Here is a 55702-nt window from a genome sequence, read left to right as displayed (position 1 = left end):
GTTTGTGATCATTCCGGCCGTCTGGGCTTTCGCAGGCTTCGGCGTCATCACCTTCACGGCGGGCCTGACCTCGGTACCGAGTGAACTGCTTGACGCGGCCCGCGTGGACGGGGCCAAGCAGTCCCAGCTGATCCGCCACGTGGTGATCCCCAGCCTCCGTCCTTCCATCGTGGTGGTGGCAGTGGTCAGCGTGATCTTCGCGCTGCGGACATTCGACATCGTCCTGGTCACCACCGCCGGCGGTCCGGCAAAGGACACAGAAGTGCTTGCCATGCTGCTGTGGCGCCAGGTGTTCCAGTACCTGGACACCCCCCAGGGCGGGCTCGCTGCGGCCATTGCCGTACTCATGTCGGTCTTCATGATTGCCATCTCGCTCCCCTACATCCGCGCAACCCTGAAGGAACAGCAATGAGGCAAAGTAAATGGGCTGTGTTTGCCCTTTACGGCATCCTGACCGTTGCCAGCATCCTGTGGCTGGTGCCCGTGGCCACCGCTGCCATGATTTCCATCCTTCCGCTCGACCAGAGCGGTGCCGGCTGGTGGCGCGCCGACTTCTCCACGGCCACGCTGGAGAACTACGGACGGGCCTGGCGGGAAGGGCTGTCGACCTACACCTTCAACAGCTTCATCATCTCGGTCAGTTCAGTGGCCCTGACGGTAGTTCTGGGAACGTCGGCGGCCTACGCCTTCGCCCGGATGAAGTTCCGCTTCAAGGGCCTCCTGTACTTCCTGCTGATCACCACCATGATCGTTCCGGTACAGATCATCCTGATCCCGCTGGTGCCGTGGTTCCGGACCCTCAACCTGAATGAGGGACCGGCGCAGTTCTTGGGCATCGCCCTGGTGCATACCGCCTTCGGCGCCGGCTGGGCACTGTTCATGCTCATCGGGTTCTTCTCCCAGATCCCCGAAGAGGTGCTCGAATCGGCACGGATCGACGGCGCCAGCGAATTCGACGCATTCAGGCGGATCGCCCTCCCCCTGGCTGTCCCCGGCATCGTGTCATTCATCATCATCGACTTCGTGTTTGTCTGGAACGACCTCCTGATGGGCCTGACGCTGCTTGACAGTGACCACCGGCCGCTGACCGTTGGCCTGGCAAACCTCCAGGCGCCCCAGCTGAACCAGGATGACCTGATTTCCTCAGGCTCCATCCTCGCCATCATCCCCCCGCTGCTGCTTTTTGCACTGCTCAACCGCTATTACGTCCGCGGGCTCTACGCCGGCGCAGTGAAAGGTTAGACCCATGAACCCACCATCCGGCCAGAGCGTCCGGGCGGCTGTCATCCAGCTGGAACTGCCCAACGGCGACCTGGAGGGCAACCGCGCCGCATACCGCGATGCCTTGCTTGGCCTGGGCGACGCCGACCTGGTGGTCACCCCGGAACTGTTCATCTCCGGCTACGACCTCAAGATGATCGATGAGATTGGTGCGCAGCTCAGTGAGCCGCTTGACGGTCCCACTGTCGAGATGACCAAGGAAATCGCGGCTGAGAAGGACTTCACCGTCGTCGTCGGCCTGCTGGAGAGGGGTGAGGACGGCAACCTCTACGACACGGCTGTGACGGTGACGCCCGCGGGCGACGCCGTGCCCTACCGCAAGAGCCACCTGTTCCCCACGGAGTTCGACCGGTTCAAGCCCGGCAACGAACTGTTCGTGGTGCCCACCCCGGCCGGCCTCCTCGGGCCGCAGATCTGCTTTGAGCATGCCTTCCCGGCAATCGCCACCACCCTCGCCATGGAGGGGGCCCAGATCATCGTCATCCCTTCGGCGGTGGGCGACGGTTACGATCACCTGCTGACCCTGCGCTCCAGGGCGCGGGCGCAGGACAACCAGATCTTCGTGGTCGCTGCCAACCTCAACGGAAACGGCTTCTGCGGCCACTCCCTGATCACCGACCCGCGGGGCCATGTCCTCGCTTCGGCGGGCCACGGCGACGCCATCCTTCGGGCCGATCTGGACTTGAGCCTCACCGGGTTGGAGCGCCAGCAGGAACGTTCGCTGTCGCTTGCCCGGCCTGAGCTGTACAAGTCGAAGCAGGAAACCGGGCGCTAAGCACGCGAAGCCGGAGCACGGATCAGGGCGCCTTCCCCTTGGGACGGCGCCCTCTTCCATGCTCAGCCGCTATGAACTCAGCGGCACGTTGTCGATCAGCCGCACCGGGCCCACCCTGGCCGCGATCAGCGCCAGCGCCTCGCCGCGGAACGGGGTGTCCCGGCAGTTTTCGGCCAGCGGCTCCAGCGTCACCGGATCCACCACGTCGAAGTAGTCCAGCTCCACCAGCGGCTGGGACTCCACCATGGCCACGGCGGAATCCAGGTCCAGCGGCTCCCGCGCTGCTGCGCGTGACTCAAGCAGCCGCAGCGCCCGGGAAAGGACCAGCGCGGCGTCGCGCTCGGCGTCGGACAGGAAGCGGTTGCGGCTGGACAGGGCCAATCCCTCGGAAGACCGGACCGTGGGAACACCCACGATCTCCACCGGGAAGCTCAGGTCGGCTGCCATCCGGCGCACCAGCGCCAGCTGCTGGGCATCCTTCTGCCCGAAGTATGCCCGGTACGCAGGCTGCCCGGATCCGTCAGGCAGCCCGGCCGCGGGAAGCCCATAGTGCAGCAGCTTGGCCACCACGGTGAGCGCCCCGTCGAAGTGCCCGGGCCGGGAGGCGCCTTCCCACTTTTCCCCCAGCCTGCCGGAGGTGACCCGGACCAGGGGTTCACCGCCCGGGTACACCTCCTCCACCGCGGGCGCGAACACCAGGTCCACGCCCTGCGCCTCCAGCAGTTCCAGGTCCGCCTCGAGCGTGCGCGGGTACCGGCCCAGGTCCACGGCGTCGCCGAACTGCAGCGGGTTCACGAAGATGGTGGCCACCACCACGTCATTCTGTTCGACGGCGGTGCGCGCCAGGGCGGCATGGCCCTCGTGGAGTGCGCCCATGGTGGGCACCAGCCCCTGGGAGGTTCCCTGCCGGGAGCCCAGGAGCGCGGTACCCTGGGCGCGGAGGTCAGCCACGGTGGTGGCGAGGCGGATGGGCATCAATCGTCCTTACCGTCAAGGGCCTCGTTCAGGCCGTTCATCTGGTCCTTCTTCAGCAGGCCGCGCCCCTCGGCGCGGCGGGCCGTGGCGCGCGCCATCGCAAGGTACGCCTCGAGGATGTCACCTTGCCCGCCGGCGTCGTACTCCCGCAAAGCCGCCGCATGCGCGGCTACGGTTCCCACGTCTCCGCGCGCCACCGGGCCGGTCAGCGCGGACTCCCCCGAGGCGAGCGCGTTCTCCAGCGTGGCCCGCAACAGCGGCCCCAGCATCCGCTCGGGCTGCTCGACGCCCACCTCCCGCAGCAGCTGCGATGCCTGCGCCACCAGGGTGACCAGGTGGTTCGAACCATGTGCCAGGGCTGCGTGGTAAAGGGTGCGGTCCGCTTCGGCGATGGCGACGGGTTCGGCGCCCATCTCCACCACCAGCGCCTGGGCGATGGGCAGCATGGCGGCGTCCGCGGTGACACCGAAGGTGCAGTCAAGCAGCCGCGTCAGGTCCAGGCTCATTCCCGTAAAGGTCATGGCGGGATGCAGGGCCAGCGGCACCGCCCCGGCCGCCCGCACCGGGTGCAGCACGCCCACGCCGAAGCGTCCTGACGTGTGCGCAACCAGTTGGCCGGGCTGCCAGGCGCCGAGCTTGGCGAGCCCGTCCACCAGCTCGGGCAGGGCGTCGTCGGGGACGGCCAGGAGCACCAGCTCCGCGCGTTCCACGATGTCCCGCACGTCCAGGACGGGGACTCCCGGGAGCAGCGCTTCCGCCCGTTCGCGGCTCGCCTCGGACACTGCGGAAACCCCGACGACGGCGTGTTCCGCCGCGCGCAGGGCGGCACCGAGGACGGCGCCCACCTTCCCAGCACCAACGATTCCGACGCCGAGGCGTCCCGGTTTAGCCATGTTGCGGGCCTTCCTGCAAAGGGTTCAAAGGGGATTCGGGCGGTGTCACCTGCGCCAGCCACTGCTCCGTGGTTTGGCGCTTCCGCGCCAGCCGGGCCCGGGCAGACTGCTGGTCAAACAGGGCCCGCGCCTGCTCCACGCCGGCCTGCACCAGCCGGGGCGAAACCGGCCCCGCGGTGGTGTGCAGCACCAGGTCCGCCACGCGGAACCGGCGCGCAAGCGGGCCCTGCTGCAGCGCGATCGACTGCGTGCGCTGGTGCGGGACCACCACCAGCTCCCGCCACCAGCGCCCCGAACGGATCAGCAGCGCCGTGTCCGTGGCCGTGAAGCCGTTCCGCCGCCAACCGAACGGCGCCAGGAACCTGGCCCGCCGCGGCGTGGTGACGAAACCGCCGTCGGAATCGAGCCCCGCCAGTCCGGCCCCGAAAACCTCCACCGCCCGCGGCGTTCCGGGATCCGGCAGCACCAGGGCGAGCATGGCCAGGACGTGGTCCAACTGCCCGACCGGCAGCAGCGTGGTCCGGGAGGAACCCTCACCGGCGTTGTCTGCCGCGCCATAGCCGGCCACGTTCACCTGCATCCGATACCAGCCCAGGGCCCGCCACAGCGGCGACTGCACAATCCTCAGTGCCTGGATCCGTCCCGGCGGCAGCGTCTGCGCCTGGGTGTCCAGCAGTCCGTAGCGCAGCCTGATCCCGTCCGGCGAAACTGCCGCCGTGAAGTTGTAGCCCTTGTTGAACAAGCGCCAATAGCTGGCCCCCAGCCCGAGTGCGGCGGGGATGAGGTAGAGGTAGAAACCCTGGTTTTCCGTCAGCGCGGACAGCATCACGGACGCCACGGCGCCCAGGAACACCAGTGCGCTCTGCTCGCTTAGCAGCAGCGAACCTGCAAGGCGCGACGGCGGCACGGCCAGCACCGGGTGCTCGGGCGCCTCGGGCGCGGGGCCGGCTTCGCTGTGGCCGCTGGGATGCGCCCCGGACGCGCGGGCCAGAATGGTGGCCCGGAGCTGCCGGGCCTCGGCAATCTTCAGGTAGGACAGCCGCACCGCTGATTCGCCGGCGTCGGCCACCTCGAACTTGAGTTCGGCCAGGCCGAAGATCCGGGCGAGCAGGGGCTGTTCGATATCGATCGCCTGGACCCGGTCCAGCCTGGCCTGGCGCTGCTGCCGGAAAATGAAACCGGTGTTCACCCGGACAAAGCCTCCGGACACCTGGTACCGGGTGAAGTACCAGGTGAGGATGAAGCCGAGCACCGCGAGAAGCAGGACCGTACCGCCGCCGGCCAGCAGCCACGGCGCCCGGCCTTCGAAACCGTCCTCGAACACGGGGCCGCCCTGCAGTGCGCGCTCCACGAAGTCCCGTCCGAAGAAGAAACCGATCGCGGCCAGCGCCAGCCAGCCCCGGATAAAAGGCGACGCGGGATGGACGCGCAGCCACTCGCCGTCGGACGCACTGGTAGTGGCTCCACTGTGGGCCGCACCGCTGCCAGCGGTCACAGCCCTGCCAGCCTGGCCTCGCCGCGGGCGGCGAGCTGCTCCCGCAGGCGTGCTCCTTCCGCGGCAGGAAGGCCAGGAATCTGCGCGTTGGTGCCGGGCGCGGCCGTGTGGAGCTTCAGCGTGCACAGGCCGAGCCCGCTTTCCACGGGACCTACCGCGATGTCCACGTACTGCATCCGGCCGTATGGCACGGCCAGGGTGCGCTGGAAGAAGATGCCGGAACGGACCAGCAGGTCGTCGTCGCGTTCCGCGTAGCCGATGGCCCGGACCTGGCGCGGGATCAGCAGCAGCTTCCAGACCGCTGTCGCGAGAAACACAGCCGGCACCGCGGCCACGAGCCACAGCGGCGGCCAGTCCCACCAGCCCAGCAGCACGAACAGCAGTGGCAGGGACAGCAGCAGCACCAGGGCGAGGTTGCCTAACGCCCACTGCAGGACGCGGACCGTGACGTACTTCGGCGAGACCCGCTGCCAGGTGATGCCCGGCGGATCAATCGCCTCCGTAGGCATAGCCGCCCTCCCCGGTGGTCTCGCCCCGCACATGCCGTTTCGGCTTGCCCTCGAGCCCGGTGGCGTCGCCGTCCTCGGGAGGAATCCTGCAGATCCGCTCCACCACCAGGCCGACGCCGATCATCACCAGGCCGCCGGCAGCCATGGCAAGCGCCAGCCACATGATGCCCTGGTTGGTGTTCAGGCTCCAGATCCGCACCTGGTCCAGGAAGATTCCCACGTGCCAGCCCAGGAGCACAGCGCCCGCGTAGGCGCAGGCCTGTGCCAGGACCAGGGTGCGGGCCGCCAGGAGCGGGTCCAGCACCGTTTTTTTGGTCTTGCTCTCCGGCTTGTTGGCGTTGCGCCACCGCAGGATTTTCAGCCCGAGGACCAGGGTGATCACCACGATCACGGCCATGGTGGCCAGCGCGGTGGCTGGCAGGACAGGCGTGGCGAGCCCGTAGCGGCTGGTCAGAACCGTGGCGGACCACCCGGCCACGGCGACGATGATCCCGATCAGGATGAGGCGCAGCGGGTTGATCGGTTTCATCGTTCCTCCACCGCTCCCGCCGTGGGGACGCCGTCGAAGTCGCCAAACCCGTCAAAGGGCGCCAGGTCGCCGAAGTCCGGGGCCTGTGCGGCAAGGACGCTGATGCGTTCCCCGTTCAGGGTGGCTGCCGGCTCGATCAGCGACCAGGGATACAGCACGAACGCCCGCCCGGCTGCCCGCGGATGGGGCAGGGTCAGGACGGGATCGTCGCTGGTGATGTCGCCGTAGGTGACGATGTCCACATCCAGCGTCCGCGGACCCCAGTGCACCTCCCGCACGCGGTGATGTTTGTTTTCCACTGCCTGGCAGTGGGCCAGCAGCTCGAGGGGGGTCAGGCTGGTCTCCACCGTGACCACCATGTTCAGGAAGTCGGGCTGGCCGGGAGGGCCGCCCACCGCTTTGGTCTGCACCACTGGGGACACCGCGAGCAGGCGGACTTCCGGCGGGTCCACGAGGTCCGCGACGGCCCCGGTGAGGGTGTCGTTGCGCTCACCGAGATTGCTGCCCAGGGCCAGGACCGCCTTCACGTACCCCGTGGTCATGGCGCTTCCCCCTGGGCAGGCTGTTCCCGGTGCACGGACACGGAGACGTCGCCGAACGGAACCTCGATGGGCGCCTGCGGCTTGTGCACGGTGACGTCCACCGCCTGCAGCCGGAATTCCGCCAGCAGGCTTTCGGCGATCTTCGCGGCCAGGCCTTCGATCAGGTTCAGCGGCTCGCCCGTGATCCAGTCAGTAATACGCTGCGCCACCTCGCCGTAATGCGCGGTGTCGCGGACATCGTCGGACTCCGCAGCCTTCGCGAAGTCCAGGTACAGCACTGCGTCCACAACAAAAGGCTGGCCCTCGCGGCGTTCAAAATCAAACACCCCGTGATGCCCGACGGCGGTCACACCGGTCAGCGTAATCCTGTCCATGGGCGCGTGCTTAGACGGCGGCGCGCGGCGGGGACATGCGGCCGGCGACCTTGACAGCGTCAAGGCTGGGCCCGACGTTGTGCACCCGCACGGCCCAGGCGCCGCGCGCGGCGGAAATGGCGGTGATGGCTGCCGTGGCGCCATCGCGTTCCTCCGGAGCAGCGGCCTTGCCCGAAACGGTCAGGAGGGTGCCGAGGAAGCGCTTCCGGGAGGCTGCCACCAGGACCCGATGTCCCATGGCGGCCAGCTGGTCCAGGTTCTGCAGGAGTTCCCAGTTCTGGTCGTCGTTCTTCGCGAAACCCAGGCCGGGGTCAACGATGAGCTGGTCGGGGGTGACGCCTGCCGCGTACAGCTTGTCGCGGACGCCGGAGAGTTCAGCGACCACCTCGCCGGCAACATCGGTGTACTCGGCCAGCGAGTTCATGGTGCGGGCGTCGCCGCGCCGGTGGGTGAGGATGTACGGGACCTTCTTCGCGGCCACGAGCTCAACCATTTCCGGTTCGATGGTCAGGCCCGAGACGTCGTTGATGATGGCGGCGCCGGCTTCGAGGGCGGCGGCCGCGGTGGAGGCGTGCGTGGTGTCGATGCTGACGAGGGCGCCGGCCTTGACCAAGGCCTCGATGAGCGGGATGACGCGGCGCTGTTCCTCTTCGGGGTTGACGTCCTCGGCGCCCGGCCGGGTGGATTCCCCGCCGACGTCGATGATGTCCGCGCCCGCGTAGAACATCCGCAGCCCCGCCGCTATGGCGGTGTCCGCGGTGGCGTGCTTGCCGCCGTCGCTGAAGGAGTCAGGGGTGACATTCAGGATCCCCATGACCAGGGTGCGGTCCGTGGGCAGGTCTTCGAAGCGCGCTGCCGGGCGCGGTTTGCGCAGGATGGGCAGCGGCGAGGTTGCGGGCCCCGTGCCGGGGGCTGCAGCGAGTGAATCCATGGTCAGATGGTTACCTTCCGAGAATGAGGCTCATGGCTTCGGCGCGGGTGGCCGGGTCATGAAGCTGCCCGCGGACCGCACTGGTGACGGTCTTGGCTCCGGGCTTGCGGATGCCGCGCATTGACATGCACATGTGTTCGCATTCAACAACGACGATGGCGCCCCGCGGCTGCAGGTGGCGGACCATCGCCTCGACGATTTCAGTGGTGAGGCGCTCCTGCACCTGGGGACGGCGGGCGTAGATGTCCACCAGCCGGGCCAGCTTGCTCAGTCCGGTGACCTTGCCGTCATGCGAGGGAATGTAGCCCACGTGCGCCACCCCGTGGAACGGCACCAAGTGGTGCTCACACGTGGAATAGAACGGGATGTCCTTGACCAGGACCAGTTCCTCGTGGTCCAGGTCGAACGTGGTTCCCAGGACATCTGCCGGATCCAGGTGCAGGCCGGCAAAGACCTCCGCATACGCCTTGGCCACCCGTTTCGGGGTGTCAACCAGGCCGCCGCGGTCAGGGTCCTCGCCAATGGCCAGGAGGATCTCGCGGACGGCGGCCTCAATTCGGGGGCGGTCCACTTTGTGGTGCTTTGCGGGGTGGGATTCGCCCGGCGCCGGGTAGCCGGCGGAGGAGGGAACGTCGTCGTCGTCGAAGTGGGTCACAGGAAAAGCTTAGCCGTGATGGGTGTCGGGCCCCGAGTCGGGGATGCCGCCATCGAATGGCGCGTCCTCCGGAACACCCTGCGCGTGCGGCGGCTGGGCGTCCAGCGGCTCGTCCAGGCGGGCCTTCTTTGCCTCCTCCTGGGCCTCCCGCTCCGCCCTTTCCTGGCGGGACTCCACGGGGCCCGCCATCTGGACCGGGCGGCTCTCCTTGGACAGCCACACCTCGCGGAAGTCGCGCTTTCGGATGTCCCTGAAGATGTCGGCGATCTCGGCCTGGTTCAGCGTTTCGCGTTCCAGCAGTTCCAGGGCCAGCCGGTCCAGGACGTCCCGGTTCTCGGTGAGAATGGCATAGGCCTCGTCATGGGCCTGGTCGATGAGGCGGCGGACTTCCTCATCCACTACGTAGGCGATCTGGTCCGAGTAGTTGCGCTCGTGGCCGGCGTCGCGGCCCAGGAACGGTTCGCCGCCGCCCTGGCCCAGCCGGACAGCGCCCACGCGTTCGCTCATGCCGTATTCGGTGACCATCTTCCGCGCGGTGCCGGTGGCCTTTTCGATGTCATTGGACGCGCCGGTGGAGGGGTCGTGGAACACGATCTCCTCGGCCACTCGGCCCCCCATGGCGTAGGCCATCTGGTCAAGCAATTCGTTGCGGGTCACGGAGTACTTGTCGTTGTCCGGGACCACCATGGTGTAGCCCAGGGCGCGGCCACGGGGAAGGATGGTGATCTTGGTGACCGGGGCGGAGTTCCGCAGTGCGGCTGCGACGAGGGCGTGCCCGCCTTCGTGGTACGCGGTGATCTTGCGTTCGTGCTCCTTCATGACGCGGCTGCGTTTCTGCGGGCCGGCCATGACGCGGTCAATGGCTTCATCCAGCGCGCGGTCGTCGATCAGGTTGGCGTTGGAGCGGGCGGTCAGCAGCGCGGCCTCGTTCAGGACGTTGGCCAGGTCGGCACCGGTGTAGCCGGGGGTCTTCTTCGCCACGGCCTTGAGGTCCACTCCGGGCGCCATCGGCTTGCCCTTGGCGTGCACCTGCAGGATCTGGTTGCGGCCAATCAGGTCCGGGGCTTCCACGCCGATCTGCCGGTCGAAGCGGCCGGGACGCAGCAGCGCGGGGTCCAGCACGTCGGGGCGGTTGGTGGCGGCGATGAGGATGACGTTGGTTTTGACGTCGAAGCCGTCCATCTCCACCAGGAGCTGGTTCAGGGTCTGTTCGCGTTCGTCGTTGCCGCCGCCGATGCCGGCGCCGCGGTGCCGGCCGACGGCGTCGATTTCGTCCACGAAGATGATGGCCGGTGAGTTGGCCTTGGCCTGCTCAAACAGGTCCCGGACGCGGGAGGCACCCACACCGACGAACATCTCCACGAAGTCCGAACCGGAAATGGAGAAGAACGGAACGCCCGCTTCACCGGCCACGGCCCGGGCCAGCAGGGTCTTGCCGGTGCCCGGAGGGCCGTAGAGCAGCACGCCCTTGGGGATTTTGGCGCCGAGAGCCTGGAACTTGGCCGGTTCCTGCAGGAACTCCTTGATCTCCTGGAGTTCCTCCACGGCCTCGTCCGAACCCGCCACATCCGCGAACGTCACCTGCGGCATGTCCTTGCTGACCATCTTGGCCTTGGACTTGCCGAACTGCATGATCTTGGAGCCGCCGCCCTGCATGCGGGTCATCAGGAACCAGAAGAGGGCGCCGAGCAGGAGTACGGGGATCAGGAGCGAAAGCAGTCCGGAGAACCAGTTGTTCTCGATGGGCTGGTCGGTGAAGCCCTGTTCAGGCTTGGCGTCGCTGACGGCATCCACCACGGCTTCGGCGCGGGCATCCACAAAGAAGAACTGCACGTTCTTGCCTTTGTCCTGGCCGTCCACCTCCAGGTTCTCCTTCAGGACCAGGTCGACGCGGTTTTCACCGTCGAAGATCTTTGCCTGCTCGACATCGTTGCCGGCAAGCAGCTCCAGGCCCTTGTCCGTATCGATCCGTGCGGCACCGCCGGGAGCCAGCGTTGCAAAAGCCACCAGGAGCAGGCCGACCACAACGACGATCCAGATGCCCGGGCCCTTGAAGAAGTTCTTAGCTTTCATCTGTTCGGGGGCTGGCCCCGTCCCTTCCGGTAGTGCTGCACGGCGAGTACTCTGCGCGCGTGATGGTGCTGCGTCAGCTTCTAGCTATACACCGTCCGCAGTAGATCACGCATGGTTCCGGGCAAAAGTTCCCTGTCGGCGTAGCGGCGGGCAGAGGTGTCCGCCCTCCGCCGCAGGTGGGAGGCGGGTCACCGTCATCCCCACAGTCACGGCGTGAATCTTGGGAGGCATCCCTTGACACGCTTTCAAAGCGGTTCTAAGTTTATGCCAAGTCGTTTTGGCAAAACGATTTGTCAGCAGCTGAAGCATTCTCACCATTTCCGTTCAAGAGAAAGTGAGTCGACAGCGATGTCCACTCGTAAATACATCAGCAGGCTCGCCGTCGGCGGCATCTGCACCGCCGTCGCACTGACGGCTTCGGCATGCGGCGCAGGAGGCCCCGCCGCATCGTCCCAAAGCTCCGGAACCAGCACCGTCAACGTCCTCGTCGAGGCTGGCGGCCACGCCGAACTGACCGGCGTAGCCGAGCAGTGCAAGAAGGACGCCGGCGTAGACGTCAACTTCGTCGAACTTCCCTACGACGGCATGTTCAACCGGCTCTCCAGCGAATTCTCCTCCGGCAACGTCTCCTTCGACGTCGCCGCCTTGGACTCCGTGTGGCTGCCCAGCTTCAAGGACGCCCTCCAGCCCATCGACGAAATCTTCACCGAGGAGGCGAAGAAGGACATCTTCCCGGCCCTGGTCAAGGAAGCCAATGTAGACGGGCACTTCATCGGTCTGCCTGCCTGGACCAACGCTGAAATCATCCTGTACCGCAAGGACCTGTTCGAGGACGAAAAGAACAAGGCCGGCTTCCAGGCCAAGTACGGCTACGAACTGGCTGCCCCCACCACCTGGAAGCAGTACCAGGACATCTCCGAGTTCTTCACCAGGGACGGCATGTACGGCACCGACGTCAAGGGCGGTGTGGAAACCGAATGGCTGGCCCACGTCCTGCAGGCTGGTTCGCCCATGGTCCTTGACGGCGACAAGGTGGTGATCGACAACGCCGCCCACAAGGAAGCCCTGGACTTCTACGTTGGACTGGCCAAGTACGCACCCGCCGGCGCAGCGCAGGTGGACTGGGCCGCGGCACAGAACCTGTTCAACCAGGGCCAGACGGCCATGACCCGCTTCTGGGCCCACGCCTACCGGCAGATCCCCAAGGACTCCCCGGTGGCGGGCAAGGTGGGCGCAGCCCCCATGATCGCCGGATCCGCCGGCATCGGAGGCGTCCCGGGCCCCTGGTACCTCACCGTCCCCAAGGCCACCAAGAACACGGACGCGGCCAAGAAGTTCGTGCAGTGTGCCTACGACCACAACAGCCTGGGCGTCGAGTCCAGCCTGGGCCTGGCCTCCCGTATCTCCGCCTTCGAGAAGTACCAGGACAAGGAAGGGTACGAAAGCTTCAAGCCGCTGATCGACACCCTCAACGGTGAAGCCACGGCCACCCGTCCGGCCACCGAGAAGTGGCAGCAGATCGTGGACACCGTCCTGGTGCCCATGCTGCAGAAGGCCGTTGCCGGCGGTGACTCCGCCGCCCTCCTCGCCGACGCCAAGAAGCAGATCGAGGACCTCCTCAAGTAAGACCCCCGCGGCCGGCACTTGCACACACCGGTGCCGGCCGCGGCCCCAACCAGCGGAAGAGAAAACCGTGCGCATCTCCGACCGCCGCTTCGCATTGTTCCTGATGACACCAGCGGCGCTGTTCCTGGCAATATTCGTGGCCTTCCCACTGTTCCGCCTGGTGGCGGACAGCTTCTACAAGATCTCCCCGATCGCCGGCGGCCCCCGCGACTTCGTGGGCCTGGACAACTACTTCCGCGCCTTCGCGTCCGAGGCCTTCACGGGAGCGGGCTGGCGGACCCTGGCCTACACCCTGGTGGTGGTCACCCTCGAGTTCGCCCTTGGCCTGGGCATGGCCCTGCTGTTCACCATGCTGGGCCGCAGCTCCCAGATCTGGCGGACGGTGTTCATGTACCCGCTCATGATCGCCCCGATCGTGGCAGGGCTGCTGTGGAAGTTCCTGATGATCGACAACTTCGGCCTCATCGGAACCCTCCTGCACCAGGCGGGCATCCTGGACAACCCCAACCAGATCGGCTGGCTGTCCGACCCCGGCATCGTGCTCTACTCAGTGGCCATTCCGGACATCTGGCTGACCACCTCGTTCATGTGCCTGGTGCTCTTCGCCGGACTGCAGAACATCCCTGGCGACCTCATCGAGGCGGCGCGGCTGGACGGCGCCCGCGCGCCGGCCCTGCTGTTCCGCATCATCCTGCCCCTGCTGCGGCCGGTGATCGCCGTCGCGCTGGTGGTCCGCGGCATCGACGCGGCCAGGGCCTTCGACACCATCCTCATCCAGACCAACGGCGGCCCGCAATCGGCGTCGGAAACCATGAGCCTGCTGATCTACCGCACCATGATCCGCTTCGGCGATCCGGGCCTGGCCAGCGCCATGGGCACCATCTACCTGCTGGCGATGCTCGCCGTCGCATTCTTCGCGGTGGCCACCATCTGGCGGCCAGGAAAGGACACCTGATGCGCCTCGCTGAACGAGCCAAGCACGACGCCGGGACCCCGGCCGGGGCGGCCGCGGCACCTTCCGCACGTCCCGTCGTCGTCCCGCCCCGCAAGCGCCGCAGCACCAACCGGGAAGGCCTGGAAGCGGGCCGGCGCAGCACCAGGACCCTGCTGTGGATCCTCCTCGCGGCAGCCATGGTTCTCTACGGATTCCCGTTCCTGTACCTGCTGTTCACGTCCTTCAAGACCCCGATCGACACCATCGCCGTGCCGCCCACCATCCTTCCAAGGGAATGGACGCTGGAGAACTACGCCAACGCCCTGGGCCGCAGCGGCGTGCCGGCGTCGTTCATCAACAGCATCCAGACGGCAATCATCAGCACCGTGCTCTCCCTGGTCCTGGCGGTTCCCGCCGCCTACGGCATCACCCGGTACAAGACGCTGAGCGGCCGGATCTTCATCATGGCTGCCCTGGTGACGCGCATGGTCCCACCGGTGGCAATCGGTATTCCGCTGGCCTCCATGATGGGGTCCGTGGGCTTGGCCGATACCCCCATCGCGCTGTCCATCGCCCACACCACCATTTCCCTGCCGCTCTCCATCTGGCTGATGTCCAGCTTCTTCGAAGCCGTTCCGCAGGACCTGGAGGAGGCGGCGACCGTGGACGGGTGCAGCAGGCTCGGAGCGCTGTGGCGGGTGGTCATCCCGGTGGTCTCCGGCGGCATCGCCGTCACGGCGATCTTCGCCTTCCTGGCCTCCTGGAACGAGTTCCTCTTCGCCCTCCTGATGACCGCCATCCGCTCCCAGACAACGCCCGTGGTGATCGCGAACTTCCAGACCCAGTTCGGCCTGGACTGGGGATCCATGACGGCGCTGGCCGCTGTCTACTCCATCCCGGTAATTGTGCTGACGCTGCTCCTGCAGCGCAGGATCGTGGCAGGAATGACGCTCGGCGCCGTCAAAGGTTAGGCCGGCAGCAAACGAGTAGCCTACTGGTAACCCCAGTGGGCATCACAAACCATAAGGACGTGGGACACAGATGAGCAACAGGAACATCGGCATCAAGGACGTGGCCATCGCCGCGGGGGTCTCGGTGACAACTGTCTCCCACGTCCTCAACGAGGTTTCCTACGCCCGGATCAGCCCCGAAACCAGGGACAAGGTGAGGTCCGCAGCGGAGGAACTGGGCTACGGCCCGAACCGACTTGCCCAGGCCCTGCGGACACAGCGGACCGGCATGCTGGGCCTGGTGAGCGAGGACATCGCCACGACGCCCCACGCCGGCCGCATCATCCTGGGTGCCGACGAGGCCGCCAAAGCCCGCGGGTACGGCCTCATGATCATCAACACCTCCGGCTCGGCCAGCCTCGAATCAAGGCAGACCGACGTCGAAGCCCTCCTGGAGCGCCGCGTGGACGGCATCCTCTACGCCACCATGTACCACCGCAACGTGGACCTGCCCGCCAACCTTGGCACCGTACCCTCCGTGCTGGTGGACTCCGTGGCCACCGGCGGAGACATCACTGCGGTGATTCCGGACGAGGAAGGCGGTGCGCGGGCAGCAGTGCAGGCCCTCCTGGCGGCGGGGCACGAGCGGATCGGTTTCCTGAACAACACCGACGACGTCCCCGCCACGCGCCAGCGTCTCCGGGCCTTCCGGGCCACGTTGGATGAGGCAGGGCTCGACGGCGATGGGGCGCCGGTGGAGTCCGATGTCTCGGAAGTGCACGGTGGCTACGAGGCGGCCAAGCGGATGTTGACCAGGGACGACCGTGCCGACGTGCCGACGGCACTGTTCTGCTATAACGATCGCATGGCCATGGGAGCCTACCGCGCCGCCGCCGAGCTGGGCCTAGCCATCCCTGACGATCTTTCCGTCGTCGGCTTTGATGACCAGGAGCTGATCGCGGCCAATCTCCACCCGGGGCTCACCACCGTGGCCCTGCCCCACTACGAAATGGGTGCATGGGCCACCGAGCACCTGATAGACGCCGTGGAGGGGAAAACCGACCTTTCCCTGATGGCCGTTCACCCGACCATCCTGGGCTGTCCCCTGGTTAGCCGCGATTCCGTTGCGGCTCCCCGGCGCTAAGAGCAACCCCCTTCCACCCACCCCTCCCACTTCCACTTCCAAGAGGACCGCAACGATGACCACCTTCCTTGATGCTGCACGCCTCGAACCAGGCCCGGCAGAAACGGCCAGGTTCCGGCCGGCCGTTCACTTCACGGCAAGGGACACCTGGTTGAACGACCCCAATGGACTGGTTTTTCATGACGGGCTGTACCACCTTTTCTTCCAGACCAACCCGTACGGCAACGTGTGGGGCAATATGTCCTGGGGCCACGCCACCTCCCGGGACCTGCTGCACTGGACGGAACATCCCGTTGCCATCGCCTGCGACGAAACGGAGGACATCTTCTCCGGAAGCGTCGTGGTGGACCACGGCAACACCTCAGGATTCGGCACCGCGGACGCCCCGCCCCTCGTGGCCATCTACACCAGCGCCTACAAAGCCACAGCCGAATACAGCGGCACCCAGGCCCAGTCCCTGGCCTACAGCATCGATGGAGGGATGACATGGCACAAGTACGGCGGGAACCCTGTCCTCAGCCGAAACTCTCCGCATTTCCGGGATCCCAAGGTGTTCCGCTATCAGGGAGAGGACGGCGCCTGGTGGATCATGGCCGCCGTCGAGGCCCAGCACCAAAGAGTGGTTTTCTACCGTTCCAGGGACCTGAAATCCTGGGAGTTTCTCAGCGGCTTCGGCCCGGCCAATGCAGACCAGGGTGAATGGGAGTGCCCTGACCTCTTTCCCCTGGCAGTGGACGGTGACCCGGACAACCTCAAGTGGGTGCTGATCGTCAACGTCAACCCGGGCGCGGTGGCGGGAGGTTCCGGCGGCCAGTACTTCGTGGGGCAGTTCGACGGCGTGCGGTTCATTCCGGACCCCGGTTCACTGGCTGCGCCGGATGGAGTCAGCGCCTTGGATTCCATCAAGGCCGCCGCAGCCCTGCAGCAATGCCTGTGGCTGGACTGGGGACGCGACTGCTACGCCTCCGTTTCCTTCACCAACGTTCCCGATGGGCGGCGCATCATCATCGGCTGGATGAACAACTGGGACTACGCCAACCAGCTGCCCACCTCCCCTTGGCGGTCCTCAATGACCCTCGCCCGCGAAGTTCGCCTCACCGCAGCCCACGGCCCGGCCCGCCTGGTCCAGCAGCCGGTTCTGGCCGGGCATTCTGCAAACGAAGAACAGCCCGCTTTCAAAGCGCTGATGCATGTGGACAGCTTTGACCTGCAGGACTCCTCCTTCCAGCTGCCGGATGCGGAACCCCGCAACGCCCAGGTCATCGAGGCGGAGGTCCTTCCCGGAAATGCCAGGCGTATCGAGTTCCGGCTCTTCGCAGACACGGGCGGGAGCGAGGGCACCGTCCTCCGCTTCGACCCGGACAGCTCCCGGCTCGTCCTTGACCGCAGGCGCTCGGGAGACACCCGCTTCCATGGGAAGTTCGCGTCGGCAGAGTCAGCTCCGCTGGTACTCGAGGACGGCGTGCTCAAGCTGCAGATCGTCGTCGATCATTGCTCGGTCGAGGTCTTCGCCCAGGGCGGCTCGGTGGTACTGACCGACCTCGTCTTCCCGGGCGCGCAAGCACGGGAGAACTGGCTGTCCGCCGCGGGAGGCCATGCAACGATACTGAAGCTCACCGTCTCAGCACTGTCCTGAAAACCACTAAGCAAGGGAAGCCATGCAGAACAGCAACTGCTACGACGTCACCACATGGCCCGTGGGAAACCCGGCCAAGGACGTCGGTGAAGTCATCAACAGCATCATCGCCGACATCAAGGAACGGCAGACGGCCAGCGATCCGGACAACGGCGGCAAACCGGGCGCGGTGATCTACATTCCGCCCGGCGACTACCACCTCCGCACGCAGGTCCTCATCGACATCAGCTTCCTGCGCATCGAGGGTTCGGGACACGGCTTTACGTCATCGAGCATCCGGTTCAACGTTCCGGAAGAAGAATGGCCTGACCTCCATGAGCTGTGGCCGGGCGGGAGCCGGATCATCGTTGATATCCCGTCCGCGGGGGACGGCGCGGAGGCCCCGGGCGCCGCCTTCTACATCGAGCGGAGCGGTAGCCCGCGGATCAGCTCGGTGGAGTTCTCCAACTTCTGCATCGACGGACTGCACTTCGCCCCGGACGGTTCGGATATGCACCCGGAAAACACCTACGTCAACGGCAAGACCGGCATCTATGTGGCCAGCGCGAACGATTCATTCCGCATTACCGGCATGGGGTTCGTCTACCTGGAGAACGCCCTCACCATCTACCACGCGGACGCACTGTCCATCCATGGCAACTTCATCGCCGAATGCGGCAGCTGCATCGAACTGCGCGGCTGGGGGCAGGCATCCAAGATCAGCGACAACCTGGTGGGAGCCGGCTTCAAAGGACACTCGATCTACGCCGAGAACCATGGCGGGCTCCTGGTCACCGCGAACAACGTTTTCCCCCGCGGCGCGAGCAGCGTTCATCTGTCCGGTGTACGGCGTTCCAGCGTCACCAACAACCGCCTGCATTCGTTCTACCCCGGGATGGTGGTCCTCGCCGCGGACAGCTCGGAAAACCTCGTGGCCACCAACCATTTCCTGCGCGACCATGAGCCGTGGACACCCTTCCTGGGGGTGGATAACGGCTTGGACGACCTCTTCGGCCTGCTCCGTGTCAGCGGGAGCCACAACTCGGTAATCGGGAACCACTTCTCCGAGGTCATCGACTCCCAAAGCGTCCGTCCGGCAGGAACCACGCCGGTCATCGTCCGGCTGGCGGCTGGAACCGGCAACTTCGTCTCCAGCAACCACGTGGTGGCGGTGGACGTCCGCGCCAAGCCCAGCGACTCGTGCTACTCGGCCCAGGTGGATGCCCTGCTGGCGACCGAGGCCTCGAACAGCCTGGCCGTCACCGCGGTCATGGTCGATTCCGGCTCAGCCCAAAATACAATCCTTGATTCCGGAACCGAGGGGCAGGTCGCCGCAGACAGGGCTGCCAACGCCGTACGGGGCACACCCGTGCCCGGAGCCTAGGGACCGGGGCCGGTACGCCGGTACGCCGGCACCCGGCACCCGGCACCCGGCACCCGGGGGAGGTTTACTCGTAGACGTGCGGAGCCAGGGTGCCCACGAAGTCCAGGTTGCGGTACTTCTCGGCGTAGTCCAGGCCGTAGCCCACCACAAACTCGTTGGGGATGTCGTAGCCCACGTACTTGACGTCGATTTCCACCTTGGCGGCCGTGGGCTTGCGGAAGGCGGTGCAGATTTCCACGGATGCGGTGCCGCGGGATTCCAGGTTGGTTTTGAGCCAGGAGAGCGTGAGGCCGGAGTCGATGATGTCCTCGACGATCAGCACGTCCTTGCCCATCAGGTCCGTGTCCAGGTCCTTGAGGATGCGGACCACGCCCGAGGACTGGGTGCCCGAACCGTAGGAGGACACCGCCATCCAGTCCATCGATACGTGGCTGTGCAGGGCACGCGCCAGGTCGGCCATGACCATCACCGCACCCTTGAGCACGCCCACGATGAGCAGTTCGCGGCCTTCGTAGTCCTTGTCGATCTGGGCAGCGAGTTCTCCAATCCGCTGCTGGATCTGTTCCTTGGTGTAGAGAACGTGCTTGAGGTCTGCCTGGACGTCGTTAGAATCCACCAATGGCTCCTGTGTAGATGCGGGGTGTGCGACTATTTTCGGGGCGGTTTTTGAGGCCGGAATACTAGCTTCCCACAGCGTGCGCCCCCGCGGGGAACAGCGCCAGCCCCAGCCGACCCGTCCGGTGCCGGCGCGGCCTCCAGCTCGGCGAGCGACAACCGGTACACGCTGACCCCGCCCGGAAGCTCCACCGGACCTGCCGAACCCTGCCGCCGCAGCAGCGCCTCCGCCGCCAAAAGGCGCTGGTAGCCCGGCTGCTGCCCGCCGACGTCGGCCGCTGCCTTGGCGATGACCCGGAACCTGATGGCCGGCGCCAGAGCCCGCAGTTCATCCTCCGGGAGGCTCAATTCCCGGCCGTTCCGCGCCGCCAGCGACGCGAAGGTGGTTTCGGCCACATCATCCAGGTAGTCGGCGTCGAGCTGGAGGATGGACGCGGTCCTGGCCAGCGATTCGGCCACGCCGGGACCCAGCTTCTCCTCCAGGTGCGGGAGGACCTCCACGCGGGTCCGGGACCGGGCGAAGGCGGGGTCACGGTTGGTGGGATCGTGCCAGGGTTCGAGCTCTTCCACCGCGCAGATGTCCTCGGTGTCCGCCCGGCGCAAGCCCAGGAACGGGCGCAGCAGGCTGCCGCGCGCCGGCCTCATCCCGGCCAGCGAACGGGTGCCCGAGCCGCGCGCGAGGCCCAGGAGGACCTGCTCGGCCTGGTCATCCAGGGTGTGGCCGAGAAGAATGGCGGACGCGCCCTGCTCCTCCGCCGCCGCCTTGAGGGCAGCGTGGCGGGCGTCCCGCGCCGCCGCTTCGGGGCCAATCCCCGTGGCCGCAACGGTCACGGTCCGCACCTCCACGGGGGCCAGTCCCAGCTCTGTGAGCACCTGCGCGGTCCGGGCGGCAACCCGCGCCGAACCCTCCTGCAGCTGGTGGTCCACCACGACGGCACCCACGGTGACGGGGTGCCCGTCAACGTGCCCACGGCGGGCGAAGTAGCCTGCGACGGCGGCGAGCGCCAGCGAGTCCGGCCCGCCGCTGCAGGCAACTACTACGTGCGCCGGATAGCCCGCCTGCGCCAAGGCGTCCTGGACCATTTTGCGCGCGGCGCCGACGACCGGCGCCAACCGGCCGGGCCGCCGTCGTCCGCTTTGTTTGGCTTGTCCAGCTTTTTGAACGTCTGGGGGAAGCTCGGGCAATTAGAGGCCCATCCGCTCGAGCCAGAGCTTGGCGTCGTGGATTTCCGGTTCGGTGGGCAGGTGGTCCGCAGACTCCCAGACCTTGTTGAAACCCTCCATCCCGGCAACGTCCACCACAGCGCGCACAAACCGGGCACCATCCGAGTACTGCCGCATCTTCGCGTCAAGACCCAGCAGGCTGCGGATGAACTTTTCGATGACGCCCCGGTCCTTGCCGCGGGCGTTGAAGCGCTGTCGGATGGTCTTCACGGACGGCACGATGCTGGCGTCCACGGCATCCATCACCACGTTGGCGTGGCCCTCCAGCAGGCTCATCACAGCAGTCAGGTGCGAAATCGCGGCCTTCTCCTCCGGGTCCTGCAACAGGTCCAGGATGGCGCCGCGGCCGGGGGTGTCGCCGGACGCGGACCGGTCTTTCAGCGAGCGGGCGGCTGCGGTGGCCCGTTCCATCAGGGAATCGACGTTGCCCAGGAGGTGTTCGCTGAGCTCCTCGATCTGGTCCAGCATGTGGTCCCGGAGCCACGGCGCGGCGGCGAACTGCACCCGGTGGGTCTGTTCGTGCAGGCACACCCACAGCCGGAAATCCTCCGGGGTGACGTTGAGCTCGCGTTCCACCGCAACGATGTTCGGTGCCACGAGCAGCAGCCGGCCGCCCGCGGGGCCGTGGGAGTTTTCGGCGAGCGCAGAGAACGGATCGTACTGGCCCAGGACCTTGCTGGACAGGAACGCGAGGATGGCACCGAGCTGGCTGCCGGTGATGGCACCGCTCACGCTCGCCGCCGACGGGCTCACGGTGCCGCGGCGGTTCGCCAGCATCTTCTCCATGGCCGGTTTGAGCATCACGGCGAAGCTCTGGGTATTGGCCTTGGACCAGGAGGCGCGGTCCACAATCAGCACGGACGAATCCCGCAGGTCCCGCGCCGCTTCCAGTCCGGTGATCTGGTGGACGTGGCCCACGGATTCATCGGCGGCCCGGCGCAGGCTCTCTACCGCCTCGCCGATTTCCGCCTGGTTCAGCACGGGGCCGGCGGGGGCAAGCCGCGCGGCAGCCGAGGCCGCGAGGTCCCAGTTGATCAACGCCTGGGCCGGGTTGGACAAGGCCTGGGCTGACGACTCACGCTCAGTGGACTCCATGCCTCCCATCAGAACACAGCACCGGCCGTTCCCGCACGGCAACGTGGAGCTACCGGCAACCGCAGGCCGCGAGCGCCGTGGCGGCCTGGTCCATGGCTGCCTTATTTCCGGCGGCGCCGGGGGTCAGCCCGTTCCCGATGAATGAAAACACCAGCAGCCGACCGTCCGCGTCCACCACGTAGCCGCTGAGGGCCAGCACGGTGTTCAGCGTTCCGGTCTTGGCGCGGACCAGGCCGGCTCCATACCCGGTGGCATCGTCGCCGTACCGGGTGTCCAGCGTCCCGGTGAGGCCAGCGACGGGAAAACCGCCCAGTGCGGCGCGGAGCCTCGGGTCCGTGCCGGACGTGATGGCGCGGACCACTTCCGCAACCTGCCGTGCCGAGACCTGGTTTTCCATGGCCAGTCCGGACACGTCCGCCAGGTTCATGGCGCCGGTCGGGATGCCGGCTTCCCCCACCTGCGTGCGGACCACGGCCGTGGCCGCGTCATAGCTTCCGGCCAGTCCGTCCGCCACGGCAGCCATCCTGCCCAACGTCTCCGCCAGGTAGTTGTCGGACGTCTGCAGCATCCAGCCCACCTGCTCGGCAACGGTGGCAGATTCCACCTCCGCCAGGGTTTCCCGCGTTTCCGGTGCGCCGGCCGCCATGGCAGGAACGCGCACGACGCCGGCTGCCACAGCCAGTCCCGCGGCCTTGCCTTTCGTGCGCACCAGGTCAGCGAACACACCGGCGGCGGTCAACGCGGCGTCCTGCGGCCGGGGGCCGGTGACGACTTGGGGGTCGTACCGGGCCGAGTTCAGCGCCAGCGGGTACAGCGGCGCCACTTCCCCGGCCTCGACATCGCCGGCGTCCCAGGCGGGGTTCAGGGCAGGGCCGGTGAACAGCGAATCATCAAGCAGTACCGCAATCTTCCCGGCGGCGCCCGAGGTCCGCAGCGATTCGACGGTCTGTTCCGCCAGGGTGGCGAGGCCGGCCCGGCCCATGACGGCGTTCGGCGTGGAGTTCCCCGCCCCCAGCAGGACATCGCCGCCGCCCATCAGAACCACCTGGCCCGGCCGGGACCCGGCCACCACGCTGGTGGAGAACCGGCGCTCCGGGCCGAGCGACCGCAGCGCCGCAACAGCGGTGAGGAGCTTCATGTTGGAGGCCGGCACCCTGCCGGCTGAACCGCCCCGGTCAAACAGGACCTGGCCCGTGAGCGCATCCTGGACGAACCCTGTGAAGGTGCCGCCGCCGTCGGGCTTTAACAAAGGATCAACCTGCGTGCGCACGGCCGCGGCGGCCGGAAGCGGAGCACCGGCTTCGAGGGCCGAAAGGCCGGTGCGGGCGGTGAGCGAGGCGGGGGCCTGGTGCCAGGCCGGGACCGACGGAGCGGTCTGCGGCGCAGGCCCCGTGAAACCGGGCGCCAGTTCGATGGCCGCGGGTGCGAGGAGGGCGGTCAGGAGCACCAGCAGCACGGCGGGCGGCCAGGCGCGGCGAAGAACGGCGGGGAGGCCACTGAGGGTCCGGCGGCCGCGGTCACGCCGCAGTTCCCGGCCGGTTGTTTTGGTCATGCTGGTGCTGGTCCTCAGTCCTGAAATATCCCCACAAGTTCCTGATTCCAGGGCCTCTCGCTATATCCTCAATAATAGTCGGCGGCACGGACACTCCCTTCTGGCAGGCGTCAGGATGCCGCGAACCCCCGCAACTGCCGAGGAGCATTCCATGAAGCACGACGTGACCATCGAGATCCCCAAGGGGTCCCGCGTCAAGTACGAAGTCGACCACGAGACCGGCCGCGTCCGCCTGGACCGCGTCCTGTTCACTGCCATGCAGTACCCCACCCACTACGGGTACTTCGAAAACACCCTCGGCGAGGACGGCGACCCCTTGGACGCGCTGGTGCTCCTGCAGGACTTCGACCTGCACCCGGGCGTCATCGTCGAGTCCCGCCCCATCGGCGTCTTCAACATGACCGACGACGGCGGCGGAGATGCCAAGATCCTCTGCGTCCCCGTGGATGCCCGCTTTGACCACATCCAGGAAGTCAGCGACGTCAACGAATTCCTGATCAAGGAAATCGAGCACTTCTTCACCCGCTACAAGGACCTGGAGCCAGGCAAGTGGGTCAAGGCCGAGGGCTGGGGCGACCGTGCCGCCGCCGAGGCGGAGCTGGAGGCCTCCATCAAGCGTTACGTGCCGACCGGCCACTGACTTCGCCACTAAATCCCCGTCTCCCGGACAAATCCCCGCCCAACGCGTGGGGGAATTGTCCGGGAGACGGGGATTTCTGTTGTCCGCTCCAATGAAACGAGCCAGTCCTGACCTCCCAGCTGTTGTTCCACCCGCCGTGCGGCCCCGTTGAGGGCTGGCGCGACGGGGACGTCATCCGCGCAACCGGGATCCCGTACGCCACGGCGGCCCGTTTCCAGCCGCCGTCGCCGGCAGCCGACTGGACCGGCGTTTACGCGGCGACCTCTCCCGCGCCGGCCTGCCCGCAGGGCCCGGTTCCCTTCCTCGACGACGTCCTTGGCACCAGGTACGGCGAGCTTCCGGGCAGCGAGGACTGCCAGAACCTTTCCATCGCCATGCCCGGCGACCTTGCTGCCGGGGAACGGCTCCCGGTCATGGTGTGGATCCACGGCGGTTCCTACACCACCGGATCCGGGGACCTGGCCATCTTTGACCCCGCCCGGCTGGTGGCCGAGAACCGGGTCATCGTGGTGTCGGTGACCTACCGGCTGGGGCTATTCGGCTTCCTGGGCACACATAACGGGCGCCCCGGAAACCTGGGTCTGTTAGACCAGCTCGAGGCATTCCGCTGGGTCCGGCGGAACATTGCGGCCTTTGGCGGCGACCCCGGCCGGGTCACCGCCTTCGGCCAGTCCGCCGGCGGTGACGCGATCGCGCACCTGATGGCCACGCCCGAGGCGCCGTCGCTGTTCCAGCGGGCCATCATCCAAAGCGCTCCGCTGGGGATTGCCCGGGGCCGGGCCAAGATGAACCACGCCATGGGCATCGCCGCGGACTCCGTCACGGACGACACGCCGGCCATGGACGTGGTGGCCCGCGAAGCCGAGGTTGCCCAGGTGGCGCGGAAGTTCGGCATGCTGGCGGCAATGCCCTTCGGCACGCAGTATGGACATGCGCCGCTGCCGGAAGAAAGCGGCATCGAGGCTGCCTGGGACCGCTCCGCGCCGGACATCGACGTGCTGATCGGACACACCACAGGGGAAGCCAGGCTGTTCCTGCCGCGCAGCCCGTACCTGAGCAGGCTTGCCCGGGTGCCGCTGGCAGGGCTTCCACTGCTGCGCGCCGTCAACTGGCTGGTCACGGAAACCGTATACGGCCGCGCTACGCGCAGGTTCGCCCGGCGGCACGTGCGGGCCGGCGGGCACGCACACCGCTACCTCCTGCACTGGCACGCCCCGGGGAACATTTTCGGGGCGGCCCACACCATCGACCTGCCGCTGCTCCTGGGCACCCGGAAGACGTGGGAGGGCGTGGGGCTGATTGCCGGCGCAGAGTGGGAAGAAGTGGACCGCGTCGGCCGGGAGCTGCGTGCGTTGTGGGCCGGGTTCGCAGCCGGGGCCGAGCTTCCCGGGTCCGGCGACATCGCCGGTGCGCTTGGGTTCAAAGCCGCCTGACCCTGGGCCGCCTCAGCCCTCGATTTTCACGGCAAGGGTCCAGTCGCGGATCTCCTCCGGGTCCTCGCCGTGGGTGCGGGTGTGCTGGCGTGCCCGGTTACGCCGGTCCTGGAGCTCCTGCCGCAGGAGGGCGCGCCGGGCAGCGAGGCCCGGCACCCGGTCGATGGCGTCGATGGCGAGCTGGAACCGGTCGATCCCGTTGAGCATAGCCATGTCGAACGGCGTGGTGGTGGTCCCCTCTTCCTTGTACCCGCGCACGTGGAGCCCGTCCTGGTTGGTGCGGCGGTAGGCCAGCCGGTGGATGAGCGCCGGATAGCCGTGATAGGCGAAGATGATCGGCTTGTCCGCGGTGAAAATCCCGTCGAAATCGCGGGCGGTCAGTCCGTGCGGGTGCTCGCTGGAATCCTGCAGCCGCATCAGGTCCACGACGTTGATCACGCGAACCTTCAGCTCGGGCGCACCTTCCCGCAGCAGCGCAGCCGCGGCGACGGTCTCCACCGTGGGCACGTCGCCTGCGCAGGCAAGGACGACGTCGGGCTCCTCCCCCGCGGCTTCCGAACCGGCGAATGTCCAGATCCCGAGCCCACGGCGGCAGTGCTGGGCGGCTTCGGCAGGCCCCAGCCAGGTGGGCGAGGGCTGCTTGCCGCTGACCACGATGTTCACGTAATCCGTGGACGCCAGGCATTGCTCCATCACGCACAACAGCGTATTCGCGTCCGGCGGCAGGTACACCCGGATGACCTCGGCCTTCTTGTTCACGGCGTGGTCGATGAACCCGGGGTCCTGGTGGGAGAACCCGTTGTGGTCCTGCTGCCAGACGTGCGAGGACAGCAGGTAGTTCAGCGACGGCACCGGCATCCGCCATGGCAGCTGCCGGTGCACCTTCAGCCACTTGGCGTGCTGGTTGAACATCGAATCGACAATGTGGATGAACGCCTCGTAGCAGTTGAAGACGCCGTGCCGCCCGGTCAGCAGGTACCCCTCCAGCCAGCCCTGGCACAAGTGCTCGCTGAGCACCTCCATGACCCGGCCGGACCGCGCAAGGTGCTCGTCGCCGTCGTCAATCCTGTACTGCCACACCTTGTCGGTCGCCTCGTAAACGTCCTGAAGCCGGTTCGACGCGGTCTCATCCGGCCCGAACAGCCGGAAATTCGCCATGTTCTGCGCAATGACGTCCCGCATCCACCCGCCGAGCGTGATCATGGGGCTGACGCGCTCGGTCCCCGGCCTGGAAACCTCGACGGCGTGGTCCCGGTAGGCGGGCAGCTTCAGTGCCCGCCGCAGGACTCCGCCGTTCGCGTGCGGGGTGGCGCTCATCCGCAGGTCGCCCCGCGGGGCAGCGCGGGCGACGTCGGAGCGAAGCCGGCCGCCGCCGTCGAACAATTCCTCGGGACGGTAGGAGCGCAGCCATTCCTCAAGCTGCCGCAGGTGCTCCTCGTCGGTCCGCACCTCCGACAACGGGACCTGGTGGCTGCGCCAGGTGCCCTCCACCTGCAGGCCGTCCACCATGCGCGGGCCGGTCCAGCCCTTAGGCGAGCGCAGCACGATCATCGGCCAGCGCCGCGCGCCCTCCCCGTCGGCGGAACCCTTCCGGTGGGCGTCCTGGATGGCCCGGATGTCCGCCAAACAGTGCTCCAGAGCTGCCGCGAAGTCGCGGTGCGCCTGCTCCGTGGCGTCAGGGTCTTCCACCTCCACGAAGTACGGTTCGTGCCCGTAGCCGCGCATCAGCTGCTCCAGCTGGGTACGGGGCATGCGCGCCAAGACGGTGGGGTTGGCGATTTTGTAGCCGTTCAGGTGCAGGATGGGCAGCACGGCGCCGTCCGCCACGGGATCCAGGAAGGTGTGCGAGTGCCAGCTGGCCGCCAGTGGCCCGGTTTCCGCCTCGCCGTCACCGATCACGACGGCGGCCACCAGCTCAGGGTTGTCCAGCACCGCCCCGTACGCATGAGCGAGCGAATATCCCAGTTCGCCGCCCTCGCTGATGGAGCCGGGCGTCTCCGGAGCGGCGTGGCTGGGAATTCCGCCGGGGTAGGAGAACTGGCGGAACAGTTCCGCGAGGCCGTCCTCATCCCGGCCGACGTGGCCGTAGACCTCCGAGTAGGTGCCCTCCAGCCAGGCATTCGCCACGACGGCGGGACCCCCATGGCCGGGACCTGCCACGAAGAGCATCCCGGCTGAGTCGCGGCAGATGACGCGGTTGAGGTGCGCGTAGACGAAGTTCAGGCCGGGGGTGGTACCCCAGTGGCCCAGCAGGCGGGACTTGGTGTGTTCCGGCTTGAGCGGTTCGCGCAGCAGGGCGTTTGCCCGGAGGTAGATCTGCCCCACCGACAGGTAGTTGGCCGCGCGCCACCAGCGGTCCACGAGCTCAAGTTCGTCCTGCCCCATGCTGCCGGCCATAACCATCCTCACATTGCGTCCGCCGCTGTCGGCGGCACTCCCCCATCGCACCAGATGCCAAGGTCAGGGGCAACCCTGCTTGCCTTCCTTTACCTACCTGCGGGTAGTCTTTGGTGCAATGTTCACCTTGACCATCAACCAGACGGACAGCAGGCGCGACGGCGACCTGGTCCCCCAGCTGTTGAGGGACCTGCGGCACATTCCTGCGCGACTGGATTTCGACCGCTCCGTCGAGGATGAGGTCCAGGGCATCGTGGACTGCCCGCACCAGGCAGTGGAAGCGGCGCTGATCGCCCTGCGCTGCGGGTCCTGGTACGTGGGGATCGGCGTCGGCCCGGTGAACGAGCCGCTGCCCAACCTGATCCGGGACGCCACCGGACACGGGCTGGTGTATGCCCGCCGGGCCGTGGACCGGCTGCGCAGCACCAGGGAACGGGTTCCGGTGGCCGTGGAGGGACCCCTCGCGGACATATCCCGCGAGGCCGAGGCAGTGCTCCGGCTCCTGGGCCACATTGTGCATGACCGGTCTACGGCTGAATGGCGGGTTCTGGACCTGCTGACGCCCGGCGTCCGGGGGCAGCAAAAGGCCGTCGCACAGGAACTGGGCATCACCACGCAGGCCGTCAGCAAGGCCCTGGCCCGGGCGCAGTGGCACGAGGAACACGCAGCCCGGCCCGCCGCCGCACGGCTCCTCGGGCTGATCCTCGAAGTCCGCTAAGGCCCTGCTAGCTTCCGGTGGCCGCCATCACCGGTTCGCCGTTGAAGTATTCCAAATGCCAGCCCTGGATGGCGTGGTGGTGTGCCAGGTTGAGCACGGCGTTGTCCACGCTGGCCAGCGTGCGGCCGGTGGCACGGCTGAGGCTCACCCGGAGCAGCGTCCCGTGCGTGACCACCAGGAGGCGCCTGCCGCGGAACTCCTCGGCCAGGTCCTCCAGCGCACCCAGGCCGCGCGCCGCGGCGTCGTCCTCGCTTTCGGCGCCGCGGAACCCGCCAGGCACGCGCAGCGCCTCCAGCTCGGGACCGGCCTGCATGCCCTCCGCCGGGCCGAAGCTGCGCTCCGTCAGTTCCGGGACGCGCCGCGCCACGGTGAGGCCCAGACCTTCGGCGATCAGGTCCGCCGTCTCCGCCGCGCGGCTCAGCGGGGAGGAGACGACGGCGTCCCACCGGTAAGGCGCAAGGGCAGCGACGGCGTCGCGCGCCTGCCCGCGTCCGACGTCGTTCAGCGGGATGTCCGTTGCCCCCTGCAGCCGCCGTTCGGCGTTCCAGTCGGTCTGGCCGTGGCGGATGAGGGCGAACGTAGTCAGGGTCATGGCAAACATTCTGCCCTGTGCACGCTGTGGATTACGAAGCGGAATCCGTCTCCGGTTCCTCTTCGGGCGCGTCTTTGAGCACCAGGGCCGTGCCGCCGTAGGCCGGAAGTTCCAGGAAGAAGCTGTGCAGGTCGTCCACCTGGCCCACCTGTTCTCCGGTGAAGAGGTCGTGGACCGTGGAGCCCGGCACCAGGTGCGACGACTGGATGCTGCCGGCGATGTCCTGTCCGGAAAAGTTCAGCACCGTGGCCTGGAGCATGCCGTCCTGGAGCTGGTTGACCAGGACCAGGAGAGCCCGGTTGGACACGTCCGGCACGTCCAGCAGCGTGCTGGTAGCCACCCCGGACTGTTCCCGCACCGCCAGGATCTTTTGCAGGCGCCGGGCAAACGAGTCCGGGTTGCCGAGCTGTTCGGGCACCGGACCGTAGAGGCTGCGGGCGCGGGGCATGCCGGCGGAGGACGCCTCCGCCTCGGGGCTGGTGCCCATGAGGTCGTGGGCGCCGCGGTTGATCCAGCGGGTATCGCCCTGGACGGTAAGCTCGCGGACCTTTTCCCGGTCCAGGGCCGTGATGCCGGTGAGGTCCCAGCCGGAGAGGGCGAATACGCCGGGCTGGAGCGCGTTGTACATGGACAACAGGATGTGGATGTCCATCACCTGGGTTTCCTGCTCCGGGGTCAGGTTGTCCGGATCCTGGATGCCCAGGGCCGCCATGATGAAGCTGACCGTGGTGCAGGCGATCCCGTTGGTGGTGAACAGCGCGTTGTACGGGGTGGCTTCCCCGGTGAGGCGCTCGCGCAGGGTCTGCTGGACGTGCTCGGCCACCTCGGCTCCGGTGAGTTCCTCGCCGTGGAGTTCGAAGACGTCATCCTTATGCCCGGCGGCGAAGTGCACCAGCTCGTAGGTGAGCTCGTCGTGGTTCTGCAGGGCATGCACCAGGGACGCCTGGTCCACACCGATGTCCATGGAGAGCTTGAGGGTGAGGCGGAGGAATTCGGTATCCGCGGTGACCAGTGCGTAGTGGTACGCGGGCCGGGTGATGAAGTCGTAGGACAGGTCCGGCCCGCTCTCGGAGGTGGCTTTGATGTCGTCAATGGTCAGGTTCAGTTCCTGGAACGAGAACCCGCCCACCTTGCGGATCATGGACCCGATCAGCTGGTTGGCGGCCTCGGACAGGGGGTGGCCCTCGGACCAGCCTGGCTCCTCCTCGGCGCTCTTTTCCACGCCCAGGAAGCCGTTGGCGTCCAGGCGCAGCGCCCCGGTTCCCAGGTCCAACAGGGAGTGCAGGGCGTCGCCCACCACCAGGCGCATGCCGGCGAAAGTGGGGTCCAGCCAGTTGATGGAGGGCTGGCCGGCCTTGAAGTAGTGCAGGTAGACCCAGCGCCGGGTCTTGCCGTCCGTGCCCACGATGGGCCGCGTGGCGCTCCAGTTGGTTTCCTTGACGCCGGGCTCGTAGAAGATCACGCGCTGCAGCCGGCCGATGATGTAACCGGCCTTCTGCAGGGCCTTCTCCGCCTCCGGGCTGATGTTCACCGAATCGTGGCCCTCGGGGACGTCCGGCAGCAGGTTCCAGTCCTCCTGCGGGATGTCGATCATGTGGTAGATGCCCGGGTAATCCCGGAAGTTCATCTCGGCAAGCCTGAAATCCGCACCCTTGCCCGTGTGGCCTGGGACAATGTCATCAATCACCGTGCCCTCGTGGTCCGCCGCGACTTCGCACATGCGCCGGAACTCGTCCTCGGTGCCAAACACAGGATCGATCGCCATGCTGATGCGGTCGAAGTGACCGTCCACGCTGGGGGTCTGCGCCCAGCCCTGGATGCCGCCGGCCAGCTTGACCGGGCCGGTGTGCAGGCCGCGGATGCCGATCTCGCGGAACGCCTCCCACAGCTCCGGGTCGCCCAGCGCCGCCAGGAAGGACTGCCCCGGCCGGGTGATGAAGGACAGCGGGTAGGCGGTGAACCAGACGGGGGCGCGTTCGACGGCGGCCCGCGGGTTGGGGTGCGCGTAGGAGTTTTGCCACATGCTCGCCTGGCCGGAAAGCTGGCGGGCCATCACGTTCGCGTCGCCGAGCATCGCCTGGTTTCGCAGCCACTCCACATACGCGGCGTTGCGGCCATCGAATTCCAGGGAAGGCCGGTCGGCAAAGAATTGGCGACGGCGTGCCACCGGTCTCAGCGCCTTGGGACGGGCCGGGTAGAACTGCTCGTCGTACGTAATGTCCCCGGCCTCGGTCGCTCCCGGTTCGAGCTCGCCGGGCTCAACGGCAATGCTGTCGATCGAAAGGTCTTCTTCGGAACTTGATTGCCGCACAGACGTCTCCTTCGCAGGGTGTTCCGCCTTCCGGCAGAACCTCCCGGGTGTGTTGTTCAAGTGGTCCCGTACCCCGGCGTTGCCGAACTACTCGCACCGATCTTTCCCAACGTATGGGGATTGCCTGCATCTATCAAGCGACCGCGCCCGGTGTGTGGACTGCCTATACCCCGACGCTAGACGAGGCTGCGCAGCACGTGGGCGGCGCCGTCGTCGTACACGGAGTGGGTGACCTCGTCCGCGGCGGCGAGCACTTCCTCCGGCGCCTGGCCCATGGCCACGCCGCGTCCTGCCCAGGTAAGCATCTCGATGTCGTTCCGTCCGTCGCCGATAGCCACCGTCAGGTGCTGTTCGACGCCGAGGCGCACCCGGAGCTCCTCGAGGGCGCTGGCCTTGGTGACCCCGGCGGCTGCGATGTCCAGCCAGGCGGTCCAGCCCACGGAGTACGTGACGCCGGCCAGGCCGATCTGCCGGATGGCCTCGTTGAACTCCTCCGGCGTGTTCTCGGTGCTGAAGACCACCACGCGCACGGCAGTGGCCTCGAGCATGGTGTGGAAGTCCACGCCCACGGCCTCCACGCCGAAGCTCGCGTCCTGGAACCGCTCCGTGGAGAGGAAGTTGCCGTCTTCATCCTCCAGCGCGTATTTGGCCGAAGGGAGCCGCTCACGGAGGGCGCGCAGGGCGGGGGCGGGATCGAAGGTGGCCTTGTGGATAACCTCGTAGCCGCCGTCCAGTTCGGGGTGCAGCCGGAGGGTCACACCGCCGTTGCAGCAGACGGCATAGCCGCGGTCTATGCCGATTTTTTCGATGATGGGCAGGGTGGCGTTCAGGGACCGGCCGGTGGCCACCAGGACGTCATGTCCGGCCGCGACTACGGCCTGCGCTGCCTGCCGGACGCCCGGGGACATGTGGCCGTCATGGTCCACCAGGGTGCCGTCCACGTCGAGGGCGACCATGAGCTTGCGGCGGTTGAGGTTGTTTGTGGTGTCTCGCCGGTCATCGTTGCCGGCGACTGAAGTTTCAGTCACTGTTGTCATTCATCCAGTAGAGCAGACACCCCACACAGCCGCTAGGACGCGGGCCACACCCGGGTTGAACAGCTGGTTAATACCCACAGGTTATCCCCGGTGTGAGTGTTAACCTCCGGGGTTCCCGTTCGCGAAACTGGGAGTTCCCCCCGGCGTGGACAAATCCCCGCCGCGTTACCAGGGGAAAAGACCGTCCCGCGGGGATTTGCCGCCACTTGTCCACATCCGCAGGACCCGGCCTTGGCTTGGCCGTCCCTCGTGCCCAGCATGGGACCATGCCATCCAACCAGCTGCCCGACACTCTCCCCCCAACACTGATCCTGGCCAGTCGACACCGCGCCCTCACGGGCAACAGCCGCGACCTGAGCCGCAGGTACCGTGCGGGCACGCTGGTCAGGGTCAGGACCGGAGCCTACTATCCGAAAGAGGCCTGGCTCTCACTGAAGCCTTGGGAACGCTACGCGATGACGCTGACCGCTGTGGCGGCCCTCGATCCCTCGACGAAGTTTTGCTACCTCACCGGCCTCCGCATCTGGGGCCTCCCTGGGCCAGGCGTTCCCGGCCATATTCACGCCATTACTGATTCGCCGCACAAGGCGGGCACGCTGGCACCTACCACCAAGGCAGCCCGGGATGCCAAGACCGGGCTGACCGGGCTGGAGCGCGTGCGCGCTTACGGCATCCGCCGGCACCACTGGCCAGCCGAGACCGTCCAGCACCGCGGATATCGGGTCACCTCACTCGTCCAGACCGTCCTGGACTGCGTGGCGCGGCTGGACCTACCGGAGGCCTTGGCCGTTGCCGACGCTGTATTGGGGGCGCACCACGGGCAGGAGAAACGGCTGACCCGACAGGAACTGCACCAAGGTGCTTCCCGCATGTCCGCCGCCAAACGCAGACGGGTGGAGGAGGTCCTGGCCATGGCAGACGAGGCCTGCGAGTCCGTAGGGGAATCGCGCAGCCGGGCGCTGTTCCGGGTCTTGGGTCTTCCCGCTCCCGTACTCCAGCAATCGTTCCATGACAGCGCGGGGTTTATTGCGCGGACCGACTTCTTCTGGCCGGAGTTTGGCGTCATCGGTGAATTCGACGGCGACGCCAAATACCTTGAGGACGGCTTCCTGGGAGACCGCAGTACCCGCGAAGCAATTCTGGCCGAGAAGAAGCGTGAAGACCGGCTGCGTGCCCTCGGCTACAAGGTGGTCCGTTGGGACTGGAAGACCCTGTCAGAGCCCGGCCTGCTCGACAGGAAGCTGCGGGCCGCAGGCCTCAAAGCCGAAAAGTCCCCGCGGCAAGGACAATTCCCCCGCGCATGACGGGGGGATTGGTCCACGGAGCGGGGACTTCTGAGGCAGACAGGACCTAGAGGACCGGGAGGACCTCGAGGCCGCCCAGGTACTTCTGGAGGGCCTTCGGCACGTTGACGGAGCCGTCCGCGTTCTGGTGGTGCTCCAGCAGCGCCACGATCCAGCGCGTGGTGGCCAGGGTGCCGTTCAGCGTAGCCACGGCCCGGGTGCCCTTGGCCACGCCCTCGGAATTCACGGCGCGCTCACGGATGTTCAGGCGTCGGGCCTGGAATGTGGTGCAGTTCGAGGTGGAGGTCAGCTCACGGTACGCGTTCTGGGTGGGAACCCAGGCCTCACAGTCGTACTTGCGCGCCGCGGACATACCGAGGTCCCCGGCAGCGGTGTCGATCACCCGGTAGGGCAGCTCGCACTTGGCCAGCATCTCTTCTTCCCAGGCCAGCATCCGCTGATGTTCGGTGGCGGCTTCCTCAACGGTGGTGTAGATGAACATCTCCACCTTGTTGAACTGGTGCACGCGGATGATGCCGCGGGTGTCCTTGCCGTGCGAACCGGCTTCGCGGCGGTAGCAGGAGCTCTGCCCTGCGTAGCGGATGGAACCGGCGGAAAGGTCAAGGATCTCGTCTGCGTGGTAGCCGGCAAGCGCAACTTCGGAGGTGCCCACCAAGTAAAGGTCGTCCTCGGCGAGACGGTAGATCTCGGCGTCGTGCTTGACGTCGAAGCCCGTGCCCTGCATGGTCTCCGGGCGCACCAGGGTGGGAGTGATCATGGGGACGAAGCCATTTTCGATGGCCTGGTCCATGGCCATCTGCAGCAGCGCCATCTCCAGGCGCGCGCCCACGCCGCGGAGGAAGTAGAAGCGCGCACCGGAGACCTTGGCGCCGCGTTCCATATCGATCGCACCGATGAGCTCACCGATTTCCAGGTGGTCCTTCGGCTCAAAGTCAGGGAATTCACGCGGCTTGCCGACGGTCTTGATGACAACGTAGTCGTCCTCACCGCCGGCCGGGACGCCGTCTTCCACCAGGTTGGGGACGGTGCGCAGGAGTTCCTCCTGCTTGGCCTGAGCTGCGTCGGCCTCGGCAGAGGCGGCCTTGACAGAGTTGGCCAGTTCCTTGACTTCAGCCAGGAGTGCCTGCTTTTCTTCGCCCTTGGCCTGGGCCACCTTCTTGCCAAACGCGTTCTGCTCGGCACGCAGGTTTTCGAACCGGATCAGCGCTGCCCGGCGGGCGGAATCGGCGGCGATGATCGCGTCCACCACTGATTCGTCGGCGCCGCGGGCACGCTGGCTGGCACGGAATTTGTCCGGGTTTTCGCTGAGGTCTTTTACGTCGATCACCCCCTAAGGGTATCCAATCGAACGCACGACGGCGGGAGGGGCGTTTGTCCCCGAACGATGTGCCTTCCGCCGGGCTACTGTTGAAGCACCATGAGTGACTGGATCCTGTACCTGCTGATCGGGGTGGCGCTTGCCTTCGCCATTTCGAGCTGGTGGGGCGTGCGGCGGCTCCGGGCCCTGCATATCCGAAGCACGGTGGGCGGGGAAGCCATCGAGCCGGAGCTGAAGAAGCAGCGGGTGGCCGTGGTCCTGAACCCCGTCAAGGCCCGCGCCGCCGAGGCCCGGGCAACCATCCAGCGCGCCTGCCTCGCCGCCGGCTGGGAGGACCCCCAGTTTTTCGAAACCACCGCGCGGGATCCGGGCTTCAGCCAGGTGCGGAATGCACTGGAAGGAAAGCCCGACGTCGTCCTGGTGGGCGGTGGCGACGGCACAGTGCGCGTAGTGGCTGAGTCGCTGGCCGGCACCGGGGTGGCGATGGGACTGGTGCCGCTGGGCACAGGCAACCTGCTGGCAAGGAATCTGGAGCTGGACGTGGGCGACTTGCACTCCAGCGTGAACACGGCGCTGTTCGGGCGGCAGCGCTACATCGACACCGCCCGCATGGGGATCGAGAATGCCCGGACCGGCCATCAATCGGAGCACGTGTTCCTGGTCATTGCCGGCATCGGCATGGACGCCGAGGTCCTGGCGGATACAAGCGACGGCCTGAAAAGGGCTGTGGGGTGGCTGGCCTACACGGAGGCGGGAGTCCGACATCTGCCTGGCCGCCGGAAGAAGGTCAGCATTTCCCTGGACGAAGGGCCCGCCCAGGTGAGGAATATCCGCAGCGTCCTGTTTGCCAACTGCGGCCTTGTACCGGGCGGCATCGATTTCATCCCCCAGGCGATGATCGACGACGGCATGCTGGACGTGGTGGTCATGAGCCCGCGAAGCGCCTTTGGCTGGCTGCTGATGTACGTCAAGGTCATGTCCAAGCACAGCGGAAAGCTGCCAATCATGACCGTTTACCGGTCACGGAAGATCATTATCGAGTGCCCGGAGCCGATGCCCACCCAACTCGACGGGGACACTGCCGGAGAGGCAACCCGTGTCACTGTCCAGGTGAAGCCACAGTCACTGCTGGTCAGGGTCAAAGGACGGGATTAGGCCGGATCCCGGTCAGGCGCTGGGTGCCTTATGGTCGTGTCCGGCAGCCTTGGCCGCGGCGCGTGCTTCGGACTGCTCGCGGATCATGGCCTGCTCCTCCTCGAAGCGCAGGCGGTCGGCCCGGTCCGCTTCGTCGCCGTCCCAGTCCTGGTTGTCGCCGGCGGGCTTGGGGTTGACGATCATTCCCTGGCCGTCATTTGTGTTGCTGGTTGTCATGACCCGCTCCCTTCGTTAGGGGCCATCCCCCGTATGGATCAAGTAAGCATACGCATTGTCCACAGCCCGGGGAAGTACTTCGAAGGGCATTTACCTACGCTGTGGGCGAAGTGCCCGCAGCGCTCCCACCTGCGGCGTTGTCCGTATCAACGATGGCCGCCACCCAGGACCGGGCCGCGGTAAAAGACTGGTCCGACATATGCGGCTCGATGGCCGTTTCCTGCATGTCCGCCCGGGCATATGAACCGAGGAAGCGTGTGGCCGGGCTGATCCGGTGCAGTCCGGCCAAGGCGTCCGCCACCCGGGCGTCCCGGGCGTGGCCGTCGGCGTCGATGCTGAAAAAGTAGTGCCCCAGGTACTGCCCCGTGGGCCGGGATTCGATCCGGCTCAGGTTGACGCCCCGGCTCGCGAACTGGTCCAGGATTTCCATGAGGGCGCCCGGCCGGTCCTCGGGGAGGGGGACCACCACGGTGGTCTTGTCCGCGCCCGTCCGCTCCGGAAGCGCGCCCGGTCGGCTCACCAGGATAAACCGGGTGACGGCTCCGGGGTTGTCGCCGATATTTTCGGCCAGGACTGAAAGTCCGGGCTGGTCCTGAGCCATCAGCGGGGAGCAGATGGCGGCGTCGTAATGGCAGTCGTCGTCGAGGAGGCCCATCGCCGCGGCTGCCGTGGAGGAGCCTGGAACGTATTCGGCTGCAGGAATATTTGCCTCCACCCACAACCGGCACTGCGCCCACGCATGTCCGTGCGTTGACACCCGCCGCACGTTCTCCAGCCGGACGCCGGCCTTCGCCACGAGCACGAAGCTGATGGGCACCAGCACTTCGCGGATGATGCGCAGTTCCGCGCCGCTGGCGATGGCATCCAGCGTGGCGGTGACGCCGCCCTCCACAGAGTTTTCGATGGGCACCATGGCAGCGTCCGCGCGGCCCTCGCGGACCAGGTCGAGGGCGGCATTGACGTTCGACGCCGGCACCCGGGCAGCCTGCAGCGCCCCGGGAACCTGCAGGAGGGCTGCCTCGGTAAACGTGCCTTCCGGTCCCAGGAACGCGTAGGTGGCTGGGCCTGGCATCAGAGGATGATGGGCTTCAGGCCGTTGTCCGAGACCAGCGGGCGGCCCGCTTCGAGCCACTGGTCCATGCCGCCGGCGACATTAATCGCGGTGTAACCCTGGCCGGTGAGCCACTGCGTTGCGCGGAAGGAGCGGCCGCCCGTGCGGCAGATCACATAGAGGTCCTGGTCCGGATCGAGCTCTTCGAGCCGAGCGGGAAGCTGGTCCATGGGAATGTGCAGCGCGCCCTCGGCATGGCCTGCCACCCATTCGTAGTCCTCGCGCACGTCCAGGAGGACGGCGTCATCAGGGAGGTCATTGACGGGGACGGTATCAAAGTCGCTCATGGGAATCCTGTCTCGCAGCCGGTAGAAGCTGCATTAAGCCTAGTCCCACCCGGGTCGCCGGGCGCCGGGCGGCGATAGGGCTAGGCTTTCGGGAGACCCGAAGGAGGACCCCCTTGGCCGAACTCCACGACCTTTCCGCGGTGCGCCTTCGGGACGCATTGCGGCACGGCGAGGTTTCGGCGGTGGAGGCCGTGGGTCATTTCCTGGCCCGGGCCGAGCAGCGCAACCCCCTGCTGGGAGCCTTCATTACCCTGACAGCAGAGCAGGCAGAAAGGGACGCTCGAGCGGCCGATGCCTTGTTCAGCACCGCACCCGACAGCCTGCCCCCTCTGCACGGCATGCCCTTGGCATTCAAGGACCTGACGGATGTGGCCGGTGTGGTCACCACCCACGGCAGTGCGGCCCTGGACCACAGGCCGGCGCCTGCCGACGGACCCCTTGTCGCGGTCCTTAGGGGCGCCGGAGCCATCTCGCTGGGCAAGACCCAGGTGCCCGAATTCGGGCTGACGGCCTACAGCGAAAACCGCATCGCGCCGCCGTCGCGCAATCCCCATGCCCCCAGCCGAAGTTCCGGCGGGTCCTCGGGAGGAAGCGCTGCCGCGGTGGCCGCGGGCCTGGTGCCCTTTGCGCCAGGGTCCTACGGCGGCGGGTGGGTCCGCATTCCTGCGGCGGCATGCGGCCTGATCGGGTTAAAGCCCGGACGGGGCTTGGTTCCGGCGGGCGAAAACCAGGGCGACCCGGCCCGGCTGGTGGCGTCCGGGCCGCTGGCCCGCACCGCCGCCGACGCTGCCCTCATGATGGATGCCCTTGTCCCGGAGGCGACATACCTTGGCAGCCTGGACCGCATCTCCGGGCAGCTGCGGATTGGCGCCACCCTGGACAGCCCGTGGGCAAGTTCGTTTCCGTTCGCGCCGGACCAGGAAGCCCTGGACGCGCTCGAGGCTGGCCGGAAGCTGCTGGAACATGCCGGGCACGTCGTCGATGAGGCACTGGTCCGCTATGACAACCGTTACCCGGACGCCTTCACGAACGCCTGGACGGCCGGGGTGGCCAGCGCGCGGATCAGCCCTCACAGAGAACCGCTGCTGGCGCCCCTGACCCGTACGTTCCGGCGCCGGGCACAGCAGCGCAGCCCGGCCAAGCTGCAGGAGTCCCTGGCGCTGCTGCGGCAGTTCGAGCACGACACCATCGCCCAATACGCGCAGTGGGACCTGATGCTCACCCCCGCGTTGGCCCAGACGCCGCGGCCGGTTGGTTGGTTTACCGGCACGGCCCACGGCGGGGAACGCTGGCCTGCAGCCCAGTGGCCGGGAGACGCCGACGAGGACTACCGGAAGCAGTGTGAATACGCGCCCTGGTCCTCGATGGTGAACGTTGCGGGCCTGCCGGCAATCACCATTCCTGTCTACTGGACGGGTAGCGCCGCGGGTCAGGGGCTGCCCATGGGCATCCAGTTGGTCGGCCCGATGGGGTCCGAGGCGCTGCTGCTCCAGGTAGCGCACCAGTTGGGCTTCTAGGCCGAGTAGTAGGTTTCCGCCCGGAAGATGGCCAGTCCGATGAGGATCAGCACCCACAGGGCGCCGTATCCGAGCAGAAAGAGATAGCCCATGACCAGGCCGGCGATGGAGAGTCCCCGTCCGGCAGGCTCCCGCTTCAGGCCAAGGTGGCCGGTAATAATGGCAGCCACTTGGGGAACCAGGAGCCAGCCCATGATGACCGAGGCAAGGCCGCAAACCAGGCTGGCGATGCTCAACGGCTTCGGCTGGTCGGCCACGCCGTAGTAATACTGCTGGGCACCGGGTCCCGGATAGGGCTGATACAGCGGCGGCTGATATGCGGACGGCTGGTAATACGTCGGCCGCTGCGGGCCTGGCCACGGCGGCGGCTGGTTGGACACGGTTTCCCCCTCAAGTGATGGCTACAGCCTACCGGCGCGGTGGCTGGCTACGGGCCCCCCGGCGGCAGGAAAAACACCGCGAAAACAACGAAGGCTGCCAGCAGCGCCAGCCTGCCGGCAGTGATCGCACCGAAGTGGGGCCCGGCGGTGCGGCCGGGGTGCGCCATGGCGGGCCGCCCGTACTGCGAAGGATCCCATTCCTTTGGCGGCATATATCCAGCGCCTGATGCCCGCCCGTGCCGTTCCTTCCGCCGCGCGGGGCGTCCCCCGCGGGCGGGCACCCGCCGGGGAAAGCCTGCGAGTCCCGCCTGCTGATCGCCGGTCAGTGTACGGCCAAGTGATTTGTGCAGGCCCGCAACGTCCTCGCGGTCCAGGACCTCTGGCAGCAGGCCGATAGCACGCACTACCTGGCCCGGTCCCACCACGGGCACGTCCGCCCTTGTGATCCCGAAGAGGTTGGTCTGGGCCGTCATGCAGATCAGCGGCCGCACCAGCCTGCGGTACCGGGGTTCCACTACGGAGGTGACGGCCGCGCACTGGGCGAGGGCGCCCTCAACCGCCTGCGGCCGCGCGTAACGGTCCTGCCAGAGCCCGCCGGACACTACACGCACGTCGCCGGTCCAGTCTTTGGCATCCACCACCACGATCCCGCCCGGCCCCACCAGGACGTGGTCCAGGCGCGCCTGCGGCCGTCCCGGCCAGTTGACCTCGTGGAACTGCTGCCAGCCGCTGTGCACAAGCGCTGCCAATGCCTCGTCGAGGGTTCCCGCAGCGTGGCGGCCATCATCTGCGCCGCCGCTGCCTGCTCTCCCGCCTGCCGCCCCCATGGCCGCCCCCCTGTCCACTGCCGGAAACACCGTTGGCGGCAGGACGCCGTCGTCCGTTGTTCTCCGGGTCTTTCCCTGGATTTCTTCGAACGTAACAGGGCCCGCAACCGGCGGAACATAGGTACTTTTCGGCCCCGGTACTCAGGCGCACTACTTGCATGACATTCCGCCGTCACAGGGGCCGGATGCTGGACTGTCCGTTTGGGCGCGGGCGCGTCTCTGGCATGCTGGTGCCATGGCTAGCCGCGCGGGTACAGTTGCCCTCCCCCAGGACCTTGTTGACATCACTGCGCTCCTTGATGCGTACTACGACATCACGCCGGACCTTTCGGACCCGGGCCAGCGGGTGGCGTTCGGAACATCCGGGCACCGCGGTTCCAGCCTGAAGGCGTCATTCAACGAGCGGCACATCGTCGCCATCACCCAGGCGATCGTGGAATACCGCGCCGGCCAGGGCATCACCGGCCCCCTGTTCCTGGCCAAGGACACCCACGCGCTAAGCGAACCTGCGCAGAACTCGGCGCTGGAGGTCCTCGCCGCCAACGGCGTCGAGGTCCTCGTCGACGCTCGGCACGGCTATACCCCCACCCCGGCGCTCAGCCACGCGATCCTCACCTACAACCGGAAGGCCGGGGCAGGTGCCCCGCAGGCCGACGGGATCGTGGTCACCCCCAGCCACAACCCGCCCGCGGATGGCGGATTCAAGTACAACCCTCCGCACGGCGGCCCCGCGGACTCGGACGCCACCGGCTGGATCGCCAACCGCGCCAACGAACTCCTGGAGAACGACCTCCGCGGCGTCAAGCGCATTCCCGTAGCGGACGCCCTGGCTGCGGACAGCACCGGTAAGTTCGACTTCCTCAGCAGCTATGTGGACGACCTGCCGTCCGTGCTGAACCTGGACGCCATCCGGGACGCCGGAGTCCGGATCGGCGCGGATCCCATGGGCGGGGCATCCGTGGACTACTGGGGCGAAATCGCCGAGCGCCACCACCTGAATCTCACCGTGGTGAACCCTACGGTTGATCCGCAGTGGGCGTTCATGACGCTGGACTGGGACGAGAAGATCCGCATGGACTGCTCCTCGCCCTCCGCCATGGCGTCGTTGATCCAGCGGATGTCCGACGGCGGCACGGCCACCGGGGGCGGCTCCGCCTTCGACATCGCCACCGGAAACGACGCCGACGCCGACCGGCACGGCATTGTCACGCCCGACGGCGGGCTGATGAACCCGAACCACTACCTCGCCGTCGCGATCGACTACCTCTACCGCAACCGCAGCGGCTGGAACCCGAACTCCGTGGTGGGCAAGACCCTGGTCTCCTCCTCGATCATCGACCGCGTGGCGGAAAGCCTGGGCCGGAAGCTGGTGGAGGTTCCGGTGGGCTTCAAGTGGTTCGTGCCCGGGCTGCTGTCCGGCGAAGGCGCGTTCGGCGGCGAGGAATCGGCCGGCGCCTCCTTCAACAAGAAGGACGGCAGCGTGTGGACCACGGACAAGGACGGCATCCTGCTGGCGCTGCTGGCCTCCGAGATTACCGCTGTCACCGGCAAGTCGCCGTCGCAGCTGTACAAGGGGCTGACGGACCAGTTCGGCGCCCCTGTCTATGCCCGGATCGACGCCGCTGCCACGAGGGAGCAGAAGTCGGCACTCGGCAAGCTCTCGCCGTCGGACGTCACCGCGACCGAACTGGCCGGCGAGGCGATCACCGCGAAGCTCACCGAAGCCCCCGGCAACGGCGCGCCGATCGGCGGGCTGAAGGTTGTCACGGAGAACGCATGGTTCGCAGCGCGCCCGTCCGGCACCGAGGACGTCTACAAGATCTACGCCGAGTCCTTCAAGGGCGAGGAACACCTGAAGCAGGTGCAGGCCGAGGCCAAGGCCCTGGTGGACAGCGTTATCGCCTAGCTGCTGTCCGGTAGGCTCCACAGGCGCAGGATGCGCCGGATGGTGCGGTCGCCGTCGGGCGCCATGTCCACCAGGGCAATCCGGTCAAGTACGACGGCGTCTCCCGGACGCAGGCGCTTCACCTCCGGCCCCGCGCCGCGGTGGGAGACATGCGGCCGGTAACCGGACAGGGTGTGGTGCGGCGTGAGGATGCGGCCGTCCAGCGCTTCAACGGCCCGCACGAGATCCTCGTGCAGGGCTTGGAGCGCGGGGTCTGGTTCAACGAGGCTGACGGGGACCGAGCCGCCACGGCCGAAACCTGCGTCTTCCCCTATCAGCAGCGTGGCGCCCAAGGCTGCGCGGGCAGTCGCGTCGGCAGCCGCCGCCAGCGCTGCGGCGGGGTCGGCGCCCGCGGAGGCATCGGCGTCGAACCTCACCAGCGTGATGTGCAGCGGCCATTCGCTGCGGGGGAAAACCAGCCCGTCGGCCACCGGCTCGACGAAGGCCACCAGGATCAGGTTCCGCATTGGCATAGCCCCAGTCTCCCATCCCCCCACCCGACGCTCTCTCACTCCCTGCGCCTTAAACGCCGTCGCTCTCTCACACGGTGAGAGAGCGACGGCCGAAAAGCTGCAGAAACTGAGAGAGGGTCGCGGGGGGTTACACGGTGCGGACGACGTCCTCGTAGGCGAACTTCGGCTTCGCGGCGCCCCAGGCGCCCTCGCCGGGCTGGCCGATGTTGACTACCAGGAAGCTCTTCTGGCCGCCGGCCGGGAAGAACGCGGTGTCGATGGCGTTGAAGTCGGCACCGGTCATCGGTCCGGCGGAAAGGCCGAGCGAGCGGACGGCCAGAATGAAGTAGCCGGCCTGCAGGTGGGCGTTGTTGTTGCCGGTGGCGGCGGCGAGCTCAGGGTCGGCGTCATACATGGCCTTCGGGGCGTTGTACTCCGGAAGGAACTTGTCCCACTGGCCCGCCCAGTCGGCGTCGTAGCTGAGGATGGCCACCAGCGGAGCGGAAGCGGTCTTGGCGCGGTTGCCGGACATCATGGCGTCCACCAGCGTGGCGCGGGCCTCGGCCGAGCGGACGTACGTAACGCGCAGCGGCTGCGAGTTGAAGGCGGTGGGTCCGAACTTGGTGAGTTCGTAGATGGCGCGGGCCTGGTCCTCGGTCACCTCTCCGGTGAAGGAGTTAGCGGTGCGGGCCTCGGCAAAAATAGCGTCGACGGCGGCGGAATCGATAACCGCTTCTTCATGGGCAATGGTCATGGGGTTAGCCTTTCAGTGCGCCGCCCCGCGGACCGGGGAGGCCTCCATACGTTGTTCATTTGTTGCAACTTCAAGTAATGCCCATTTGTTCCCGGCGGCACGTGGCCTCCGCCACGTGCCGCCTTCGCGGTATTCTGGTGCGGATCCCCCTCTGCCTTCGCGGCACCCCCTCAACGCCCCTGAAAGGCCACCTCGCATGAGCATGCTCGGAATCAAATGGAAGCTGCACGGCACCGGCAAGTCCATTAAGCCCGGCCACGTGGTGGCCCCGGACGAGAGGCTGGCCTGGCCCCTGACCATCGGCGTAGGCATGCAGCACGTGGTGGCCATGTTTGGCGCCACCTTCCTGGTGCCGATCATCACGGGCATGCCACCGGCCACCACACTGCTCTTCTCAGGCATCGGCACCCTGCTGTTCCTCGTGATCACCAAGGGCAGGGTGCCCAGCTACCTGGGCTCGAGCTTCGCGTTCATCGCTCCCATCATGGCCTCGCAGCAGCAGTTCGGTGTAGCGGGCGCGCTGGGCGGCGTGGTCATGGCCGGGGCCGCGCTGGCCCTCGTGGGTGCCATAGTGCAAAAATTCGGCGCCGAATGGATCAACCGCCTGATGCCGCCCATCGTTACCGGCGCCATTGTGGCCCTCATCGGCCTGAACCTTGCCCCGGCCGCCAAACAGAACTTCGACGCCGCCCCCATCACAGCCGTCATCACGCTGGCCACCATCATCCTGGTCAGCGTCCTCTTCCGCGGCATCGTGGGCCGGCTCAGTATCCTGGTGGGCGTCGTGGTGGGCTACCTCGTGGCCATGATCCGCGGCGAGGTCAGCTATGACAAGATGGACGCCGCCGCGTGGGTCGGCCTGCCCCAGTTCCAGACGCCCGAATTCCACCTGGGCGTCCTGGGCCTGTTCGTACCCGTCGTCCTGGTGCTGGTGGCGGAGAATATCGGCCACGTGAAGTCCGTTGCCGCGATGACCGGCCAGAACCTGGACGGCGTGTCCGGCCGCGCCCTGATGGCCGATGGTGCCGCCACCGTCCTGGCCGGCTTCGGCGGCGGCTCCGGCACCACCACATACGCGGAAAACATCGGCGTCATGGCTGCCACCAAGGTCTATTCGACCGCGGCCTACTGGGTTGCGGGGATCTTCGCCATTCTGCTGAGCTTCTCGCCAAAGTTCGGCGAACTCATTGCGACAGTTCCCGCCGGTGTCCTGGGCGGCGCAGCCACCATGCTGTACGGCATGATCGGCATCCTGGGCGTGAAGATCTGGGTCCAGAACAAGGTGAACTTCGCCAACCCGGTCAACCTCACCACGGCTGCCGTTGCCCTGATCATCGGTATCGCGGACTACACCTGGACCATCGGCGAGCTGACCTTCACCGGCATCGCGCTGGGTTCCGCCGCGGCGCTGGTCATCTACCACGGCATGAAAGCCATCGCGAAGGCCCGCGGAACGGTCGCCGAACCGGAAACCGACCCGGTCCCGGTCAGCGGCGGCCCGAAGCGCGCTCCGAAGAAGCGCTAAGCGGCGCGGGGCCCACTCCCAGGTCCACCAGCACCAGGGAGCCATGGACGACGGCGGCGCCCGCCGCCGCCTCGGCGCGCTCGGCAATGCGGACCACCACCCGCAGGGCGCGTGCCACATGGCGGACGTAAGCCGCGGCGCTCAACAGGTCGTCGCTGGTAAACGCGTGCGGCAGCGGCGCGTAAAGGTTGATGGCGGCGCTGGCGGATTCCTCTGACACGAGAGGCACCGCGAGCAGTGACTGCACCCCGTGGGCCGATGCAGCGCTGGCGTACCCCGGCCAACGCCGGTCCCGCGCCAGATCCGAGACCAGAACGAACGCGTTGTTGCGTAGCGCTTCCATGACGGGCCCGTCCGCGAAGGAGCACTGCTCACGGTCCGCCTGGCGCGCCTGGTCCGTGCTGGCGGCGATGGTGCGGGAAGCGCCCAGCCGGAAGAGGGTGGCCGCCCAGCCGATGCCGCGGCGGTCCCCGTTGATGTCCCGCATGAAGTCGCGGGTCTCCTCCTGGAGGTAGTCCTCGACGTCCTTGCTGTCGAAGACGGGCTCCGGGGGGACTGGAAGCGGTCCCCAGCCAACCTGCCCCGTAGGTTCAGCGGCCATGTTCCAGCCTTGGTGGTAGCGCCCAGGCCCACTGCAAAACCCTGTACTAAGAATACGTCCACCGGATGCCTGTCGGGGAGGTCTTTCCGGGAGCTGTTCATCGGCGCCGGAGCCGCCTCCGTCGGCTCCGGCAGCGGAGACTAGCGCCCGCTCCGGCGACTATCCGGCGTCGAAGCTCTCGCCGTCGTCGTCCTTGGGCGCCTCCTCCTGCGGAAGGTCGCTGCCGCTGCCGTCCGGAAGCCCGGCCGCGTCCTCGCCCGATTCCGAAGAGACGGGTGCAGAGCCCTTTGAGTCGTCGTTGGATTCGTCGATCTCCGCGGCACTGGAGGGCAGGTCAGCGTCGCCGCCCTGCGGTGCGGCAGGATCACGCGGCACTGGCTGTCCGCCGGACCCCGCCTGGGGTGCATTGGTGTCCACTGCCTGCGATCCCTGGCTGCCGCCCAGCTCCTGCTCTGCCGTGGGCGTGCCGTAACCGCCGGTGGCAGCCTCCGGGTCAACGTGCTGGTTTTCCTGCGCCATGGTTCCTCCTGGTGTGCGTTTGCGGATGGAGTTCCTGGGCGGGTTCGCGGAGGTCCGCATCCCCGCCAGCAGTAATCAGTAAACTTACCAAACATGGACACAGGCGCAACGCTGACCTTGCTACCGGGCAGGCAGGGAGTAGAACTGAACCAGCGGAGCGGCGCGGAAAGGAAACAACAATGCCAGAGTTAGAAGATCATCGGGACTCGTCCGGGAGGAACGAAACCCGCGAAGAACGAATGGACCGCAACTGGGGTGAGCTCCTCCAGGAGTTGCGCGTGCTGCAGACCGGCGTCCAGATCCTCGCAGGTTTCCTGCTGACCCTGCCCTTCCAGGATCGCTTCAAGACCTTGGACGACTATCAGGTGACCCTCTACCTCGCTAACGTCGTGGTGGCCGCGCTAACCACCGCCTTCATCCTGCTGCCGGTCAGCGTCCACCGGCGGCTGTTCCGGAAGCGGCTCAAGGAAACGCTGGTGAACAGCGCGGACGCCATCACCAAGATCGCCTTGGGCGGTGTCGGCCTGCTCAGCGTGGGGACCGCGTCCCTGGTCTTCGACGTGACCGCCGGCCGGGAGGCAGGACTCATCGCAGGCGGTGTGCTGCTGGCGCTGCTTCTGGTACTGCTGGTTTACGTCCCGTTGCACCTGAACCGGACCGCCGAGGACAACCCGTCAGCGTCCAGAAACGAGGAATGATTATGGGCAAATGGGCCAAGGAACACGGGCTGCTCATCGCCAACACGGCCCTGTTCCTCGTGTTCTTCGGAGGGATGATCCTCTCCGGGGCGGCAGCATACAGCGAGGAGCAGCAGGCGCACGGTGAAGCCGCCGTTTCCGTCCTCCAGTTTCTGGGCACCGGGGAATTTATGGAAGCCACCTTCGAGAACTGGGAATCAGAATTCCTGCAGATGGGCATGTACGTAGTGCTCACAGTCTTCCTGTTCCAGAAAGGTTCCTCGGAGTCCAAACCGATGGGCAAGGACGCTCCGCAGGACGAGGACCCGCGCCAGGCAGCGATCGGGAAGGCCACGCCTTGGCCGGTGAAGCGCGGAGGCGTGGTGCTGAAGTTCTACGAGCACTCACTGTCCATCCTGCTCTTCGTGCTGTTCCTCGCCTCTTTTGGCCTGCATGCCGTCGGCGGCGCGGAGGCCTACAACCAGGAGCAGCAAAGCCACGACGGACCGTCCGTGACCGTCCTGCAGTACATCGCCACGAGCCGGTTCTGGTTCGAGTCGTTCCAGAACTGGCAGAGCGAATTCCTTGCGGTGGCCGTCCTGGTGGGCGCCTCCGTCTACCTGCGGGAACGTGGTTCACCGGAGTCCAAGCCGGTGGCCGAACCGCACTACGAAACAGGAGCCTAGTCATGCACACCATCGTCCGTACCATCCTGCTGGCCTTGACCTTCGCCGCCGCTCCCGCCCTGGCGGCTGGAGCGGCGCACGCCGCCCCGCAGACAGCCCACCTTTCCGCCGCGGCCAGCGCCAGCCAGGCCAATACTGCCGAAACGCTGGTCCCCTTGGCCGGTTACACCCCCACACCGTCCCCCGGCGACACCGCTTCCACCGGCCCGGCCAACCCAGGTACAGGCGAATCGGCGCAGAAGGAGGCCAGCCGGCTCGACTTCGCCCCCTGGGTCATCGGAGGGATCGCCCTGGCCACCCTGATCGTGGTGCTGGTGTGGTGGCGCCGCCGAGGCAAGACCACCATCGTATAAAGTCGGCGGCTAGCTAGGCGCCCTCGAGCACCTGGGCGGTGGCGCGCACCAAGTGCCGGGCGGCGTTCGCGACGGCGTCTTCCGGACCTTCGGCAACATCGAGCAACTGGGCGGCAGCCACCACGCCGTGCTGGGCGAGGTCTTCTGCCGTGACAAGGATGCGCCCGGCCACGACCACCGCGGGAATCCCCCGTTCCCGAGCTGCATGTGCCAACGCAATCGGGGCCTTTCCGGTCAGCGACTGCGAATCCATGGACCCTTCACCTGTGATCACCAGGTCAGCCTCCGCAAGCTGTTCGGCCAGCCCCGTCAGCCCCGCTACCAGCGCGAAGCCGCCTTCCAGCACGGCGTCGGTGAAGGCAAGGAACGACGCCGGGAAGCCACCGGCGGCGCCCGCCCCCGGGACGTTGACGTCCCGGCCCGTTGCTTCGCGGAGGACGGACGCCCAGTTGCGGAGCCCGGCGTCGAGCATTTCCACCGCGTCCTGGTCCGCGCCTTTCTGGGGCCCAAAAACGTGGGCGGCTCCGGAGGTACCGTAGAGCGGGTTCCGCACGTCCACCGCGATGCGGAACCGGGTACCGGCCAGCCGGGGATCCAGTTCGGAGACATCGAGGGCGGACACGTCCGCCAGGGACGCCCCGCCCAGCGGCACGACGTTGCCGGCGGCGTCGAGGGGCTTCAGGCCAAGGGCGCGGAGTGCGCCGCTGCCGCCGTCGGTCATGGCGGACCCGCCCAGGCCCAGGACGATCTCGGTAGCGCCGGCCTCCAGTGCGGCGGCAATGAGCTGACCGCACCCATAACTGTGGGCGCGCAGCGCATTCTCGGGAGTCGGTTCCATGTCTGCCAGTCCCGAGGCCTGCGCGGTCTCGATGACCGCGGTGATGTGGCCGTCCGGATCCCGATGGAGCGCCCACGCCGCACCGGTCGGCGCCAGGATGGGGCCGACGACGGCGTGCAGCCGCTCCTCGTATCCTGCCGCCACGGCGGCCTCCAGGGTTCCTTCCCCGCCGTCCGCGATGGGGAACTGGGTTGCTACAGCGTCCGGATAGACGCGGAGGGCGCCTTCGGCGATGGCCGCGGCAGCTTCAGCCGCGGTGAGGGAACCCTTGAATTTATCCGGGGCGATCAAGATGCGCATGCGCTCCATCATGCCAGCCCGGCGGGTTTAGGCGTCGCGCCACTCGTGGCTGGTGATGTGCGATCCGGCCTGCGGCCCCATCTGCAGCATGCCGCCGTCCACGGGCCAGGACGCCCCCGTGACATAACTGGCGGCGGGCGAGGCAAGGAAGGCGATGACCGCAGCCACCTCCCGGGCGTCCCCCGGCCTGCCGAGCGGCACTCCGGGCCGGTCCTTCGCCGTCGGGTCCTCATTCTCCTGCCCCGTCATCGGGGTCGCGATTTCACCGGGCGCCACATTATTGGCGGTGATGCCATGGCGGGCCAGTTCGAGGGCGATGGTTTTCATGAGCCCGGCCAGACCATGCTTTGAGGCGTCGTACGCGGCGGCCCCGACGCGCGGCTGGAACTCGTGGACACTCGTGACCGCGATCAGCCTCCCGCCCTGGCCAGCTCTTACCATCCGCCGCGCTGCGGCCTGCAGACAGACAAAGGCGCCGCCCAGGTTGGTGTCCACGGTCTGCTGCCAGGTTTCCACATCCAGATCCAGGAACTGCGTTCCGTCTCCGGTCCCGGCATTGTTGACGAAGACGTCCACCCCGCCGAGTTCGTCCGCGAGCGCGTCGATGACGCCGGCCGCCGCCTGGAGGTCGGTTGTGTCCAGCTGCCGCACCACCGCTTTCCGGCCGAGGGCACGGACCTCTGCGGCAGTATCCTCAGCGCCGGCCTGGTCTGAGTGCCAGGTCACCCCGACGTCCAGGCCGGCGGCGGCGAGGGCCACGGCGGTAGCCTTACCGATGCCCGAGTCGGACCCGGTGACGATGGCGGTAGCAGGGGAAAATTCCGTGGTTGGCTGCATGGGTGCCTTTCCTTGGGGGCGTGCAGGGATCCTTGCGGTTCGTCGGGTCTTGTTCAGGCTGGGCGGCGCAGTTGCGGGCCGGATTCTTCCGCCGGCGCGGGCATCAGCGGAACAGCAAATGTGACGGCGGGCCGGCCCGTGACGTCATCTGCCGCCTTGACCGTCAGGCTTCTGACACCGGCCGGCAGGGAGGGGCTGAACACCTGCAGATTCCGGGAGCCCAGCGTGACGGACTTCCGCAGGGTGTACTCCGTTCCAAAATGGTCCTGCAGGACGATCTTGGCCTCCGGTGCCATGTCGGAGGCCAGCTGTACGTTGACCACCAGCCCGGAGGACCACACCTCTACCGAGAGGACCGTGAACGCGGTGGTCTCCGTGACGTGGCTGCCGTAGGTGGGCGGGAGAAGTATCGAGAGGAGGGCGCCCGAGGGAACGAAGTCGCGCGCTGCCGCCCGGGTGGCTCGTGTTCTGTCCTGCACCATGGCTGCTTCCCTTCCCCAGAGGCTGGGTAATAAGTTTACTTGCTATAGGGCTTCGGCGCCTGCCTTGATGGTAAATTGCGGAAAAACTGCGGGCTGTTCGAAAGCCCGCAGACCGCTATTTATGCTGCCGCAGCACCGCGTAGTAGCCCGGCACATGGTTGCGGCCTGCCACGCCGGTGAGCGGGTGAGTGTCGATGACCGCCGGACCGTCCTCGAGCAAGTCCCACACCGCCGGCGACAGGACCCGCAAGCGCTCTTCCGGACCAAAATGGCCCGGCATCGGGAGTCCCCGGATGGCCCTTTCCAGGGGAGCAGGAATGCTGCGGAACGTGGCACCCAGATGGGAAGCATACGAGACGGGGCTACCCCGGAAGTTTGTCTCCACCAAGAAAACGGCACCCCGGGAGCCCGCAAGGATCCGCAGGTTTTCGGCCAGTGCCGCCTGGTCCTTGCGGCGGAGCACATGGAGGACGCCGCGAAGGAAAACGTTGGCGCCCGGTGCTTCCACCAGGCCGGCGCCGGCGCGCGGCGACGTCATGTCACAGACCTCGTAGGTAATCGTGCCGCGCTCCGTCCCGGGCAGGGCCTGCTCCGCCCGGGCCTGCTCCACAGCGTGGCGGGAAATATCCACTCCCACCACCTGGCGAAACGTGCCCGCCAGTGCCCGGGTGAAGCGGCCATGTCCGCACCCTACGTCCACCACCGGAAGTTCCGGATCAAAGTGCCGGAGCAGCACGTCCCTGTAGCCCTGGAATTCCCGGTCCGAGCCGGAGTCCCACAGCACCTCACCGGCGCTTCCGGTCGCGCTGATCCCGGCCCAGTACCGCTCCCACGCCAGCGGCCGGTCTTTCGGGGCGGAACGCGCCAGCCGGATCAGCCTGGGGGTCATCAGGTACTTGCGCAGAGCGGACGTGAACGCTTTCATGCGGGTTCGCTGCCGGCCTGCAGCCACGCCATGGCCTCGTCCCGGGACGTGAAGAAGCGTGTGGGGCAGGGCCGGGTTCCCAGGCCGAGGGCAAAATTCGCCATGACCTTGTCCACAGGCGACGAGCCCAAAAGCGCGATCCGGGACGCCTGGCAGGGGCGGCCGAAGACCGCGCGGGCACCCCTGCTCACCTTTTCAGTCGTGGCCATATCCACGAGCATGGGGTGGCGGTCCTGGCCGCAAAGCCGGTTGACGCCCTCCATGGCCGCCTCGGCGTCGTCTTCGGTAATGGACGCGTTCCGGGGCCACCGCAACTGAAGGACACCGCCGTCGTCGAAGAAGAGATCCGGTTTCCCGGAAGCTGTCCCTGGCTGCATCGCTGCTCCCCCGCTCTTTTCCATGGAGCCTCCACCCGGCGTCCCCCTACAATGTACTCAACTGGGAGGGAAGGGGGACCGTGGGGCCTGACACGCCTTCGTATGCACGAACATCCCGCGCCGCTGTGGTGGCAGACCTTGACGCCGCCCGGGTTGCCCTGCTCGCCGATGCACTCCGCCGCGCAGGTTACAGCGTCCGGACCGCCGGGGACGCAGGATCCCTGGCAGCGCTGCTCGCCGCCGGCGTCCCCGACGTCGTTGTGGTGGATGCGACCCTGTCCGCTTTCGACGCCGACGTCCCGGTTCTGGTCCTGGTCAATCTGGACAGCCCCGAAGAGACAGCCGCGCTTGAGCGTACAGGCATCCGGGATAGCATCATCAAGCCACCGGCCCCCAGGGAGCTGGTGCACCGCGCCAACGCACTTGTGGGGATGGTGGCCCGACGTCGGGCAGCCCGTCAGGAAACTGAAGCGTTGCGGGAACGGCTTCGGGAGGTATCCGCAGCCGTCCGGAGCACCAATGATCCGCAGGAGATCGCCGACTACGTAGCCGCCGGTTTCGGCAGCACCTTCCACGCCGACCACGTTCGGCTCGCCACCTTCGACGACCCCAGGATCCCGCAGCTCACTGCAGACTGGACCCGGCCGGGGCTGGAACTTGTTCCGGACAACATGTTTCCAGAGGAAAGGGAGGCACGACAGCTTGCTGACCGGCTATGGGCCGGAGCGGAATCGCTGCCGGCACCGGGCCTCTCCCCCGGGGCGGCGGAGGGCGGGGAGGACGACGCCGGAAGGCTGGCGCCCGGAGCACTCTCAACGTTGGCCGTTCCGCTGGGCGAAGGCGAATCATCCCTGGGCATCGTCTGGATAACGGTGCTCGGATGCCCCCGCTCCTGGTCCAACACCGAACTCGGACTGATCCAGCACGTGGCCGGGAACGCGGCCCACGGCCTCATCCAGAGCCACCTGATCAACAGCCAGCAGCAGGTAGTCCGGCAGCTGCGCGAGCTGGACAAGGCCAAAACCGATTTCCTCGCAACCGTCAATCATGAGCTGCGGACGCCTTTGACGTCCATCATGGCTTACCTCGACATGATCCAGGAGAGCGCCGAGGAGCCGGTTTCCGCCGAGGTGCACCAGATGCTGGACATCGTGGTGCGGAACACCGAACGACTGCGGGCCCTGATGGAGGACATGCTGAGCGTCTCGCGCAACGGCCTGGACGATTCCCTGATGCACCTGACCCCCGTGCGCCTGGGGCGGACGCTGGACCTTGTGGCCGCAGCTCTGCGGCCGCTGGCCAAACAGCAGAACGTCACCATCGCCCTCGAACCGGTCCCCGAGGACCCGGAAATCCTGGCGGATGAGGTCCAGCTCCAGCAGGTGTTCACCAACCTGGTCTCCAACGCCATCAAGTTCACCCCGAGCGGCGGCCGGATAGAGGTGGGCAGCGAGTCACATGCCGCGCCGGACGGCACCCGCTGGGCCACTGTCAGCGTTGCGGACACGGGGATCGGGATTTCCAGCGAAGAGATCGACCACGTCTTCACCCGCTTCTACCGGGCGTCCAACGCGATGGCCGGCGCCATTCCGGGCACTGGGCTGGGGCTCGCCATCACCAAGGACATCGTGGCCCGGCACGGCGGCCGGATCGATGTGGCCTCCACGCTCGGCGCGGGAACCACCGTGACGGTGAGCCTGCCGCTGGACGCTGCCCGCAGCCAGGCCAACTGAGAGGACGGGAGGAGGAACCAGATGTTTTCCGACGACGACCCGCGGCTCTCCCGCCTCCTGGAAGGCATCGTCAGGCTGGCCTCCGGGGACCTCAGCTCACGCATCGAGGTGTCACCTGCCCGCGACGACCTCGATGCCATCATCATGGGCACGAACCTCCTGGCCGAGGACCTCCAGATCATCTACGAAGAGCTGGAACAGCGTGTCCAGGTCCGCACCCAGATGCTCCACGAGGCGCACCTGAAGATGCAGGCGATGGCCATGCAGGATCCGCTCACGCGCCTGGCCAACCGGTCCGCCCTCCTCGAGGCGCTGCGGTCCGCCATTGACGCGGAAGCGGCCGACGACGAAGCGCCGGTGCTGCTCCTGATGGATCTTGACGGGTTCAAGACCATCAACGACAGCCTGGGACACAGCGCTGGCGACCAGGTCCTGGTCACCGTGGGAGAACGGATCCGCCGCGCCGTACGCACCTCGGACGTGGTGGCACGGCTGGGCGGAGACGAGTTCGCGATCGTCATGCCTGCGGCATCCCCGGACCAGGCGGATATTGTGGCGCACCGCATCCTTGCGGAGGTGGGCGAACCCATCGAGGTCCCGGGGCGCAGCATCAGGTGCGGTGCGAGCATCGGCCTCAGCATCGGGGGTTCCGGGCAAAGTCCCGAGGACATGCTCATGGAGGCGGACGTCGCCATGTACGCCTCCAAGGCTGAGGGCCAGAACCGGCTCCACCGCTTCGAACCCGGGTTGCTGCTGGTCCGGCGGCTCCGCAGCCAGCTGGTCGAGGATTTGCGGGGCGCCATCCGGAACAGCGGCCTGGAGCTGGCCTACCAGCCGGTGGTGGAGCTCGCCACCGGACGGATCGAGGGCGTGGAGGCCCTGGTCCGCTGGCACCACCCCGAGCGGGGAATAATCATGCCGGACGAGTTCATCCCCGTCGCTGAAGAGGCGGGGCTGATTTCCGAACTCGGCCTCTGGGTGCTCCATGCCGCCGTGCACCAGTTGCGGGACTGGCAGGCGGAATCCGTGGTGGACAGCCGCTTCTCGGTGCGGATCAACATCTCCGCAACTGATCTGCAAAGCCTGCAGTTTATCGAGGACGTACGGGAGGTCCTCAAGGAGACCGGCGTCTTGCCCTCCCAGGTAGTCCTGGAGCTCACCGAGGCCGCCATTGTCCGCGGCAACGAGCTGGACCGCTACTCCCTCGGCGGACTCCGGGGACTTGGCGTCGGCCTGGAAATCGACGACTTCGGCACAGGCTATTCATCCATCAGCTACCTCCGACGGCTCCCCGTGGACCGGGTCAAGGTGGACCGGTCACTCCTCGTCGGGCTCGGTGACGACCCCACCCAGCCTGCGCTGGTGGCGGCCGTCCTGCAGCTCGTCCGGGCCTGCGGGCTGGAGGCGGTCTGGGAAGGGGTGGAGACTGCCGAACAGGCCGGCATGCTGCGGGAGCTGGGTTGCCTCAGCGCCCAGGGGTATTACTTCAGCCGGCCCGTGCCGCCGGAGCAGGTTCCGGAAGTCCTGGCCAGCCTGGCAGAACGCGCCAGCCAATAAAGCGGAAGTTACTGCGCTTTGACGCGCGCCGATATACGATCAAGTGGTCAAGCGGCCACTGGGTCATTACTTCGTCAACTGGGGGCGTAGCTAATGTCGGTTCGGGTACAGGCATGGGGAATCATTGCCGGAGTCCTGTCAGATACTGATCCGTCCGGCGCCGGTGTGCGCCAGCGCCTCAGCAGAAGCCTCGAGGAGAACCCTGGAGTTCCCGAGCGGGCGCTCCTGGAGTACCTCATGGAGTCGCGCCGCAGCGAATCGCGCTCCCACCCTGCGCCGGATGTGGGGCCGGCGCATCCTGCCCTCCCCGTCATTCCGCCCAAGCTGGCCGAGCAGATGGATGCCATCCGGAGCATGTCCCGGATCAGCGCACTGCTGGAGAGCAGGATGCTGATGACGGCGTTTCAGCCGATCTACGGACTCAGGGATAAGACCGTGGTGGGCGCCGAGGCCCTGTCCCGGTTCGTCAGCGACGACGGTGCAGCCGCGGAATTGTGGTTTGCCGAGGCCGCCTCCGTTGGGCTGGGTGCCAACCTGGAATTCGCCGCGCTGGGCTCGGCCGCTGCTGCGGCGCGGGACCTGCCTGCGCACCTGTACGTTTCGCTGAACATTTCCCCGACGTCGTGCATAGACCCGCGGCTTCCCGAATTGTTCGGCCACATCGACCTCTCCGTTAACCGGGTGGTACTCGAACTGACCGAAGACATTCCCGATGCGGAATATCTTC

The 55702-nt window shown here is 67.2% G+C and carries 56 protein-coding genes (2 of these 56 running past the window's edge); 23 read left to right on the top strand and 33 right to left on the bottom strand.

What is annotated here, in order from left to right:
* The 3 genes in view from ACFWIX_RS12815 to ACFWIX_RS12805 are tightly spaced (at most 4 nt apart) and all read left to right on the top strand, a layout consistent with a single transcriptional unit that may run on beyond the window.
* Positions 1–412 carry the end of a carbohydrate ABC transporter permease gene (locus ACFWIX_RS12815; protein WP_377216506.1) on the top strand. The gene continues 647 nt to the left of window position 1, outside the view, so the window shows 412 of its 1059 coding nt (coding positions 648–1059); the start codon falls outside the window, past its left edge; it ends in the stop codon at positions 410–412.
* The gene (locus tag ACFWIX_RS12810; protein WP_377216505.1) at positions 409–1242 is read left to right on the top strand and encodes a carbohydrate ABC transporter permease; all 834 of its coding nucleotides are present in this window, start codon (positions 409–411) and stop codon (positions 1240–1242) included. The genes ACFWIX_RS12815 and ACFWIX_RS12810 overlap by 4 nt, the downstream gene beginning before the upstream one ends.
* Before the next feature lie 4 nt (positions 1243–1246).
* A complete protein-coding gene (locus tag ACFWIX_RS12805; protein WP_377216504.1) occupies positions 1247–2056 on the top strand; it encodes a carbon-nitrogen hydrolase family protein in 810 nt (269 codons plus the stop codon).
* Positions 2057–2125: 69 nt separating this feature from the next.
* Here the strand turns inward: ACFWIX_RS12805 and panC are convergent, their stop codons facing one another.
* From panC to ftsH, 10 genes are read right to left on the bottom strand one after another with little or no spacing between them, the layout of a single operon-like run.
* The gene (panC, locus tag ACFWIX_RS12800) at positions 2126–3031 is read right to left on the bottom strand and encodes a pantoate--beta-alanine ligase (protein WP_377216503.1); all 906 of its coding nucleotides are present in this window, start codon (positions 3029–3031) and stop codon (positions 2126–2128) included.
* Positions 3031–3924: a Rossmann-like and DUF2520 domain-containing protein gene (locus ACFWIX_RS12795; RefSeq protein WP_377216502.1), complete on the bottom strand. Its 894-nt coding sequence runs from the start codon at positions 3922–3924 to the stop codon at positions 3031–3033. Before ACFWIX_RS12795 ends, panC begins: the two co-directional genes overlap by 1 nt.
* Positions 3917–5419, bottom strand: a complete 1503-nt coding sequence (locus ACFWIX_RS12790) for a PH domain-containing protein (RefSeq protein ID WP_377216501.1) — start codon at positions 5417–5419, stop codon at positions 3917–3919. Before ACFWIX_RS12790 ends, ACFWIX_RS12795 begins: the two co-directional genes overlap by 8 nt.
* Positions 5416–5928, bottom strand: coding sequence for a PH domain-containing protein (locus tag ACFWIX_RS12785; protein WP_377216500.1), 513 nt, complete (start codon positions 5926–5928; stop codon positions 5416–5418). The genes ACFWIX_RS12790 and ACFWIX_RS12785 overlap by 4 nt, the downstream gene beginning before the upstream one ends.
* Positions 5909–6457, bottom strand: coding sequence for a DUF3180 domain-containing protein (locus ACFWIX_RS12780; RefSeq protein WP_377216499.1), 549 nt, complete (start codon positions 6455–6457; stop codon positions 5909–5911). Before ACFWIX_RS12780 ends, ACFWIX_RS12785 begins: the two co-directional genes overlap by 20 nt.
* Positions 6454–6999, bottom strand: coding sequence for a 2-amino-4-hydroxy-6-hydroxymethyldihydropteridine diphosphokinase (gene folK, locus ACFWIX_RS12775; protein ID WP_377216498.1), 546 nt, complete (start codon positions 6997–6999; stop codon positions 6454–6456). The genes ACFWIX_RS12780 and folK overlap by 4 nt, the downstream gene beginning before the upstream one ends.
* On the bottom strand, positions 6996–7373 hold the full coding sequence (gene folB, locus ACFWIX_RS12770; protein WP_377216497.1) for a dihydroneopterin aldolase: 378 nt from the start codon (positions 7371–7373) through the stop codon (positions 6996–6998). Before folB ends, folK begins: the two co-directional genes overlap by 4 nt.
* A gap of 10 nt (positions 7374–7383) precedes the next feature.
* Complete coding sequence (gene folP / locus ACFWIX_RS12765; protein WP_377216496.1) at positions 7384–8304, bottom strand: dihydropteroate synthase; 921 nt, start codon at positions 8302–8304, stop codon at positions 7384–7386.
* Between the two features lie 10 nt (positions 8305–8314).
* Positions 8315–8959 carry a GTP cyclohydrolase I FolE gene (gene folE, locus ACFWIX_RS12760; protein ID WP_377216495.1) on the bottom strand — a complete coding sequence of 215 codons (645 nt, stop codon included), beginning with the start codon at positions 8957–8959 and terminating at the stop codon, positions 8315–8317.
* Positions 8960–8968: 9 nt separating this feature from the next.
* Positions 8969–11032 carry an ATP-dependent zinc metalloprotease FtsH gene (gene ftsH, locus ACFWIX_RS12755; protein ID WP_377216494.1) on the bottom strand — a complete coding sequence of 688 codons (2064 nt, stop codon included), beginning with the start codon at positions 11030–11032 and terminating at the stop codon, positions 8969–8971.
* Positions 11033–11380: 348 nt separating this feature from the next.
* Here ftsH and ACFWIX_RS12750 point away from each other — a divergent pair, with 348 nt between their 5' ends.
* The 6 genes from ACFWIX_RS12750 (at position 11381) to ACFWIX_RS12725 (ending at position 18685) form a co-directional block, all read left to right on the top strand.
* Positions 11381–12658, top strand: coding sequence for an ABC transporter substrate-binding protein (locus ACFWIX_RS12750; protein WP_377216493.1), 1278 nt, complete (start codon positions 11381–11383; stop codon positions 12656–12658).
* A 67-nt stretch (positions 12659–12725) separates the two neighbouring features.
* A complete protein-coding gene (locus ACFWIX_RS12745; protein WP_377216492.1) occupies positions 12726–13613 on the top strand; it encodes a carbohydrate ABC transporter permease in 888 nt (295 codons plus the stop codon).
* The gene (locus ACFWIX_RS12740) at positions 13613–14563 is read left to right on the top strand and encodes a carbohydrate ABC transporter permease (RefSeq protein ID WP_377216491.1); all 951 of its coding nucleotides are present in this window, start codon (positions 13613–13615) and stop codon (positions 14561–14563) included. The genes ACFWIX_RS12745 and ACFWIX_RS12740 overlap by 1 nt, the downstream gene beginning before the upstream one ends.
* Before the next feature lie 70 nt (positions 14564–14633).
* A complete protein-coding gene (locus ACFWIX_RS12735; RefSeq protein WP_377216490.1) occupies positions 14634–15686 on the top strand; it encodes a LacI family DNA-binding transcriptional regulator in 1053 nt (350 codons plus the stop codon).
* Positions 15687–15741: 55 nt separating this feature from the next.
* A complete protein-coding gene (locus ACFWIX_RS12730; RefSeq protein ID WP_377216489.1) occupies positions 15742–17322 on the top strand; it encodes a glycoside hydrolase family 32 protein in 1581 nt (526 codons plus the stop codon).
* 22 nt (positions 17323–17344) lie between these two features.
* Positions 17345–18685, top strand: coding sequence for a NosD domain-containing protein (locus ACFWIX_RS12725; protein WP_377216488.1), 1341 nt, complete (start codon positions 17345–17347; stop codon positions 18683–18685).
* Positions 18686–18749: 64 nt separating this feature from the next.
* Here ACFWIX_RS12725 and hpt read toward each other — a convergent pair whose 3' ends face one another.
* From hpt to dacB, 4 genes are all read right to left on the bottom strand, one after another.
* Entirely contained in the window at positions 18750–19301 is a 552-nt protein-coding gene (gene hpt / locus ACFWIX_RS12720) for a hypoxanthine phosphoribosyltransferase (RefSeq protein WP_377216487.1), read from the bottom strand.
* Between the two features lie 32 nt (positions 19302–19333).
* On the bottom strand, positions 19334–20383 hold the full coding sequence (gene tilS / locus ACFWIX_RS12715) for a tRNA lysidine(34) synthetase TilS (RefSeq protein ID WP_377216609.1): 1050 nt from the start codon (positions 20381–20383) through the stop codon (positions 19334–19336).
* A 102-nt stretch (positions 20384–20485) separates the two neighbouring features.
* Positions 20486–21619 carry a zinc-dependent metalloprotease gene (locus ACFWIX_RS12710; protein WP_377216486.1) on the bottom strand — a complete coding sequence of 378 codons (1134 nt, stop codon included), beginning with the start codon at positions 21617–21619 and terminating at the stop codon, positions 20486–20488.
* Between the two features lie 49 nt (positions 21620–21668).
* Positions 21669–23171 carry a D-alanyl-D-alanine carboxypeptidase/D-alanyl-D-alanine-endopeptidase gene (dacB, locus tag ACFWIX_RS12705; RefSeq protein ID WP_377216485.1) on the bottom strand — a complete coding sequence of 501 codons (1503 nt, stop codon included), beginning with the start codon at positions 23169–23171 and terminating at the stop codon, positions 21669–21671.
* 151 nt (positions 23172–23322) lie between these two features.
* Between dacB and ACFWIX_RS12700 the strand changes: the two genes are divergently transcribed.
* Positions 23323–23811 carry an inorganic diphosphatase gene (locus ACFWIX_RS12700; RefSeq protein ID WP_013599443.1) on the top strand — a complete coding sequence of 163 codons (489 nt, stop codon included), beginning with the start codon at positions 23323–23325 and terminating at the stop codon, positions 23809–23811.
* A gap of 122 nt (positions 23812–23933) precedes the next feature.
* Positions 23934–25244, top strand: coding sequence for a carboxylesterase family protein (locus tag ACFWIX_RS12695; RefSeq protein ID WP_377216484.1), 1311 nt, complete (start codon positions 23934–23936; stop codon positions 25242–25244).
* Between the two features lie 12 nt (positions 25245–25256).
* Here the strand turns inward: ACFWIX_RS12695 and ACFWIX_RS12690 are convergent, their stop codons facing one another.
* Positions 25257–27641: a phosphoketolase gene (locus tag ACFWIX_RS12690; RefSeq protein ID WP_377216483.1), complete on the bottom strand. Its 2385-nt coding sequence runs from the start codon at positions 27639–27641 to the stop codon at positions 25257–25259.
* 118 nt (positions 27642–27759) lie between these two features.
* On the opposite strand from ACFWIX_RS12690, the gene ACFWIX_RS12685 reads away from it, so the two are divergent.
* On the top strand, positions 27760–28359 hold the full coding sequence (locus tag ACFWIX_RS12685; protein ID WP_377216482.1) for a hypothetical protein: 600 nt from the start codon (positions 27760–27762) through the stop codon (positions 28357–28359).
* A 7-nt stretch (positions 28360–28366) separates the two neighbouring features.
* Here the strand turns inward: ACFWIX_RS12685 and ACFWIX_RS12680 are convergent, their stop codons facing one another.
* The 3 genes from ACFWIX_RS12680 to ACFWIX_RS12670 form a co-directional block, all read right to left on the bottom strand.
* Complete coding sequence (locus ACFWIX_RS12680) at positions 28367–28951, bottom strand: histidine phosphatase family protein (RefSeq protein ID WP_377216481.1); 585 nt, start codon at positions 28949–28951, stop codon at positions 28367–28369.
* Positions 28952–28982: 31 nt separating this feature from the next.
* The gene (gene treS / locus ACFWIX_RS12675) at positions 28983–31229 is read right to left on the bottom strand and encodes a maltose alpha-D-glucosyltransferase (protein ID WP_377216608.1); all 2247 of its coding nucleotides are present in this window, start codon (positions 31227–31229) and stop codon (positions 28983–28985) included.
* A 209-nt stretch (positions 31230–31438) separates the two neighbouring features.
* Positions 31439–32299, bottom strand: coding sequence for an HAD family hydrolase (locus ACFWIX_RS12670; RefSeq protein WP_377216480.1), 861 nt, complete (start codon positions 32297–32299; stop codon positions 31439–31441).
* Positions 32300–32565: 266 nt separating this feature from the next.
* Between ACFWIX_RS12670 and ACFWIX_RS12665 the strand changes: the two genes are divergently transcribed.
* Positions 32566–33603, top strand: a complete 1038-nt coding sequence (locus tag ACFWIX_RS12665) for a hypothetical protein (protein ID WP_377216479.1) — start codon at positions 32566–32568, stop codon at positions 33601–33603.
* A gap of 46 nt (positions 33604–33649) precedes the next feature.
* On the opposite strand, the gene serS is transcribed toward ACFWIX_RS12665, so the two are convergent.
* Entirely contained in the window at positions 33650–34930 is a 1281-nt protein-coding gene (gene serS / locus ACFWIX_RS12660; protein ID WP_377216478.1) for a serine--tRNA ligase, read from the bottom strand.
* A gap of 90 nt (positions 34931–35020) precedes the next feature.
* On the opposite strand from serS, the gene ACFWIX_RS12655 reads away from it, so the two are divergent.
* Positions 35021–36076, top strand: a complete 1056-nt coding sequence (locus tag ACFWIX_RS12655) for a diacylglycerol/lipid kinase family protein (protein ID WP_377216477.1) — start codon at positions 35021–35023, stop codon at positions 36074–36076.
* 12 nt (positions 36077–36088) lie between these two features.
* On the opposite strand, the gene ACFWIX_RS12650 is transcribed toward ACFWIX_RS12655, so the two are convergent.
* The 3 genes from ACFWIX_RS12650 to ACFWIX_RS12640 all read right to left on the bottom strand — a co-directional run bounded on the left by ACFWIX_RS12650 (position 36089) and on the right by ACFWIX_RS12640 (position 37690).
* On the bottom strand, positions 36089–36292 hold the full coding sequence (locus ACFWIX_RS12650; RefSeq protein WP_377216476.1) for a hypothetical protein: 204 nt from the start codon (positions 36290–36292) through the stop codon (positions 36089–36091).
* 94 nt (positions 36293–36386) lie between these two features.
* Positions 36387–37364, bottom strand: a complete 978-nt coding sequence (gene pheA / locus ACFWIX_RS12645) for a prephenate dehydratase (protein WP_377216475.1) — start codon at positions 37362–37364, stop codon at positions 36387–36389.
* A complete protein-coding gene (locus ACFWIX_RS12640; protein ID WP_377216474.1) occupies positions 37364–37690 on the bottom strand; it encodes a rhodanese-like domain-containing protein in 327 nt (108 codons plus the stop codon). Before ACFWIX_RS12640 ends, pheA begins: the two co-directional genes overlap by 1 nt.
* A 113-nt stretch (positions 37691–37803) precedes the next feature.
* On the opposite strand from ACFWIX_RS12640, the gene ACFWIX_RS12635 reads away from it, so the two are divergent.
* Positions 37804–39207 carry an amidase gene (locus ACFWIX_RS12635; RefSeq protein ID WP_377216473.1) on the top strand — a complete coding sequence of 468 codons (1404 nt, stop codon included), beginning with the start codon at positions 37804–37806 and terminating at the stop codon, positions 39205–39207.
* Here ACFWIX_RS12635 and ACFWIX_RS12630 read toward each other — a convergent pair.
* Together ACFWIX_RS12630 and ACFWIX_RS12625 are read right to left on the bottom strand one after the other, a co-directional pair.
* Complete coding sequence (locus tag ACFWIX_RS12630) at positions 39204–39587, bottom strand: DUF4190 domain-containing protein (protein ID WP_377216472.1); 384 nt, start codon at positions 39585–39587, stop codon at positions 39204–39206. The genes ACFWIX_RS12635 and ACFWIX_RS12630 overlap by 4 nt on opposite strands.
* A gap of 47 nt (positions 39588–39634) precedes the next feature.
* Entirely contained in the window at positions 39635–40414 is a 780-nt protein-coding gene (locus ACFWIX_RS12625; RefSeq protein ID WP_377216471.1) for a nuclease-related domain-containing protein, read from the bottom strand.
* Positions 40415–40649: 235 nt separating this feature from the next.
* Here ACFWIX_RS12625 and pgm point away from each other — a divergent pair, with 235 nt between their 5' ends.
* Entirely contained in the window at positions 40650–42320 is a 1671-nt protein-coding gene (gene pgm / locus ACFWIX_RS12620) for a phosphoglucomutase (alpha-D-glucose-1,6-bisphosphate-dependent) (RefSeq protein WP_377216470.1), read from the top strand.
* Here pgm and ACFWIX_RS12615 read toward each other — a convergent pair.
* Both ACFWIX_RS12615 and ACFWIX_RS12610 read right to left on the bottom strand, forming a co-directional pair.
* A complete protein-coding gene (locus tag ACFWIX_RS12615) occupies positions 42317–42826 on the bottom strand; it encodes a 2'-5' RNA ligase family protein (protein WP_377216607.1) in 510 nt (169 codons plus the stop codon). The genes pgm and ACFWIX_RS12615 overlap by 4 nt on opposite strands.
* A 133-nt stretch (positions 42827–42959) precedes the next feature.
* Entirely contained in the window at positions 42960–43565 is a 606-nt protein-coding gene (locus ACFWIX_RS12610; protein ID WP_377216469.1) for a malonic semialdehyde reductase, read from the bottom strand.
* Between the two features lie 196 nt (positions 43566–43761).
* On the opposite strand from ACFWIX_RS12610, the gene ACFWIX_RS12605 reads away from it, so the two are divergent.
* On the top strand, positions 43762–45090 hold the full coding sequence (locus tag ACFWIX_RS12605) for a uracil-xanthine permease family protein (RefSeq protein ID WP_377216468.1): 1329 nt from the start codon (positions 43762–43764) through the stop codon (positions 45088–45090).
* On the opposite strand, the gene ACFWIX_RS12600 is transcribed toward ACFWIX_RS12605, so the two are convergent.
* Together ACFWIX_RS12600 and ACFWIX_RS12595 are read right to left on the bottom strand one after the other, a co-directional pair.
* On the bottom strand, positions 45053–45691 hold the full coding sequence (locus tag ACFWIX_RS12600; RefSeq protein ID WP_377216467.1) for a GAF domain-containing protein: 639 nt from the start codon (positions 45689–45691) through the stop codon (positions 45053–45055). The two genes, ACFWIX_RS12605 and ACFWIX_RS12600, sit on opposite strands and share 38 nt — an antisense overlap.
* 159 nt (positions 45692–45850) lie before the next feature.
* The gene (locus ACFWIX_RS12595) at positions 45851–46210 is read right to left on the bottom strand and encodes a hypothetical protein (protein WP_377216466.1); all 360 of its coding nucleotides are present in this window, start codon (positions 46208–46210) and stop codon (positions 45851–45853) included.
* 179 nt (positions 46211–46389) lie between these two features.
* On the opposite strand from ACFWIX_RS12595, the gene ACFWIX_RS12590 reads away from it, so the two are divergent.
* The 3 genes from ACFWIX_RS12590 to ACFWIX_RS12580 are packed head-to-tail and all read left to right on the top strand — an operon-like array spanning position 46390 to position 47926.
* Positions 46390–46908 carry a DUF6328 family protein gene (locus ACFWIX_RS12590; protein ID WP_377216465.1) on the top strand — a complete coding sequence of 173 codons (519 nt, stop codon included), beginning with the start codon at positions 46390–46392 and terminating at the stop codon, positions 46906–46908.
* Between the two features lie 2 nt (positions 46909–46910).
* On the top strand, positions 46911–47573 hold the full coding sequence (locus ACFWIX_RS12585; RefSeq protein ID WP_377216464.1) for a DUF6766 family protein: 663 nt from the start codon (positions 46911–46913) through the stop codon (positions 47571–47573).
* A gap of 2 nt (positions 47574–47575) precedes the next feature.
* Complete coding sequence (locus ACFWIX_RS12580) at positions 47576–47926, top strand: LuxR family transcriptional regulator (protein WP_377216463.1); 351 nt, start codon at positions 47576–47578, stop codon at positions 47924–47926.
* A 13-nt stretch (positions 47927–47939) separates the two neighbouring features.
* On the opposite strand, the gene ACFWIX_RS12575 is transcribed toward ACFWIX_RS12580, so the two are convergent.
* The 5 genes from ACFWIX_RS12575 to ACFWIX_RS12555 all read right to left on the bottom strand — a co-directional run bounded on the left by ACFWIX_RS12575 (position 47940) and on the right by ACFWIX_RS12555 (position 51685).
* Entirely contained in the window at positions 47940–49064 is a 1125-nt protein-coding gene (locus ACFWIX_RS12575; protein ID WP_377216462.1) for a glycerate kinase, read from the bottom strand.
* Positions 49065–49091: 27 nt separating this feature from the next.
* Positions 49092–49901 (bottom strand): SDR family oxidoreductase, encoded by an 810-nt coding sequence (locus ACFWIX_RS12570; protein ID WP_377216461.1) that lies wholly within the window; start codon positions 49899–49901, stop codon positions 49092–49094.
* 53 nt (positions 49902–49954) lie between these two features.
* Entirely contained in the window at positions 49955–50383 is a 429-nt protein-coding gene (locus tag ACFWIX_RS12565; RefSeq protein WP_377216460.1) for a hypothetical protein, read from the bottom strand.
* A 115-nt stretch (positions 50384–50498) separates the two neighbouring features.
* Positions 50499–51308, bottom strand: a complete 810-nt coding sequence (locus ACFWIX_RS12560; protein ID WP_377216459.1) for a class I SAM-dependent methyltransferase — start codon at positions 51306–51308, stop codon at positions 50499–50501.
* Positions 51305–51685, bottom strand: coding sequence for an STAS/SEC14 domain-containing protein (locus ACFWIX_RS12555; RefSeq protein ID WP_377216606.1), 381 nt, complete (start codon positions 51683–51685; stop codon positions 51305–51307). The genes ACFWIX_RS12560 and ACFWIX_RS12555 overlap by 4 nt, the downstream gene beginning before the upstream one ends.
* An 80-nt stretch (positions 51686–51765) precedes the next feature.
* On the opposite strand from ACFWIX_RS12555, the gene ACFWIX_RS12550 reads away from it, so the two are divergent.
* From ACFWIX_RS12550 to ACFWIX_RS12540, 3 genes are all read left to right on the top strand, one after another.
* Positions 51766–53418, top strand: a complete 1653-nt coding sequence (locus ACFWIX_RS12550) for an ATP-binding protein (protein WP_377216458.1) — start codon at positions 51766–51768, stop codon at positions 53416–53418.
* Between the two features lie 21 nt (positions 53419–53439).
* Positions 53440–54975, top strand: a complete 1536-nt coding sequence (locus tag ACFWIX_RS12545; RefSeq protein ID WP_377216457.1) for a putative bifunctional diguanylate cyclase/phosphodiesterase — start codon at positions 53440–53442, stop codon at positions 54973–54975.
* Between the two features lie 93 nt (positions 54976–55068).
* Positions 55069–55702, top strand: the 5' portion of a protein-coding gene (locus ACFWIX_RS12540) for an EAL domain-containing protein (protein ID WP_377216456.1). The gene runs 425 nt beyond the window's last position; the window shows 634 of its 1059 coding nt (coding positions 1–634); the start codon lies at positions 55069–55071; its stop codon lies off the right edge, out of view.

Source organism: Pseudarthrobacter sp. NPDC058362 (assembly GCF_042723515.1).
GTDB lineage: Bacteria > Actinomycetota > Actinomycetes > Actinomycetales > Micrococcaceae > Arthrobacter.
Note: the sequence above shows the minus strand (reverse complement) of the source record. Positions and strands in the feature narration are given on the sequence as shown.

Coding starts and splice junctions, on each gene's coding strand:
- ACFWIX_RS12810 (WP_377216505.1), top strand. CDS start 409: ATGAGGCAAAGTAAATGGGCTGTGTTTGCCCTTTACGGCATCCTGACC.
- ACFWIX_RS12805 (WP_377216504.1), top strand. CDS start 1,247: ATGAACCCACCATCCGGCCAGAGCGTCCGGGCGGCTGTCATCCAGCTG.
- panC (WP_377216503.1), bottom strand. CDS start 3,031: ATGCCCATCCGCCTCGCCACCACCGTGGCTGACCTCCGCGCCCAGGGT.
- ACFWIX_RS12795 (WP_377216502.1), bottom strand. CDS start 3,924: ATGGCTAAACCGGGACGCCTCGGCGTCGGAATCGTTGGTGCTGGGAAG.
- ACFWIX_RS12785 (WP_377216500.1), bottom strand. CDS start 5,928: ATGCCTACGGAGGCGATTGATCCGCCGGGCATCACCTGGCAGCGGGTC.
- ACFWIX_RS12780 (WP_377216499.1), bottom strand. CDS start 6,457: ATGAAACCGATCAACCCGCTGCGCCTCATCCTGATCGGGATCATCGTC.
- folK (WP_377216498.1), bottom strand. CDS start 6,999: ATGACCACGGGGTACGTGAAGGCGGTCCTGGCCCTGGGCAGCAATCTC.
- folB (WP_377216497.1), bottom strand. CDS start 7,373: ATGGACAGGATTACGCTGACCGGTGTGACCGCCGTCGGGCATCACGGG.
- folP (WP_377216496.1), bottom strand. CDS start 8,304: ATGGATTCACTCGCTGCAGCCCCCGGCACGGGGCCCGCAACCTCGCCG.
- ftsH (WP_377216494.1), bottom strand. CDS start 11,032: ATGAAAGCTAAGAACTTCTTCAAGGGCCCGGGCATCTGGATCGTCGTT.
- ACFWIX_RS12750 (WP_377216493.1), top strand. CDS start 11,381: ATGTCCACTCGTAAATACATCAGCAGGCTCGCCGTCGGCGGCATCTGC.
- ACFWIX_RS12740 (WP_377216491.1), top strand. CDS start 13,613: ATGCGCCTCGCTGAACGAGCCAAGCACGACGCCGGGACCCCGGCCGGG.
- ACFWIX_RS12735 (WP_377216490.1), top strand. CDS start 14,634: ATGAGCAACAGGAACATCGGCATCAAGGACGTGGCCATCGCCGCGGGG.
- ACFWIX_RS12730 (WP_377216489.1), top strand. CDS start 15,742: ATGACCACCTTCCTTGATGCTGCACGCCTCGAACCAGGCCCGGCAGAA.
- ACFWIX_RS12725 (WP_377216488.1), top strand. CDS start 17,345: ATGCAGAACAGCAACTGCTACGACGTCACCACATGGCCCGTGGGAAAC.
- tilS (WP_377216609.1), bottom strand. CDS start 20,383: ATGGTCCAGGACGCCTTGGCGCAGGCGGGCTATCCGGCGCACGTAGTA.
- ACFWIX_RS12710 (WP_377216486.1), bottom strand. CDS start 21,619: ATGGAGTCCACTGAGCGTGAGTCGTCAGCCCAGGCCTTGTCCAACCCG.
- dacB (WP_377216485.1), bottom strand. CDS start 23,171: ATGACCAAAACAACCGGCCGGGAACTGCGGCGTGACCGCGGCCGCCGG.
- ACFWIX_RS12700 (WP_013599443.1), top strand. CDS start 23,323: ATGAAGCACGACGTGACCATCGAGATCCCCAAGGGGTCCCGCGTCAAG.
- ACFWIX_RS12690 (WP_377216483.1), bottom strand. CDS start 27,641: ATGGCCGGCAGCATGGGGCAGGACGAACTTGAGCTCGTGGACCGCTGG.
- ACFWIX_RS12685 (WP_377216482.1), top strand. CDS start 27,760: ATGTTCACCTTGACCATCAACCAGACGGACAGCAGGCGCGACGGCGAC.
- ACFWIX_RS12680 (WP_377216481.1), bottom strand. CDS start 28,951: ATGACCCTGACTACGTTCGCCCTCATCCGCCACGGCCAGACCGACTGG.
- ACFWIX_RS12670 (WP_377216480.1), bottom strand. CDS start 32,299: ATGACAACAGTGACTGAAACTTCAGTCGCCGGCAACGATGACCGGCGA.
- ACFWIX_RS12665 (WP_377216479.1), top strand. CDS start 32,566: ATGCCATCCAACCAGCTGCCCGACACTCTCCCCCCAACACTGATCCTG.
- ACFWIX_RS12655 (WP_377216477.1), top strand. CDS start 35,021: ATGAGTGACTGGATCCTGTACCTGCTGATCGGGGTGGCGCTTGCCTTC.
- ACFWIX_RS12650 (WP_377216476.1), bottom strand. CDS start 36,292: ATGACAACCAGCAACACAAATGACGGCCAGGGAATGATCGTCAACCCC.
- pheA (WP_377216475.1), bottom strand. CDS start 37,364: ATGCCAGGCCCAGCCACCTACGCGTTCCTGGGACCGGAAGGCACGTTT.
- ACFWIX_RS12640 (WP_377216474.1), bottom strand. CDS start 37,690: ATGAGCGACTTTGATACCGTCCCCGTCAATGACCTCCCTGATGACGCC.
- ACFWIX_RS12625 (WP_377216471.1), bottom strand. CDS start 40,414: ATGGGGGCGGCAGGCGGGAGAGCAGGCAGCGGCGGCGCAGATGATGGC.
- pgm (WP_377216470.1), top strand. CDS start 40,650: ATGGCTAGCCGCGCGGGTACAGTTGCCCTCCCCCAGGACCTTGTTGAC.
- ACFWIX_RS12615 (WP_377216607.1), bottom strand. CDS start 42,826: ATGCGGAACCTGATCCTGGTGGCCTTCGTCGAGCCGGTGGCCGACGGG.
- ACFWIX_RS12610 (WP_377216469.1), bottom strand. CDS start 43,565: ATGACCATTGCCCATGAAGAAGCGGTTATCGATTCCGCCGCCGTCGAC.
- ACFWIX_RS12605 (WP_377216468.1), top strand. CDS start 43,762: ATGAGCATGCTCGGAATCAAATGGAAGCTGCACGGCACCGGCAAGTCC.
- ACFWIX_RS12600 (WP_377216467.1), bottom strand. CDS start 45,691: ATGGCCGCTGAACCTACGGGGCAGGTTGGCTGGGGACCGCTTCCAGTC.
- ACFWIX_RS12595 (WP_377216466.1), bottom strand. CDS start 46,210: ATGGCGCAGGAAAACCAGCACGTTGACCCGGAGGCTGCCACCGGCGGT.
- ACFWIX_RS12590 (WP_377216465.1), top strand. CDS start 46,390: ATGCCAGAGTTAGAAGATCATCGGGACTCGTCCGGGAGGAACGAAACC.
- ACFWIX_RS12585 (WP_377216464.1), top strand. CDS start 46,911: ATGGGCAAATGGGCCAAGGAACACGGGCTGCTCATCGCCAACACGGCC.
- ACFWIX_RS12580 (WP_377216463.1), top strand. CDS start 47,576: ATGCACACCATCGTCCGTACCATCCTGCTGGCCTTGACCTTCGCCGCC.
- ACFWIX_RS12575 (WP_377216462.1), bottom strand. CDS start 49,064: ATGCGCATCTTGATCGCCCCGGATAAATTCAAGGGTTCCCTCACCGCG.
- ACFWIX_RS12570 (WP_377216461.1), bottom strand. CDS start 49,901: ATGCAGCCAACCACGGAATTTTCCCCTGCTACCGCCATCGTCACCGGG.
- ACFWIX_RS12565 (WP_377216460.1), bottom strand. CDS start 50,383: ATGGTGCAGGACAGAACACGAGCCACCCGGGCGGCAGCGCGCGACTTC.
- ACFWIX_RS12560 (WP_377216459.1), bottom strand. CDS start 51,308: ATGAAAGCGTTCACGTCCGCTCTGCGCAAGTACCTGATGACCCCCAGG.
- ACFWIX_RS12555 (WP_377216606.1), bottom strand. CDS start 51,685: ATGCAGCCAGGGACAGCTTCCGGGAAACCGGATCTCTTCTTCGACGAC.
- ACFWIX_RS12545 (WP_377216457.1), top strand. CDS start 53,440: ATGTTTTCCGACGACGACCCGCGGCTCTCCCGCCTCCTGGAAGGCATC.